Origin of the sequence: Burkholderia stagnalis (assembly GCF_902830275.1) — a bacterium.
In the GTDB taxonomy this organism is placed as follows: Bacteria; Pseudomonadota; Gammaproteobacteria; order Burkholderiales; family Burkholderiaceae; genus Burkholderia; species Burkholderia stagnalis.
In genome coordinates, this window is sequence record NZ_CADESW010000006.1 from 55,454 (window position 1) to 111,477 (window position 56,024).

Annotated in this window: 52 protein-coding genes (1 of these 52 cut by a window edge); 33 read left to right on the top strand and 19 right to left on the bottom strand. The window is 69.7% G+C overall.

Annotation, left to right across the window (positions count from 1 at the left end; translation table 11 throughout):
• Positions 1-31: 31 nt before the first annotated feature.
• The 9 genes from can to bioB all read left to right on the top strand — a co-directional run bounded on the left by can (position 32) and on the right by bioB (position 9,474).
• Entirely contained in the window at positions 32-799 is a 768-nt protein-coding gene (gene can, locus HWY45_RS12870; RefSeq protein ID WP_059566437.1) for a carbonate dehydratase, read from the top strand.
• Between the two features lie 54 nt (positions 800-853).
• Entirely contained in the window at positions 854-2,059 is a 1,206-nt protein-coding gene (locus HWY45_RS12875; protein ID WP_059883214.1) for an acetyl-CoA C-acetyltransferase, read from the top strand.
• A gap of 31 nt (positions 2,060-2,090) precedes the next feature.
• Positions 2,091-2,768, top strand: a complete 678-nt coding sequence (locus tag HWY45_RS12880; protein WP_059883212.1) for an SDR family oxidoreductase — start codon at positions 2,091-2,093, stop codon at positions 2,766-2,768.
• A 29-nt stretch (positions 2,769-2,797) separates the two neighbouring features.
• A complete protein-coding gene (locus HWY45_RS12885; RefSeq protein ID WP_059883210.1) occupies positions 2,798-3,235 on the top strand; it encodes a YchJ family protein in 438 nt (145 codons plus the stop codon).
• 104 nt (positions 3,236-3,339) lie between these two features.
• Positions 3,340-4,602 (top strand): dienelactone hydrolase family protein, encoded by a 1,263-nt coding sequence (locus HWY45_RS12890; protein WP_059883207.1) that lies wholly within the window; start codon positions 3,340-3,342, stop codon positions 4,600-4,602.
• 538 nt (positions 4,603-5,140) lie between these two features.
• Entirely contained in the window at positions 5,141-6,487 is a 1,347-nt protein-coding gene (bioA, locus tag HWY45_RS12895; protein ID WP_059883206.1) for an adenosylmethionine--8-amino-7-oxononanoate transaminase, read from the top strand.
• On the top strand, positions 6,484-7,668 hold the full coding sequence (gene bioF, locus HWY45_RS12900) for an 8-amino-7-oxononanoate synthase (protein WP_059883205.1): 1,185 nt from the start codon (positions 6,484-6,486) through the stop codon (positions 7,666-7,668). The genes bioA and bioF overlap by 4 nt, the downstream gene beginning before the upstream one ends.
• Positions 7,665-8,384: a dethiobiotin synthase gene (gene bioD / locus HWY45_RS12905; protein ID WP_059883203.1), complete on the top strand. Its 720-nt coding sequence runs from the start codon at positions 7,665-7,667 to the stop codon at positions 8,382-8,384. Before bioF ends, bioD begins: the two co-directional genes overlap by 4 nt.
• Before the next feature lie 37 nt (positions 8,385-8,421).
• Positions 8,422-9,474: a biotin synthase BioB gene (gene bioB / locus HWY45_RS12910; RefSeq protein WP_059566582.1), complete on the top strand. Its 1,053-nt coding sequence runs from the start codon at positions 8,422-8,424 to the stop codon at positions 9,472-9,474.
• 64 nt (positions 9,475-9,538) lie between these two features.
• Here the strand turns inward: bioB and HWY45_RS12915 are convergent, their stop codons facing one another.
• The 3 genes from HWY45_RS12915 to HWY45_RS12925 all read right to left on the bottom strand — a co-directional run bounded on the left by HWY45_RS12915 (position 9,539) and on the right by HWY45_RS12925 (position 12,364).
• Positions 9,539-10,126 carry a hypothetical protein gene (locus tag HWY45_RS12915; RefSeq protein ID WP_059883201.1) on the bottom strand — a complete coding sequence of 196 codons (588 nt, stop codon included), beginning with the start codon at positions 10,124-10,126 and terminating at the stop codon, positions 9,539-9,541.
• Positions 10,127-10,270: 144 nt separating this feature from the next.
• Positions 10,271-10,987: a copper homeostasis protein CutC gene (locus HWY45_RS12920; RefSeq protein ID WP_059566428.1), complete on the bottom strand. Its 717-nt coding sequence runs from the start codon at positions 10,985-10,987 to the stop codon at positions 10,271-10,273.
• A gap of 84 nt (positions 10,988-11,071) precedes the next feature.
• The gene (locus HWY45_RS12925) at positions 11,072-12,364 is read right to left on the bottom strand and encodes a sensor domain-containing phosphodiesterase (RefSeq protein WP_059803350.1); all 1,293 of its coding nucleotides are present in this window, start codon (positions 12,362-12,364) and stop codon (positions 11,072-11,074) included.
• A 303-nt stretch (positions 12,365-12,667) separates the two neighbouring features.
• Here HWY45_RS12925 and HWY45_RS12930 point away from each other — a divergent pair, with 303 nt between their 5' ends.
• On the top strand, positions 12,668-14,335 hold the full coding sequence (locus HWY45_RS12930) for a Na+/H+ antiporter (RefSeq protein ID WP_059883199.1): 1,668 nt from the start codon (positions 12,668-12,670) through the stop codon (positions 14,333-14,335).
• 174 nt (positions 14,336-14,509) lie between these two features.
• On the opposite strand, the gene HWY45_RS12935 is transcribed toward HWY45_RS12930, so the two are convergent.
• The 3 genes from HWY45_RS12935 to HWY45_RS12945 all read right to left on the bottom strand — a co-directional run bounded on the left by HWY45_RS12935 (position 14,510) and on the right by HWY45_RS12945 (position 21,560).
• Positions 14,510-18,082 (bottom strand): indolepyruvate ferredoxin oxidoreductase family protein, encoded by a 3,573-nt coding sequence (locus tag HWY45_RS12935; protein ID WP_059883196.1) that lies wholly within the window; start codon positions 18,080-18,082, stop codon positions 14,510-14,512.
• Between the two features lie 1,842 nt (positions 18,083-19,924).
• Positions 19,925-21,055, bottom strand: a complete 1,131-nt coding sequence (locus HWY45_RS12940) for a PI-PLC domain-containing protein (RefSeq protein ID WP_059883194.1) — start codon at positions 21,053-21,055, stop codon at positions 19,925-19,927.
• 16 nt (positions 21,056-21,071) lie between these two features.
• Complete coding sequence (locus HWY45_RS12945; RefSeq protein WP_059883192.1) at positions 21,072-21,560, bottom strand: hypothetical protein; 489 nt, start codon at positions 21,558-21,560, stop codon at positions 21,072-21,074.
• Positions 21,561-21,891: 331 nt separating this feature from the next.
• Between HWY45_RS12945 and HWY45_RS12950 the strand changes: the two genes are divergently transcribed.
• The gene (locus HWY45_RS12950) at positions 21,892-22,506 is read left to right on the top strand and encodes a glutathione S-transferase family protein (protein ID WP_059803358.1); all 615 of its coding nucleotides are present in this window, start codon (positions 21,892-21,894) and stop codon (positions 22,504-22,506) included.
• Positions 22,507-22,549: 43 nt separating this feature from the next.
• Here HWY45_RS12950 and HWY45_RS12955 read toward each other — a convergent pair whose 3' ends face one another.
• Positions 22,550-23,503 (bottom strand): ion channel, encoded by a 954-nt coding sequence (locus tag HWY45_RS12955; RefSeq protein WP_059566581.1) that lies wholly within the window; start codon positions 23,501-23,503, stop codon positions 22,550-22,552.
• A 212-nt stretch (positions 23,504-23,715) separates the two neighbouring features.
• Positions 23,716-24,732 (bottom strand): sulfate ABC transporter substrate-binding protein, encoded by a 1,017-nt coding sequence (locus HWY45_RS12960; protein WP_059883191.1) that lies wholly within the window; start codon positions 24,730-24,732, stop codon positions 23,716-23,718.
• Between the two features lie 448 nt (positions 24,733-25,180).
• Between HWY45_RS12960 and dapA the strand changes: the two genes are divergently transcribed.
• Positions 25,181-26,062 (top strand): 4-hydroxy-tetrahydrodipicolinate synthase, encoded by an 882-nt coding sequence (gene dapA / locus HWY45_RS12970; RefSeq protein ID WP_059566420.1) that lies wholly within the window; start codon positions 25,181-25,183, stop codon positions 26,060-26,062.
• 21 nt (positions 26,063-26,083) lie between these two features.
• Here the strand turns inward: dapA and HWY45_RS12975 are convergent, their stop codons facing one another.
• The 3 genes from HWY45_RS12975 to HWY45_RS12985 all read right to left on the bottom strand — a co-directional run bounded on the left by HWY45_RS12975 (position 26,084) and on the right by HWY45_RS12985 (position 27,863).
• Entirely contained in the window at positions 26,084-26,464 is a 381-nt protein-coding gene (locus tag HWY45_RS12975) for a type II toxin-antitoxin system VapC family toxin (RefSeq protein ID WP_059883189.1), read from the bottom strand.
• A complete protein-coding gene (locus tag HWY45_RS12980) occupies positions 26,464-26,691 on the bottom strand; it encodes a type II toxin-antitoxin system Phd/YefM family antitoxin (RefSeq protein WP_059566580.1) in 228 nt (75 codons plus the stop codon). Before HWY45_RS12980 ends, HWY45_RS12975 begins: the two co-directional genes overlap by 1 nt.
• 95 nt (positions 26,692-26,786) lie before the next feature.
• Positions 26,787-27,863 carry a LysR substrate-binding domain-containing protein gene (locus HWY45_RS12985; RefSeq protein WP_230946925.1) on the bottom strand — a complete coding sequence of 359 codons (1,077 nt, stop codon included), beginning with the start codon at positions 27,861-27,863 and terminating at the stop codon, positions 26,787-26,789.
• A gap of 105 nt (positions 27,864-27,968) precedes the next feature.
• On the opposite strand from HWY45_RS12985, the gene HWY45_RS12990 reads away from it, so the two are divergent.
• From HWY45_RS12990 to HWY45_RS13005, 3 genes are all read left to right on the top strand, one after another.
• Positions 27,969-29,234: an MFS transporter gene (locus HWY45_RS12990; RefSeq protein ID WP_059566418.1), complete on the top strand. Its 1,266-nt coding sequence runs from the start codon at positions 27,969-27,971 to the stop codon at positions 29,232-29,234.
• A 484-nt stretch (positions 29,235-29,718) separates the two neighbouring features.
• Positions 29,719-29,991 carry a hypothetical protein gene (locus tag HWY45_RS13000; protein WP_059566417.1) on the top strand — a complete coding sequence of 91 codons (273 nt, stop codon included), beginning with the start codon at positions 29,719-29,721 and terminating at the stop codon, positions 29,989-29,991.
• A gap of 42 nt (positions 29,992-30,033) precedes the next feature.
• A complete protein-coding gene (locus HWY45_RS13005; RefSeq protein ID WP_059883187.1) occupies positions 30,034-32,151 on the top strand; it encodes a phosphocholine-specific phospholipase C in 2,118 nt (705 codons plus the stop codon).
• Between the two features lie 172 nt (positions 32,152-32,323).
• On the opposite strand, the gene HWY45_RS13010 is transcribed toward HWY45_RS13005, so the two are convergent.
• A complete protein-coding gene (locus HWY45_RS13010; protein WP_059803366.1) occupies positions 32,324-32,947 on the bottom strand; it encodes an RBBP9/YdeN family alpha/beta hydrolase in 624 nt (207 codons plus the stop codon).
• 180 nt (positions 32,948-33,127) lie between these two features.
• Here HWY45_RS13010 and HWY45_RS13015 point away from each other — a divergent pair, with 180 nt between their 5' ends.
• The 5 genes from HWY45_RS13015 to HWY45_RS13035 are packed head-to-tail and all read left to right on the top strand — an operon-like array spanning position 33,128 to position 36,194.
• The gene (locus HWY45_RS13015; protein WP_059566414.1) at positions 33,128-33,565 is read left to right on the top strand and encodes a VOC family protein; all 438 of its coding nucleotides are present in this window, start codon (positions 33,128-33,130) and stop codon (positions 33,563-33,565) included.
• A 5-nt stretch (positions 33,566-33,570) separates the two neighbouring features.
• Positions 33,571-34,512, top strand: coding sequence for a 2-hydroxyacid dehydrogenase (locus HWY45_RS13020; RefSeq protein ID WP_059883185.1), 942 nt, complete (start codon positions 33,571-33,573; stop codon positions 34,510-34,512).
• Positions 34,513-34,542: 30 nt separating this feature from the next.
• The gene (locus tag HWY45_RS13025) at positions 34,543-35,475 is read left to right on the top strand and encodes a hydroxymethylglutaryl-CoA lyase (RefSeq protein WP_059883183.1); all 933 of its coding nucleotides are present in this window, start codon (positions 34,543-34,545) and stop codon (positions 35,473-35,475) included.
• A gap of 24 nt (positions 35,476-35,499) precedes the next feature.
• On the top strand, positions 35,500-36,006 hold the full coding sequence (locus HWY45_RS13030; RefSeq protein ID WP_059803371.1) for a YbaK/EbsC family protein: 507 nt from the start codon (positions 35,500-35,502) through the stop codon (positions 36,004-36,006).
• The gene (locus tag HWY45_RS13035) at positions 36,003-36,194 is read left to right on the top strand and encodes a DUF1289 domain-containing protein (RefSeq protein ID WP_059566410.1); all 192 of its coding nucleotides are present in this window, start codon (positions 36,003-36,005) and stop codon (positions 36,192-36,194) included. The genes HWY45_RS13030 and HWY45_RS13035 overlap by 4 nt, the downstream gene beginning before the upstream one ends.
• A 471-nt stretch (positions 36,195-36,665) precedes the next feature.
• Here the strand turns inward: HWY45_RS13035 and HWY45_RS13040 are convergent, their stop codons facing one another.
• On the bottom strand, positions 36,666-37,568 hold the full coding sequence (locus HWY45_RS13040; RefSeq protein ID WP_059886464.1) for a DMT family transporter: 903 nt from the start codon (positions 37,566-37,568) through the stop codon (positions 36,666-36,668).
• Between the two features lie 113 nt (positions 37,569-37,681).
• On the opposite strand from HWY45_RS13040, the gene HWY45_RS13045 reads away from it, so the two are divergent.
• Positions 37,682-38,173, top strand: a complete 492-nt coding sequence (locus HWY45_RS13045; RefSeq protein WP_059886466.1) for an Lrp/AsnC family transcriptional regulator — start codon at positions 37,682-37,684, stop codon at positions 38,171-38,173.
• A 17-nt stretch (positions 38,174-38,190) separates the two neighbouring features.
• On the opposite strand, the gene HWY45_RS13050 is transcribed toward HWY45_RS13045, so the two are convergent.
• Positions 38,191-39,087 (bottom strand): alpha/beta fold hydrolase, encoded by an 897-nt coding sequence (locus tag HWY45_RS13050; RefSeq protein WP_017334464.1) that lies wholly within the window; start codon positions 39,085-39,087, stop codon positions 38,191-38,193.
• Between the two features lie 290 nt (positions 39,088-39,377).
• On the opposite strand from HWY45_RS13050, the gene HWY45_RS13055 reads away from it, so the two are divergent.
• Positions 39,378-40,337 (top strand): NAD(P)H-dependent flavin oxidoreductase, encoded by a 960-nt coding sequence (locus HWY45_RS13055; protein WP_059566406.1) that lies wholly within the window; start codon positions 39,378-39,380, stop codon positions 40,335-40,337.
• A 104-nt stretch (positions 40,338-40,441) separates the two neighbouring features.
• Here HWY45_RS13055 and HWY45_RS13060 read toward each other — a convergent pair whose 3' ends face one another.
• The 3 genes from HWY45_RS13060 to HWY45_RS13070 form a co-directional block, all read right to left on the bottom strand.
• Positions 40,442-41,404 (bottom strand): LysR family transcriptional regulator, encoded by a 963-nt coding sequence (locus HWY45_RS13060; RefSeq protein WP_059803378.1) that lies wholly within the window; start codon positions 41,402-41,404, stop codon positions 40,442-40,444.
• A gap of 151 nt (positions 41,405-41,555) precedes the next feature.
• Positions 41,556-42,629 carry a porin gene (locus HWY45_RS13065; RefSeq protein ID WP_059803380.1) on the bottom strand — a complete coding sequence of 358 codons (1,074 nt, stop codon included), beginning with the start codon at positions 42,627-42,629 and terminating at the stop codon, positions 41,556-41,558.
• A gap of 343 nt (positions 42,630-42,972) precedes the next feature.
• Entirely contained in the window at positions 42,973-43,449 is a 477-nt protein-coding gene (locus HWY45_RS13070) for a hypothetical protein (RefSeq protein WP_059803383.1), read from the bottom strand.
• 348 nt (positions 43,450-43,797) lie between these two features.
• Between HWY45_RS13070 and HWY45_RS13075 the strand changes: the two genes are divergently transcribed.
• From HWY45_RS13075 to HWY45_RS13100, 6 genes are all read left to right on the top strand, one after another.
• Positions 43,798-44,826: a bile acid:sodium symporter family protein gene (locus HWY45_RS13075; RefSeq protein WP_059566402.1), complete on the top strand. Its 1,029-nt coding sequence runs from the start codon at positions 43,798-43,800 to the stop codon at positions 44,824-44,826.
• Between the two features lie 166 nt (positions 44,827-44,992).
• Positions 44,993-46,828 carry an EAL domain-containing protein gene (locus tag HWY45_RS13080; RefSeq protein WP_059566401.1) on the top strand — a complete coding sequence of 612 codons (1,836 nt, stop codon included), beginning with the start codon at positions 44,993-44,995 and terminating at the stop codon, positions 46,826-46,828.
• Positions 46,829-47,054: 226 nt separating this feature from the next.
• The gene (locus HWY45_RS13085) at positions 47,055-48,071 is read left to right on the top strand and encodes a LacI family DNA-binding transcriptional regulator (protein WP_059566400.1); all 1,017 of its coding nucleotides are present in this window, start codon (positions 47,055-47,057) and stop codon (positions 48,069-48,071) included.
• On the top strand, positions 48,068-49,348 hold the full coding sequence (locus HWY45_RS13090) for an AGE family epimerase/isomerase (protein WP_059566399.1): 1,281 nt from the start codon (positions 48,068-48,070) through the stop codon (positions 49,346-49,348). Before HWY45_RS13085 ends, HWY45_RS13090 begins: the two co-directional genes overlap by 4 nt.
• A complete protein-coding gene (locus HWY45_RS13095) occupies positions 49,345-50,253 on the top strand; it encodes a carbohydrate kinase family protein (RefSeq protein ID WP_059886467.1) in 909 nt (302 codons plus the stop codon). Before HWY45_RS13090 ends, HWY45_RS13095 begins: the two co-directional genes overlap by 4 nt.
• Positions 50,254-50,348: 95 nt before the next feature.
• Complete coding sequence (locus HWY45_RS13100) at positions 50,349-50,570, top strand: hypothetical protein (protein ID WP_059566397.1); 222 nt, start codon at positions 50,349-50,351, stop codon at positions 50,568-50,570.
• Between the two features lie 19 nt (positions 50,571-50,589).
• On the opposite strand, the gene HWY45_RS13105 is transcribed toward HWY45_RS13100, so the two are convergent.
• Positions 50,590-50,784, bottom strand: a complete 195-nt coding sequence (locus HWY45_RS13105) for a DUF2905 domain-containing protein (RefSeq protein ID WP_017334475.1) — start codon at positions 50,782-50,784, stop codon at positions 50,590-50,592.
• 12 nt (positions 50,785-50,796) lie between these two features.
• The gene (locus HWY45_RS13110) at positions 50,797-51,987 is read right to left on the bottom strand and encodes a class I SAM-dependent methyltransferase (RefSeq protein WP_059803484.1); all 1,191 of its coding nucleotides are present in this window, start codon (positions 51,985-51,987) and stop codon (positions 50,797-50,799) included.
• 13 nt (positions 51,988-52,000) lie between these two features.
• On the opposite strand from HWY45_RS13110, the gene HWY45_RS13115 reads away from it, so the two are divergent.
• The 5 genes from HWY45_RS13115 to glmS all read left to right on the top strand — a co-directional run.
• Positions 52,001-52,765: an SDR family oxidoreductase gene (locus HWY45_RS13115; protein ID WP_059886469.1), complete on the top strand. Its 765-nt coding sequence runs from the start codon at positions 52,001-52,003 to the stop codon at positions 52,763-52,765.
• Between the two features lie 55 nt (positions 52,766-52,820).
• Positions 52,821-53,225, top strand: a complete 405-nt coding sequence (locus HWY45_RS13120; protein ID WP_059566394.1) for a dihydroneopterin aldolase — start codon at positions 52,821-52,823, stop codon at positions 53,223-53,225.
• Entirely contained in the window at positions 53,222-54,211 is a 990-nt protein-coding gene (gene ttcA / locus HWY45_RS13125) for a tRNA 2-thiocytidine(32) synthetase TtcA (RefSeq protein WP_059566393.1), read from the top strand. The genes HWY45_RS13120 and ttcA overlap by 4 nt, the downstream gene beginning before the upstream one ends.
• Positions 54,212-54,346: 135 nt before the next feature.
• Positions 54,347-55,708 (top strand): bifunctional UDP-N-acetylglucosamine diphosphorylase/glucosamine-1-phosphate N-acetyltransferase GlmU, encoded by a 1,362-nt coding sequence (glmU, locus tag HWY45_RS13130; protein ID WP_059886471.1) that lies wholly within the window; start codon positions 54,347-54,349, stop codon positions 55,706-55,708.
• Positions 55,709-55,760: 52 nt separating this feature from the next.
• A protein-coding gene (gene glmS / locus HWY45_RS13135) for a glutamine--fructose-6-phosphate transaminase (isomerizing) (RefSeq protein ID WP_059803394.1) crosses the window boundary here: on the top strand, positions 55,761-56,024 show its 5' end (the start). It continues 1,554 nt past the right edge of the window; only the first 264 of its 1,818 coding nucleotides appear in the window; its start codon is at positions 55,761-55,763; the stop codon falls past the right edge of the window.

Consider the following 56,024-nt stretch of genomic DNA (forward strand, 5'->3'; position numbering starts at 1 on the left):
ACGTTTTTTCCGCACCCGGAAACCCAACCCGATGAACACCCAAGACCACCCGCTCTCGCACCTGTTCGACAACAACGACGCCTGGGTCAAGCGCAAGCTCGCCGACGATCCGGAGTTCTTCACGCGCCTGGCCGACCAGCAGGCGCCGGAATACCTGTGGATCGGCTGCTCGGATTCGCGCGTGCCGGCGAACCAGATCATCGGCCTGCCGCCGGGCGAGGTGTTCGTCCACCGCAACATCGCGAACGTCGTCGTGCACACCGACCTGAACTGCCTGTCGGTGATCCAGTTCGCGGTCGACATCCTGCGCGTGAAGCACATCATGGTGGTCGGCCACTACGGCTGCTCGGGCGTGAACGCGGCGCTGCACAACCGCCGCGTCGGCCTTGCCGACAACTGGCTGCACCACGTGCAGGACGTGCGCGAACGGCACGCCGCGCTGCTCGACGAATGGCCGGTGGGCGAAGCGCGCTACCGCCGCCTGATCGAGCTGAACGCGATCGAGCAGGTCGTCAACGTATGCCGCACGACGATCGTCAACGACGCGTGGGCGCGCGGCCAGTCGCTCACCGTGCACGCGCTCGTGTACGGCGTGCACGACGGCCGCATGCGCGACCTCGGCATGGCCGTGTCGAATCCCGACACGCTGCACGACACCTACCGGCGCGCGGTGGCCGCGCTGACCGCGCGCGGCCAGCACTCGCCCGACAACGACATGGTCGCGGCCGATGCGGCGCGCCTGACCGAGGTCGCGCAGGCCGTCGCGAACACGCTGAAGCCCTGCGCGGACGCGGAGTAAGCCGCGCGGCGCCGGCCTCGGCCACGGACGCCGCACGTGATCAGGAGACGCATCATGACCGCTGTTGATCACGACGATCCGATCGTCATCGTCGCCGCGGCGCGCACGCCGATCGGCGGTTTCCAGGGCGACTTCGCGTCGCTCGCCGCGCCGCAGCTCGGCAGCGTCGCGATCGGCGCGGCGCTCGCGCGCGCCGGCCTCGCGCCGGAGCAGGTCGACGAAGCGGTGATGGGCTGCGTGCTGCCCGCCGGCCAGGGCCAGGCGCCCGCGCGGCAGGCCGCGCTCGGCGCGGGCCTGCCGCTCGCCACCGGCTGCACGACGGTCAACAAGATGTGCGGCTCCGGGATGCGCGCGGCGATGTTCGCGCACGACATGCTGCGCGCCGGCTCGGCCGGCGTGATCGTCGCGGGTGGCATGGAAAGCATGACCAACGCGCCGTACCTGCTGCCGAAGGCGCGCGCCGGCTACCGGATGGGCCACGGCCAGGTGCTCGACCACATGTTCCTCGACGGCCTCGAGGATGCGTACGACAAGGGCCGCCTGATGGGCACCTTCGCCGACGAATGCGCGGCCGAGTACGCGTTCTCGCGCGAAGCGCAGGATGCGTTCGCGATCGAGTCGCTCGCTCGCGCGAAGCGCGCGAACGTGGACGGCTCGTTCGACTGGGAAATCGCGCCCGTGACGGTGGCCGGCCGGCACGGCGGGCAGGACGACAAGGTCGTATCGCGCGACGAGCAGCCGTTCAAGGCCGATCCGTCGAAGATCTCGCTGCTGAAGCCCGCGTTCGGCAAGCACGGCACCGTCACCGCCGCGAACGCGTCGTCGATCTCCGACGGCGCGGCCGCGCTCGTGATGATGCGCACGTCCACCGCCGCGCGGCTCGGCGTCGCGCCGCTCGCGCGCGTGGCCGGCCATGCGACGTTCGCGCAGGCGCCCGCGAAGTTCACGACCGCGCCGGTCGGCGCGATCCGCCGCCTGTTCGAGCGCACCGGCTGGCGCGCGGCGGACGTCGACCTGTACGAGATCAACGAGGCGTTCGCGGTCGTCACGATGGCCGCGATGAAGGAGCACGGGCTGCCGCACGACACGGTCAACGTGAACGGCGGCGCGTGTGCGCTCGGCCACCCGATCGGCGCATCCGGCGCGCGCATCCTCGTCACGCTGATCGGCGCATTGCGCGCGCGTTCGGCGCGGCGCGGCGTCGCGAGCCTGTGCATCGGCGGCGGCGAGGCGACCGCGATGGCTATCGAACTCGTCTGACCAAACAGCCTTCCCGCAAGGAGCGGCGACCATGAAAACCGTACTGATCGTCGGCGCATCGCGCGGCCTCGGCCGCGAATTCGTCCGGCAATACCGGCGCGACGGATGGAACGTGATCGCCACCGCGCGCGACGACGCGTCGCTCGCCGCGCTGCGCGAGCTCGGCGCGCACGCGCATGCGCTCGACATCGCGCAGCCCGAGCAGATCGCCGCGCTCGGCTGGAAGCTCGACGGCGAGCGGCTCGATGCCGCCGTGATCGTGTCGGGCGTCTACGGGCCGCAGACCGAAGGCGTCGAAACCGTCACCGCCGACGATTTCGACGCGGTGATGCACACCAACGTGCGCGGGCCGATGCAGCTGCTGCCGATCCTGCTGCCGCTCGTCGAGGACACACACGGCGTGCTCGCGGTCGTGTCGAGCCGGATGGGCAGCATCGGCGAGGCGACCGGCACCAGCGGCTGGCTGTATCGCGCGAGCAAGGCCGCGCTCAACGACGTGCTGCGCATCGCGTCGCTGCAGGCGCGCCACGCGGCCTGCGTGTCGCTGCATCCGGGCTGGGTGCGCACCGCGATGGGCGGCGCGCAGGCCGCGATCGATCCGCAGACGAGCGTGACCGGCATGCGCCGCGTGCTGGCCGAGGCCGCCGCCGACGTCGCGCTCGCGAACGGGCGCTTCTTCCAGTACGACGGCGTCGAGCTCGCCTGGTAACAATCCTTCGTCGTTAATTCATCTTTCGCATGACTATGTCCCGACCTGACGCGTGCCCGTGCGGCGGCGCGTCCCCCACCCCTGCCGGCCGCGCGCCGGCGCCGCGCTATGCCGCGTGCTGCGGCCGTTTCATCGACGGCGGCGAAGCCGCCCCCACCGCGCTCGAGTTGATGCGCTCGCGGTACAGCGCCTACGTGCTCGGCGCGACCGGCTACCTGCGCGCGACGTGGGACGCGCGCACCTGCCCCGCCGATCTGGATGCCGACCCCACGGCCCCCGACGCGCCGCGCTGGCTCGGCCTCGCGGTGAAACGCCACGCGCAGGCCGACGAGCGCCACGCGGAGGTCGAATTCGTGGCCCGCTACAAGGTCGGCGGGCGCGCCTACCGGCTTCACGAGACGAGCCGTTTCGAGCGCGACGAGCACGGGTTCTGGCGCTATGTCGACGGCGATGTAAGCGAGCGCTGATAAATACTTGCTGTGTCAGACGCCGGGTAATTCCTGCATTGCACAACCCAAAATTGTCAGGCTACGATGAGCCTCGGGTGAGTCATGCGCGGCAGGGCATACGAATGGCGTTCAGCAAGGTACTGGTGGGATGGGTGGCGGCCTGCACGCTGTCGGCCGCGCTGGCCGATACGCTGCCGCACGCCGGTACCCCGGGCGGGCCGCTCGCCCGTGCCGAGCGCTTCGACTACGGCGATTCGCGGCTGCCCCAGGTCGCCGCCGACCTGAACGAGCAGATCGTCCGCATCCCGGCCGACGCGTCGGGCACCGTCACCCTCGAGGCCACGCTGTTCAAGCCGGACGGCCCCGGCCCGTTCCCGCTCGTCGTGTTCAACCACGGCAAGAACCCCGGCGATCTCCATCAGCAGCCGCGCAGCCGGCCGCTCGCATTCGCGCGCGAATTCGTGCGCCGCGGCTATGCGGTGATCGCGCCGAACCGCCAAGGCTTCGCCGGCTCCGGCGGCACCTATCGGCAGGAAGGCTGCGACGTCGCGAAGAACGGCCTCGCGCAGGCGGCCGACGTCGACGCTACCGTCCGCTACATGGCGCGCCAGCCGTACGTCGACGCATCGCGCGTCGTCGTGGCCGGCACGTCGCACGGCGGGCTCGCATCGATCGCGTACGGCACCGAGGCGGCGCCCGGCGTGCGCGGCATCATCAATTTCTCCGGCGGGCTGCGCCAGGACCTGTGCGACGGCTGGCAGCGCAATCTCGTCGATGCGTTCGACCAGTACGGCGCGCGCACCGCGGTGCGGTCGCTGTGGCTGTACGGCGACAACGACTCGGTGTGGACGCCAGCGCTCGTCGCGCAGATGCACGACGCGTACGCGTCGCACGGCACCCAGGCGCAATTCGTCGATTTCGGCCGCTACAAGGACGACGCGCACCGGCTGATCGTCGATCGCGACGGCGTGCCCGTCTGGTGGCCGGCCGTCCATGCGTTCCTCGCCGAACTGAACCTGCCGACCTCGGTGCGCTACGCGGTCGCGAACCCGCACGAGCCGAAGGCGACGGGCTTCGCGTCGATCGACGCGGTCGACGCGGTGCCGTTCCTCGACGAAGCCGGCCGCGAAGGCTATCGCCGCTTCCTGCACCAGCATCCGAGCCGCGCGTTCGCGGTGTCCGAGGAAGGCGCATGGTCGTGGGCCGAAGGCGGCGACGATCCGATGGCTCTGGCGCTCGACAACTGCGCGAAGCAGGGCGCGGGCGCCTGCCGGCTGTATGCGGTGAACGACCACGTCGTGTGGAACACGCAGGCGTCGCAGACCGCGGATAGCGGCGAGCGCGACGACGATGCGCACGCCACGCGCGCCCTCGCGGCGCGCTGATCGCGCGTCGGGCCGATTCGCCCTTCTCCTTCCCCCATTCATCCCGTTTTGCGATCGCGCCGACGCGCGCGGCCGATCGCGTGATTCGTCGGACGTGAACGCGCAATGTCCGATCGAAAGCGACATGTCGGCCAGCGCATGTCGCTCCGCATTCGTCGCACATTTCCCGTTCGGTTGCCCGCCCGCATGCCGTTCGCCGCACCGATGCGCCCCTTCCTCCCCCGTTTTTCCCGGCGCTGCACCGCGCCGAACCACGATTTTTTTCTGTTGGGGGGTGTCACTCGAACGTCGTCATCTGCATGCATTTCGGCCCTTCTCGCGAGTACCGCCCCGAGCCGCCCCGAACTGCGCCGAACTCCCGCCCAGAAAGGCTTTGCGGCGTTTGTAACCGCTAGTGCATCGAAGCGCGGAACACGCTAATCTCACCGCGTTTTTCGTGTTTTGCATGCCGCCCGGACGGCCTGCATCGCCGTCATCCCCTGCGGCCGCGACGCATCCCCGGATGCCGCACGCCGCGCGTTTTGCCCCCGGAGCCGTTTTGAGTACGCAAGCGACCGACGCCTGGGTCGCGCGCAGCCTGCGCGCGGTCTGGCACCCCTGCACCCAGATGAAGCACCATGAGCGGCTGCCGCTCATCCCCGTCGCGCGCGGCGCGGGCGTGTGGCTGTACGACCGCGACGGCCGCCGCTATTTCGACGCGATCAGCTCGTGGTGGGTCAACCTGTTCGGCCATGCGAACCCGGACATCAACGCCGCGCTGAAGGACCAGCTCGACACGCTCGAGCACGCGATGCTCGCCGGCTGCACGCACGAACCGGCGATCGAGCTCGCCGAGCGGCTCGCCGCGCTCACGCAGCACACGCTCGGCCATGCGTTCTTCGCGTCGGACGGCGCGTCCGCGGTCGAGATCGCGCTGAAGATGAGCTTCCACGCGTGGCGCAATCGCGGCCATGCAGGCAAGCAGGAATTCGTCTGCGTCGCGAACAGCTATCACGGCGAGACGATCGGCGCGCTCGGCGTCACCGACGTCGCGCTGTTCAAGGATGCGTACGACCCGCTGATCCGCAACGCGCACGTGGTCGCGTCGCCCGACGCGCGCCTCGCGCAGCCGGGCGAGACGGCCGCCGACGTCGCGGGCCGCGCGCTCGCCGACGTGCGCCGCCTGTTCGTCGAGCGCGGCGCGCACATCGCCGCGCTGATCGTCGAGCCGCTCGTGCAGTGCGCGGCCGGCATGGCGATGCACGATCCGTCGTACGTGCGCGGGCTGCGCGCGCTGTGCGACGAGTTCGGCGTGCATCTGATCGCCGACGAGATCGCGGTCGGCTGCGGGCGCACCGGCACCTTCTTCGCATGCGAGCAGGCCGGCGTCTGGCCCGATTTCCTGTGCCTGTCGAAGGGCATCAGCGGCGGCTACCTGCCGCTGTCGCTGGTGCTGTCGCGCGACGAGATCTTCGCGGCGTTCTACCACGACGACACGACGCGCGGCTTCCTGCACTCGCACTCGTACACCGGCAACCCGCTCGCGTGCCGCGCGGCGGTCGCGACGCTCGATTTGTTCGCGCGCGACGACGTGCTCGCCCGCAACGCCCGCAACACGGCCACGCTGCGCGACGCGCTCGCGCCGCTCGCCGCGCACCCGCAGGTTCGCCACCTGCGCGAGCGCGGCACGCTGTTCGCATTCGACGTCGCGCTCGACGGCGACGCCGCGCGCGGCTTCTCGCGGCGCTTCTTCGAGCGCGCGCTGGAGCGCGAGCTGCTGCTGCGCCCGATCGGCACGACCGTCTACCTGATGCCCCCGTACGTGATCGACGACGCCGACATCGCGTGGCTCGCGCAACGCACGCGCGACACGCTCGACGCCACCCTCGCGGAGACCGCCCGATGAGCCTCATCGACACCCTGCAACACGGCCTCGCGGCACTCGACGCACAGGGCCTGCGCCGCACGCGCCGCACCGCGGACACCGCGTGCGACGCGCACATGCGCGTCGACGGCCGCGAGATCGTCGGCTTCGCGAGCAACGACTACCTCGGCCTCGCCGCGCACCCGGCGCTCGTCGCCGCGTTCGGCGACGGCGCGCAGCGCTACGGCTCGGGCAGCGGCGGCTCGCACCTGCTCGGCGGCCATTCGCGCGCGCACGCGCGGCTCGAGGACGAGCTCGCCGGCTTCTGCGGCGGCTTCTCCGATGCGCCGCGCGCGCTGTACTTCAGCACCGGCTACATGGCGAACCTCGCCGCGATCACCGCGCTGGCCGGCAAGGACGCGACGATCTTCTCCGATGCGCTGAACCATGCGTCGCTGATCGACGGCATCCGGCTGTCGCGCGCGAACGTGCAGGTCTACCCGCACGCGGACATGGCCGCGCTCGCCGCGCTGCTCGATGCGTCCGACGCGCAGGCCAAGCTGATCGTCAGCGACACCGTGTTCAGCATGGACGGCGACATCGCGCCGCTCGCCGAACTCGTCGCGCTGGCCGAGCGCCACGGCGCGTGGCTCGTCGTCGACGACGCGCACGGCTTCGGCGTGCTCGGCCCCCAGGGCCGCGGCGCGCTCGCGGCCCAGGCGCTTCGCTCGCCGCACCTCGTCTACGTCGGCACGCTCGGCAAGGCCGCCGGCGTCGCGGGCGCGTTCGTCGTCGCGCACGAAACCGTGATCGAGTGGATGATCCAGCGCGCGCGCAGCTACATCTTCACGACCGCCGCGCCGCCCGCGGTCGCGCACGCGGTGTCCGCCAGCCTGAAGGTGATCGCCGGCGACGAAGGCGACGCGCGGCGCGCGCACCTCGCCGCGCTGATCGAACGCACCCGTGCGCTGCTGCGCAACACGCGCTGGCAGCCGGTCGATTCGCACACGGCCGTGCAGCCGCTCGTGATCGGCAGCAACGACGCGACGCTCGCCGCGATGCGCGCGCTCGACGCGCACGGCCTGTGGGTGCCCGCGATCCGGCCGCCGACCGTGCCGGCCGGCACGTCGCGGCTGCGCATCTCGCTGTCGGCCGCGCATTCGTTCGACGATCTCGCGCGGCTCGAAAACGCGCTGGTCGCCGCGAGCGAGGCGGCGGCATGACCCCCCCGCTTTCGCTGTTCGTCACCGGCACCGACACCGAGATCGGCAAGACCTTCGTGTCCGCCGCGATGCTGCACGGCTTCGCGCGGCGCGGCCTGCGCGCGGCCGCGCTGAAGCCCGTCGCGGCCGGCGCGTATGAGCGCGACGGCGTGTGGCGCAACGAGGACGCCGACCAGCTCGACGCGGCCGCGAACGTCGTGCTGCCGCCGGAACTGCGCACGCCGTTCCTGCTGAAGGCGCCCGCCGCCCCGCACATCGTCGCCGCGCGGGAAGGCGTGACGCTCGACATCGACACGATCGTCGCGTGCCATCGCGAGGCGCTGACGCGCGCGGACGTCGTCGTCGTCGAAGGCGCCGGCGGCTTTCGCGTGCCGCTCGACGACACGCGCGACATGGCCGACCTCGCGGTCGCGCTCGGCGTGCCGGTCGTGATGGTGGTCGGCGTGCGGCTCGGCTGCATCAACCACGCGCTTCTCACCGCCGATGCGATTCGCCGGCGCGGCCTCACGCTCGCCGGCTGGGTCGCGAACCACGTCGATCCGGCGATGTCGTTCCCGGACGAGAACGTCGCGACGATGCGCGACTGGCTCGCCCGCGAGCACGGCGCGCCGCTCGTCGGCCGCATTCCGCACATGACGCCGGCCGCCCCCGAATCCGCTGCAGCGATGCTCGACGTCGCCGCGCTCATCGACACCCTGCGCGCTGCGCAGCATTGAACCCAACATTCCCCCACGCGAATCCAGGATGAACGATATGACCCAAGCCCAGACCGCTGCCGTGCAACCCGATGCGATCCCCGTGGCCGCCCCGGCCGCACAGCGCTGGCGCGTCGCCGACGTCGTCGCGCTGTTCGAACTGCCGTTCAACGACCTGATGTTCCGCGCGCAGCAGGTGCACCGCGAGCACTTCGACGCGAACGCGGTGCAGCTGTCGACGCTGCTGTCGATCAAGACGGGCGGCTGCGAGGAGGATTGCGGCTACTGCTCGCAGTCGTCGCACCACGACACGGGCCTGAAGGCCGAGAAGCTGATGGACGTCGACGCGGTGCTCGACGCCGCGCGCGCCGCGAAGGAAAACGGCGCAAGCCGCTTCTGCATGGGCGCCGCGTGGCGCAACCCGAAGGAGCGCCACATGCCGGCGCTGACCGAGATGGTGCGCGGCGTGAAGGCGATGGGCCTCGAGACCTGCATGACGCTCGGCATGCTCGAGGACGAGCAGGCGAAGGAACTCGCCGACGCGGGCCTCGACTACTACAACCACAACCTCGACACGTCGCCGGAGTTCTACGGGCAGATCATCTCGACGCGCACCTACCAGGATCGCCTCGACACGCTCGACCGCGTGCGCGACGCGGGCATCAACGTGTGCTGCGGCGGCATCATCGGGATGGGCGAGTCGCGCCGCGAGCGCGCGGGCCTGATCACGCAGCTCGCGAACCTGAGCCCGTACCCGGATTCGGTGCCGATCAACAACCTGGTGGCGATCGAAGGCACGCCGCTCGAAGGCACCGCGGCGCTCGACCCGTTCGAGTTCGTCCGCACGATCGCGGTGGCGCGCATCACGATGCCGAAGGCCGTCGTGCGCCTGTCGGCCGGCCGCGAGCAGCTCGACGACGGGTTGCAGGCGATGTGCTTCCTCGCGGGCGCGAACTCGATGTTCTACGGCGACCAGCTGCTGACGACGAGCAACCCGCAGACCCAGCGCGATCGCGCGCTGTTCGAGCGCCTCGGGATTCGCGCGAGCGACGCCGAGCAGATGGCGGTCGACGCGGCGCCCCGGCAGGCGTGCACGCCGGCCGCGAATTGACGCGCGGTCCGGCACGCGGGCGCGGCGGCCGGATGCCGCACGCGCCCGCATGCCGGACGCCCGATCACTCCGGCTTTGCCGCTGGCTCAGCCGTTTCCGCCGATTCCGGCGCGCTTTGGGCCGCTGGCGCGGAAGCCTCCGCCGGCGGCGCCTCTTCCTTGATGACATAGGACGGGTCGCGCACCCAGCGGCCCAGGTCCTTGCTGATGAAAATGGCCGTGCGATCGAGAATCGAGCACGTTCCCTTGAATCCGCCCCAAATGCCGCCGATCGACCAGCGTTTGACCGTGGTGTGACGGACGACCTTGCCGCCTTCCAACAGGTCCGCGCTCACCGTCAGCGCCTTGGGGCCGCTCCACGCGCCGCCGCCCACGCCGAACACGTTCATGATCTGCAGTCGCAGCGTCGTTGCGTCGGCCGCGTCGGCCGCGTCGGCCTCCGACGCGAGAAGGCCATTGCCCTTCCTGTTGTTCCTTCGAAGCACGTCGCCGACGCGGTGCGTCAGCAAGTCCTCGATGTGGCATTCGTCCCTGACCTGCTTGATGACACTGGCATCCGGCGCGTAGGTCACCGGGGTTTCGAGCAGGACCGGATTGGCGGCAAAGGCGGAGCTGGCTGACAAGGTCAGGCCGAGGAGCAGCAGACGTTTCATCGTGTGACGAGTCGAAGTTGAGCGGTGCCCTCCGTCAACCGGCAACGGGCTGGGCGGCGCCGACCATAGCACGCCCGCGATTCGGCGCAAAGGTGATCTGACAGAGCCTCACAATCCGCGCGGACGTGCCGGACGGCGCCCTCGTCATCCCGCCGCATCGATCGCCGCGCGCACCTTCGCGACGAGCCGTTCGTCGACCGGCGCGAGCACCTCGCCGCGCGGCCGCACGCCCGAGCCGAAATGCACCGCGCGCACGCCGGTCGTGCGCACGAAATCACCGACCGCGTCGGCGGTCAGCCCCGAGCCGGCGAGCACCGTGCACGCCGTGCCCTCGGCGCGCCGCACCATCCGCGCGATCGTCGCGGCCGCATCGAGCACCGACGGATGGCCGCCCGAAGTCAGCACCGACGTGACCTGCGGCACGCCCAGCAGCGCGTCGAACGCGGCATTCAGGTCGCGCGCGACGTCGAACGCGCGATGGAACGTGAGCGCGCGGCCCTCGGCGGCGGCGGCGATGCGCGCGAGCGCGCCGAGATCGATGTCGCCGCGCGCGTCGAGCGCGCCGAACACCACGCCGTTCGCGCCGGCCGCGACCGCCGCGCGCACGTCGCGCTCGATCACCCGGAGATCGTCGGCGTCATAGACGAACGACCGGCTGTGCGGCCGCACGATCACGTTGACGGGAATCGGCACCGCGGCCACGACGGCCTCCACAAGGCCCACGCTCGGCGTCAGCCCGCCTTCGCTGATCGCGGTCACGAGTTCGAGACGGTCGGCGCCCGCGCGGGCGGCGGTTTTCGCATCGCCGACGGTCGTGGCGATCACTTCGAGCAGGACGGACGGGGCGGCAGTTCGGATCATCGGCGGCTCGCGAATCGTAGGAGGATTCGCGCATCCTAGCCGACCGGCGTGGGCGACGCCAAGCCGCCCGCCGGACGACGCGCGCTAGCCCGCGCCCGCGTCCACCTCCTCATCCCCCCAGTCGAGATCCCCGCACAGCACGCGCAGCGCGTCGCCGACGCGGATCGCGACCGACAGCGTCACGCACGGCTGCGCCTCGTTGATCGACAGGTACGGCCGCGTCACCTGCACGCGGCCCGGCTCGGCGATCGCCGCGCGGAAATACGGCCGCCGCAGCCAGTTCGCGCCCTGCGCGTCCGCGAGCGGCAGGAAGCGCGCCTCGCGGGTCGCGCGATCGGCGCGCAGCACGACGTTGCGGCCCGCCTGCCGGCCCTGCCCGTCGAGCAGGAAGCAGCGCGCCGCGTCGTCGAGCGCGAGGAAGTTCCAGCACACCTCGTCGAGCGGCTCGCCGGCCGCGAGGCGCTCGGCCGCGCGCTCGAACGCGCGCAGGTACGGCGCGAGCCGCTGCGCGTCGCGCCGCTCGCGCGCGTCGGCCTGCTGGCGGTAGCGCTCGGTCAGCTCGCCGATGCACGCGGTCGCGGCCGCGCTGTCGGGCAGCCCCGGCGCCGGCCGGCCGAAGAAGTAGCCCTGCACGAAGTCGGCCTCGCACGACAGCGCGATCTGCGCCTCGTGCTCGGTCTCGATCCCTTCGACCAGCACCAGCTTGCCGGCCTCGTGCAGCAGCGTGACGAGGCCGTGCAGGATGGCGGTGAGCCCGGTGCGATGCGCGGCGTGCGACAGCATGATCCGGTCGAGCTTCACGATGTCCGGGTTGAGCTGCCAGATTCGCTCGAGGTTCGAATGGCCGGCGCCGAAATCGTCGAGCGCGATCAGGAAGCCGTGCGTGCGGAATTCGCGCACCGCATCGGCGAGCCGCTCGTGATCGTCCGCGCGCTGCTCGAGCACCTCGAGCACGATGCGGCGCGGCGGCATGCCGAGGCGCTTCAGGTTCGCGAGCAGCGCCGCGGCCTGGAACGGATCGGTCAGCACGCCCGGGTGCACGTTCAGGAACAGCCATTCGCGCTCGGCGCCGAGCAGCGCGAAGTTCTCGAGATGCAGCGCCTGCGCGAGCCGGTCGAGCTGCAGCAGCTCGCCGTGGCGCGCCGCGTCGCCGAACACGTCGAGCGGGGACACCGGCCGGTCGAGCGTGTCGTGCGCGCGCAGCAGCGCTTCGTAGCCCACCGCGCGCTGGTGCGACAGGCTGAAAATCGGCTGGAACACGGTCGTGAGCGTCAGGTCGTGATGCTGCGTCGCCAGACGCTCGAAGCCGGACGTCACCTCCCGCTCGAAGCGGTACGGCGACGCCGCGGCCGGACGCTCCTGTTGCACGATCGTCATACCCTCCTCCTGATGCTGGCGAACGCGGCGGCTGACGGACGGGACGGCGCGCGATTGGTCATGATGAGTAAGCCCTCGGATTCCGGTTGTTGTCGCGGGTTGTCGTTGCTTGGCCGCAAGCATCAAGCAAGCTCCGTGCGCACCGGGCCCCGCCACGCCACGCCGCTTCGCGCGGCCGACGCACCGATGTGGCGCATGCCGCGCGCACCGACAAGGTGCACGCGCACCGGCGCTCGAGCGCAGCCGCCACGTCGGCACGCTACACTCCGTACGGCCGTTTCATTCCCCGCTTTCGACGTATCGATGGAAATCGTCTTCACCGTCCTGATCCTGCTGCTCACCGTCGCGCTGTCCGGCGCGATCACCCGCGTGCTGCCGTTGCGGCTGCCGCTGCCGCTGATGCAGATCGCGTTCGGCGCGATCCTCGCGTGGCCGGCATTCAACCTGCACGTCGCGTTCGACCCGGAAATCTTCATGCTGCTGTTCATTCCGCCGCTGCTGTTCGCGGACGGCTGGCGGATTCCGAAGCGCGAGCTGTACCTGCAGCGCCGCGCGATCCTGATGCTCGCGTTCGGGCTCGTCTTCATGACGGTACTCGCGGTCGGCTATTTCGCGCATTGGCTGATTCCCGAGTTGCCGCTGCCGATCGCGTTCGCGCTCGCCGCGGTGCTGTCGCCGACCGACGCGGTCGCGCTGTCGGGCATCGCCGGAAAGGGCCGGATCCCGCCGCAGCTGATGCACATCCTCGAAGGCGAGGCGCTGATGAACGACGCGTCGGGCCTCGTCGCGCTGAAGTTCGCGGTGGCCGCCGCGCTGACCGGGATGTTCTCGCTGCGCGACGCGTCGGTGACGTTCGTGATCGTCGCCGCCGGCGGGCTCGCGACGGGCGCAGTGGTGTCGTGGCTGTTCAGCGTGCTGTCGACGCGCTTCCTGAACGCCGAGCAGGAGGGCGATCCGGCGCCCGGCATCGTGATGACGCTGCTCGTGCCGTTCGCCGCCTACCTGTTCGCCGAGCATCTGGACCTGTCCGGCGTGCTGGCCGCCGTATCGGCCGGGATGATGATGAATTACACGAGCTTCTCGCGCAAAAGCACGGTCGCCGCGCGCGTGCGTGCGGAAAGCACGTGGGCGATGATCGAGTTCGTGTTCAACGGCATGGTGTTCATCATGCTCGGGCTGCAGTTGCCGCACATCATCGGCCGCGCGCTGGTCGACGCGCACCATACGAGCGACGCGCTCGTCGGCCGGATGATCGTCAACGTGCTCGCGATGCTCGTCGCGCTCTATGCGATCCGCTTCCTGTGGGTGTGGCTGCTGCGCTGGATCGCGAGCCGCCGCGCGGCGCGCCAGGGCCTCGCCGGCACGATGGCGGGGCTGCGCACGATCGCGGTGATGACGGTCGGCGGCGTGCGCGGCGCGGTGACGCTCGCCGGCGTGCTGTCGATCCCGGTCGCGCTCGGCGACGGCACGCCGCTCGCCGGGCGCGACACCGCGATCTTCATCGCGTCGGGCGTGATCCTCGGTTCGCTGTTCGTCGCCGTCGCCGGCCTGCCGCTGCTGCTGCGCGGCGTGCGCTCGACACGCAACCCGCACGAGGAAGAGGAGCGCAGCGCGCGCGCGGCCGCCGCGCAGGCCGCGATCCGCGCGATCGACACCGCGCACGATGCGATCTCGGTCGACCTCGACGAAACCGGCTCCGCGCGCTGCGCGGACATCGCCGCGCGCGTGATGGAGCAGTACCGGCGCCGCCTCGCCGCGCTGTCCGACGGCGACAAGACGCCGCGCGCGCAGGCCAGGCAGTCCGAAAGGATGGAATTGCAGATGCGGATCGCGGCCGTGCGCGCGGAACGCTCGATGCTGTACAAGATGCGCGGCGATCACCGGATCTCCGACGAGACGCTCGTCAAGCTGCTGCGCGAAATCGACCTGTCGGAAACGGCGCTGTCGACGCGCAAGAAGGGGTTGGCCTGAGGTTGGCCTGAGGTTGGCCTGAGGTTGGCCTGAGGTTGGCCTGAGGTTGGCCTGAGGTTGGCCTGAAGTTGGCCTGACCGTTGCCGGCGGTGCCGCGATCGCGGCGTGCACGCCCGAATGCAAAACGGCGACGCCCGCTGCCGGGCGTCGCCGTTTTGCCTTGTGCAGGCCGCGTTACTTCGCGACGACCACCGGAATCCCCTTCAGCGTGCCCGCGCCCTTCACCTCGTCGAGCGCGTGCTGCACCGCCGCGCTCGTCGCCGCGTCGATGCCGAGCTGCAGCGCGAGCTCCCGCTCCGCGCGCTTCACGCCGGCGAGGTTGCGCAGCTTCACGTGGCCGAAACCGCGCACGCGCGCATGCAGGTCGGCGAGCTGCGCGACGCGCGCCGCGTTGTCGGCCGTCGTCGCGGCGAGCGCGCGGGCCAGCGTCGTCTCGTAGTCGTCGGCGAGCGCGCGCTCCATCCTGCGCTCGACGGTGCGGCCGAACGGATCGAGCCACGTGCCGCGCAGGCTGCGCACGCGCGCGAGCGCGCCGAGCACCGGCCACATCCACTGGCCGAACACGCGCTTCTTCGGCACGCTGCCGTCGCGGCCCGCCTTCGCGACCGTCGGCGGCGCGAGGTTGAACTTCACGCGATAGTCCTGCCCCGGCACGCCTTCGAACTGCGCTTCGAGCGCGGTGCGGAATGCGCCGTCCGCGTACAGGCGCGCGACCTCGTATTCGTCCTTCACCGCGAGGAGGCGATAGAACGTCGTCGCGACCGCGCGCGTGAGCGCATCGTCGCCCTTCGCGTGCGCGGCGTTCACGAGCGTGCGATAGCGCTCGACGTAGCGCGCGCCGCCGTAGGCGTCGAGGCGCGCTTCGCGATCCGCGATCAGCTCGGCGAGCGTCTCGGGCGCGGCGTGCGCCGCCACCGCGTGACGCGCGTTCCACAACGCGTCGAGGCCGGCCGGGTCGCCCGCCGCCATCCGGCCGATCGAGAACGCGAGCTTGTTCATCGGCACCGCGACGTTGTTCAGCTCGATCGCGCGCATCATCGCCGCGTGCGACACCGGCACGAGGCCGAGCTGCCATGCGAAGCCGAGCATCAGGATGTTCGCGCCGATCGAATCGCCGAGGAACTTCGCGGCGAGCGCCTGCGCGTCGCAGCTCGACAGGTAGCCGTCGCCGGCCGCGTGATGCATCTTCTCGAGCAGCGCGTCCGCGTGCAGATTCGCGTCGGGGTTCTGCACGAACGACGCGTTCGGGATCCGGTGCGTGTTGACGACGATCCGCGAGCGCTCGTGGCGCACCGTCTGCAGCGCGTCCGCGCTCGCGCCGACCACCATGTCGCACGCGAGCAGCACGTCCGCCTGCTGCGTGTCGATGCGCACCTGGTGCAGCCATTCGTCGCTCGCGGCGATCCGCACGAACGACAGCACCGAGCCGCCCTTCTGAGCAAAGCCCATGAAGTCGAGCACCGATGCGCTCTTGCCTTCGAGGTGCGCGGCCATGCTGACCAGCGCGCCGACCGTCACGACGCCGGTGCCGCCGACGCCCGTCACGAGCATGTCGTACGGCGCCGCATCGAGATGGGTGGCCGGCACCGGCAGCGCGTCGACGCGCGCGGCGAGCGCCGCCTCGTCGAACGCCGCGCCCGCGGCCTTCTTCAGCGCCGCGCCTTCGACCGTCACGAAGCTCGGGCAGAAGCCGTTCACGCACGAGAAATCCTTGTTGCACGACGACTGGTCGATGCGGCGCTTGCGGCCGAGCGGCGTCTCGAGCGGCTCGACCGACAGGCAGTTCGACTGCACGCCGCAATCGCCGCAGCCTTCGCACACCGCGTCGTTGATGAACAGGCGCTTGTCCGGGTCGGGGAATTCGCCCTTCTTGCGGCGGCGGCGCTTCTCGGCCGCGCAGGTCTGGTCGTAGATCAGCACGGTGACGCCCGGCGTCTCGCGCAGCTCGCGCTGCACCGCGTCCAGTTCGCTGCGGTGGTGGAACGTCGTGCCCTTCGGGAACAGCCCGTGATGGCCATCGTACTTCTGCGGTTCGTCGGACACCACGACGAAGCGCGACACGCCTTCCGCCTCGACCTGCCGCGCGATCTGCGGCACCGAGATGCTGCCGTCCACCGGCTGGCCGCCCGTCATCGCCACCGCGTCGTTGTAGAGGATCTTGTACGTGATGTTCGCCTTCGCGGCGACCGCCTGGCGGATCGCGAGAATCCCCGAGTGGAAGTAGGTGCCGTCGCCGAGGTTCTGGAACACGTGCTTCGTGTTCGTGAACATCGCGTGCGCGGCCCAGTCGACACCCTCGCCGCCCATCTGGATCAGCCCGGTCGTGTCGCGCTCCATCCACGACGCCATGAAGTGGCAGCCGATGCCGGCCTGCGCGATCGAGCCTTCCGGCACCTTCGTCGACGTGTTGTGCGGGCAGCCCGAGCAGAAATACGGCGTGCGCTTCACCGCGTCGGCCTCGTTCGACAGGATCTGCGGCGCGACCAGGTCGACCACGCGCTCGCGGCGATCGAGCGCCGGCTTGTGGCGCGCGAGCCATTCGGCGAACACCGGCAGGATGCGCGACGGCCGCAGCTCGCCGAGCTCGGACAGCAGGCACGCGCCTTCGGCGTCATGCTTGCCGAGCACGCGCGGGCGCGCGCCGTCCGCGCGGTTGTACAGGTAGTCCTTGATCTGCTGCTCGATCACCGGGCCCTTCTCTTCGATCACGAGCACCTCGGCGAGGCCGTCGACGAAGGTTTCGATGCGCGTCATCTCGAGCGGGTACGACAGGCCGACCTTGTAGATCCGCACGCCGGCCGCTTCGAGATCGGCGACGGTGAGGTCGAGCCGGCGCAGCGCTTCCATCAGGTCGAGGTGCGCCTTGCCGCAGGTGACGATGCCGACGTTCGCGTGCGCGGCCGGCGCGATCCACTTGTCGATGCTGTGGGTGCGCGCGAAGTGGCGCACCGCGTCGAGCTTCGCCGCGAGGCGCGCCTCGATCGTGAGGCTCGGCAGGTCGGGCCAGCGGTTGTGCAGGCCGCCCGCGGGCGGCGTGAAGCCGGCCGGCGCGGGCCAGTGCGTGCGCACCGCGTCGAGGTCGACGGTCGACCCCGATTCGACCGTCTCCGAGATCGCCTTGAAGCCGACCCACGCGCCCGAGTAGCGCGACAGCGCCCAGCCGTACAGGCCGAATTCGAGCATGTCGGCGATGTTCGACGGATTCACGACCGGCATGTGCCACGCGATCATCGCGAAGTCGCTCTGGTGCGGCATCGACGACGACACGCAGCCGTGGTCGTCGCCCGCGACGACCAGCACGCCGCCATGCGGCGACGAGCCGTACGCGTTGCCGTGCTTCAGCGCGTCGCCCGCGCGGTCGACGCCCGGGCCCTTGCCGTACCACATCGCATAGACGCCCTCGACCGTGCGCTCCGGGTCGGCCTCGACGCGCTGCGTGCCGAGCACCGCGGTGCCGCCGAGTTCTTCGTTGATTGCGGGCAGGAAGCGCACGCCGCTGCCGTCGAGCAGTTTCTTCGCCTTCCACAGCTGCTGGTCGACCATGCCGAGCGGCGAGCCGCGGTAGCCGCTGACGAAGCCGGCCGTGTTCAGGCCCTGCTCGGCGTCGGCCGCGCGCTGCATCAGCAGCAGGCGCACCAGCGCCTGCGTGCCGGTCAGGAAGATCCGGCCGCGCGTGGCGGTCAGGTTGTCGGTCAGACGATAGTCGGATAGGGCGGGCGTGCCATCGATGGGCAAGCGGGCGGTCATGGGGACGTCTCCGTGATTTTGTGCTGTTCTGATCGCTGCTCCGGCGGCGGGTCGGGCGACGCCTGTGCCGGCGGCAGCGGAATGGCTCTATTTTTTCGCGCGGAAAGAAGAATGTTTTTTCTTATCTTGCTCAGGCGGCGCTGTGGTGAGAAAAACTACGCATCATTTGCGCTGGATTTGAGAGAGATTTCGCGCGTGGCTGCTGTGTGGCGGATTGGGCGGGGGTCCGGGGTTCCTGGGCGGTTTGCTGCGGAAGCGGTTTTTGGGCGGAGCGGCCGGCCGAGGCGACAGGCCGCCGTCCGCGCGCCGCTGGACGCGGGTCTTGGCGGCTGGGGCGGGCATCCTCACCGATGGATTGCACAGGGTTTCGATTCGTCGAGCGAGGCGGATATCCACAATGGAAATGCGGCTCGACGCGTGTGATCGGCAGTCATGCTCACCGTTGAAATGCACAGGGCTTCGAGTCGCTTTCGAGGCCGGGGATCGACATCGGGCCTGATGCCTGATCGAGACGGCAGCGCTCGTGCTCACCGTTAGAATCCACAGCGTTCTGAGTGGCCTCCGGGACCGGATATCCACACTCGATCTGGCGACATGTTCGCGCAGGTGCCTGCGCTCACCGATGGAATCCATAGTGTTCCGAGTGATCGGGGAGGCTGGATGTCCACACCGAGTTCACCGGCACGTTCGATCAGCGCCTCACCCTCACCGTTAAAATACACAGCGTGTCGAGTGGCTTCGGAGAGCGGATATCCACACCGAGTCCGCAGGCACGTTCGATCAGCGCCTCACTCTCACCGTTAAAATGCACGGCGCTCCGAGTGGTTCCGTTGAATGGTTGTCCGCACCGGAATCGGCAACACATTCGATCGCGCTCACACTCACCTTCGAAGTCCACAGCGTTTCGAGTGACTCCGGAGGCGGGATATCCACACTGAGTCCGCAGGCACGTTCGATCAGCGCCTCACTCTCACCGTTAAAATGCACAGCGCTCCGAGTGGTTTCATCGGGCGGATATCCACATCGGAATCAGCGGCACTTGCGATCGTATGCCTGCACTCACCTTCGGAATCCAGAGCGTCTCAAGTGGCCCCAGAGGCTGGATATCCACACCGAATCTGCCGACGCGGTCGATCAATGCCTCACCCTCACCGTTAAAATACACAGCGCGCCGAGTGGCTTCGGAGAGCGGATATCCACACCGGAATCGGCAACACGTTCGATCGCGCGCTCGCACTCACCTTCGGAATCCACAGCGTTTCGAGTAGCCGCGGAGGCTGGATATCCACACCGAGTCCGCCGACACGTTCGATCAACGCCTCACCCTCACCGTTAAAATACACAGCGCGCCGAGTGGCTTCGGAGAGCGGATATCCACGCCGGAATCGGCAACACGTTCGATCGCGCGCTCGTACTCACCTTCGGAATCCACATCGTCTCGAGTGGCCCCGAAGGCTGGATATCCACACCGAATCTGCCGACGCGTCCTGTCGTCGCCTCACCCTCACCGTTAAAATGCACAGGGTTCCGAGTGGCTTCGGCGAGCAGATATCCACACCGGGCTCGACAACACACACGATCACGCGACGCCCCTCACCGTCGTGTTTCACAGCGATCCGACTCGTTTCCGAAGCCGGATATCCACACCCCGATCCAGCGACGCGTTCAATCAGGGTCCACGCTCACCATTGAATTCCACAGCATTTCGCGTCGCTTCGGGCGCGGATATCCACAACCGAAAGCGCGGCATTCGCCACGCCCGCTCTCGACGCCGATGAGCGCCGGCCCACCCCGCAGACTCAGCGGATGAACCGGTGCCCCACCCGGCGCACCGGCTTCGCATCACCACCCATCCCATCCGGTCCATGCCTGCGCGCCGGCGCCGTACTTGTTGAGCTTCGCAGCCAGCGCAACCGGCATCGCCATCAGGCCGAGCCCCTGGTCCGGATGTCCGCCGCCGAAGGCGTTCGACGTCGCCGACGCAAAATGGTCGGTATAGATGATGTTGATCTTCGGGTCGCGTTCCGGGTGATACGACCAGCTGGGAACCGGGTTGAGCGGATCGCGGACGAAGAACCGCCTCAGGCGCGGATTGACGTCGTTCGCCGCGCGATCGACGATGCTGGTCATCAGCGATCGTCCCCAATACGTGCAAGTCCACGAAAGCAGGTGCAGCGTGCCCGGCGCGCCGCCCGCCGGATTCGCGGGATAGTTGACCCCGAACTGCGCGGGCGCGATCGTGCGATTGCCGCGCTGCGTCAGCCTCCGGTACTGCGTGGCCGCCATCTCGTCCACGTCGCTCGCGTTCGAATACTGGTCGAACAAGGTCAGGCTGTTCGCCGCCTGGCCGATTACATATTTGTTGATGAGGAAGAAGCCTCTCGGCAAGGTCAATGCCGGGTTGACAAGATACGGCTCCCGGCGCTGATCCATCGCGCCGTCATAGAGAATGGCCACCCGGGATTTCACGGAACGATCGCCGGGATTGACGAGGAGCTGTCCGTAATTGGCGTTGAACAGGTTGATGTTGTCGGCAACCGTCGCGCTGTTCTGCGTGTACTGCACCAGCCGGTCGCCGAGCGTATTGCTCAGGTAATCGATGAAGCGGGCGTGCATGTCGTCGCCCCACTCGCCGTTGAAGTGCGAGATGTTCAGAATGACGAGTTCGCAATCCGCCGCTCGAATGGTCGTGAAGTAGTTGATGATCGCGCGCAGGATATTGTCGAACGAGTCTCCCCAGTAAGGCGCGCCATGGTAGGTCCAGTATGTGCCGTTGCGCGCGATAGCGGGGCGCAGGTCGAAATAGCGTATGCCACCGGCGAGCTGTGCCGCCATGTCCGCGGTTTGCGTGCGCGCCATGCGCGCCAGGCGCATGGAGTTCACGTAGCAGCCGCTGTCGTGCGTACCGGGAATCGTGATCGCGCTCAACGGCCGGTTCTGCAGGTAGTTCGCGAAGAGTTGGGTCATCCACATGTCGATGTCTCCTCGCTCAGCTGTTCACGATGGTCAACGCATTCAGGTATGCCCCGTCCTTGCCTGAAACGAATTGCAGGAGCTTGAATGCGTTGGGCGGCGTGCATTGCACATCCGCATAGACGATCACGTCTGACAGATGGCAGTCCTCGGCGATCTGCAGATAGTCCTTCGTGCTCTTGCCGTCCGGATCGGACAGGGCCGCAGGAGGCGTCTTCGCGTCGCACTGGTTGATCTTCGCAACGATGCTGGCCGACTTCTGCGGATCGAGCGGCACCGTAAAGGTGACGACGATCACTGCCGACCCGGCGCTCCCCGCGACCACCAGGTCCTGCGATACGGATTGGCGCGAAGGCAGCGCAATGTTCTGGAAGGCGGGCGCGTTGCCCTTCCCCCAATCCGACGCATTGGCGTAGGTTGCGCTCATGGAAATGTCGTAGGGGGTGGCGTTCTCGATGACCAGGCTGGTCTTGTAATCCTGCGGAATCGGGTTGGACAGAGGCATGGCAAACGTCCTTTGCATGAGGCCGGCGCACCCCGCCGGGGAGACCGGCAGGCATGCGTTCGGGTGAGCTGACCGGTGCCTCCACTTTGTGTTGCGCGCTTCGTCCGGACAATGTGGCAGACGTCATGCGAAGGGCGGAACGGATGGCCCATGACGACGAGGCCATTCGTGGCGCGAGCGACGTGGCGCGATTTATTTCATTACTAGTCATTGAATGACTAGTTATTTGATTTACCCTTTATTCGACGCTCGACGGCATGCTGGTCGCCCCTGTCCCAACCTCCCCCGCTCGGGTACGCTTGACCATCGACCGACGACACGCGGAGGCGCGATGAAGCTCTACTACTGGCCGAAGACCCGGGCGTTCCGGGCGCTGTGGATGCTGGAGGAAATCGGTGTCGGCTACGAGCTGGAGCCGATCGACCTGCGCTCGCACGAACAGGGCAGCGACGCGTTCGTCCAGGTCAACCCGATGGCGAAGCTGCCCGCGCTCGACGACGGCAGCGCGCCGTTCGCCGAATCCGGCGCGGTGCTGCTCTACCTCGCCGACCGCTTTCCCGACGCGCAGCTAGGCGTCGCGCCCGACCATCCGCTGCGCGGCCGCTTCCTGCAATGGCTGTTCTTCACGCCCACCTGCCTCGAGCCCGCGATGGCGGAAAAATTCACCGGCGCGTCGGGCAACCCCGTCGCATTCGGCTGGGGCAACATCACGCGCGTGCAGCGCGCGCTGGCGCAGACGCTCGCCCACAGCCCGTGGCTCGTCGGCGAGCACTTCACGGCCGCGGACCTGCTGCTCGCCAGCACGCTGAAGATCGCGTTCGACGCGCACCTGCTGCCGCACGAAGGCGTGCTCGGCGACTACGTCACGCGCGCGGAAGACCGCGACGGCTTCCGCCGCGCGGTGGCGATCGAACAGCGCGAAGCGGCGCGGCTGCTGCATCCGTGACGGCAGCCGGCCCTCCGGCCCTGCAAACCGGCCGCGCCGGGCCTCACGCGGCCGGCCCCGGCCCCGGCGCCGACACCGTGGCGCCGGGCGTGCCCGCGTCCGGATGGTCGTCGATCGGCACGACCTCGTGGAAATGGGTGTAGTCGATATGCGTGATGCCGCCCTCTTCGCGCATCAGGTCGACGTAACGGTAGAACCAGCGGATCTCGCCGTGCAGCCACGAATAGCGCCCCTGCATCACCTGCGAGGTCGTCTCGTCCGAGCCTTCGATCGTGATCAGCAGCGACGCGTCGCGCGCCGCGAGCGATTCCGCCGTCTCGCCGAACAGCGGGCTCGTCTCGTCGATCACGTGCATCAGGTTCCAGCCGAGCAGGAAGATCGGGTGCTCGCTGCGCACGAGCGGCAGGTCGTGGATCTTGCGCAGCGTATAGCCCTCGTGCGTGCCCTCGACGCGCATCAGCCGCAGCTTCGCGCGCGCCTCGGCGATCACGTTCTGGCGAGCGTTCGCCACCCGCACCATCAGCGTCATGCGGCCGTTCAGCGGCCGCACGATCGCGTAGCGCGCGAACAGGATCTTCGCGCGCGGCCGTGAGAACCGCGCGAACACCAGCCCGGTGGCCAGCGCGATCCCCGACATCCCGATGAAGATCTCGAGCGTCGCGACGACGTGCGCATACATGGTCTGCGGATGCATGTCGCCGTAGCCGACGGTCGCGAGCGTCTCGACGCTGAAGAAGAACGCGCCGACGAAACCGGGCGGCGACTGGTTCGCGATCGGCGCGGTGCCGAGCAGGTACAGCGTCGCGAAGCAGCCGTTGATGAACAGGAACAGCACCGCGAGCGACAGGAAGAACACCGGCCAGCTCACCGTCAGCGCGCGGTGGTACAGGTCGCGCCAGCCGAGCGGCGGCATCCCGTAGGCGACCACGTGGCGGGTGCCCGACCAGATCTTGCGGCCACGGCCGCGGTAGGGAGCGGAGGAAGGATCGACGTTCATCGCACGGCGCCGAAAGCGGGAAAGCGCTGAGCGTAGCACGCGGGTCGCGACCGGGCCGGCTGCATGCGCAACGCGGTCGAAACGACGAACGGGATCGTCGTGCGAGGCGCCGATCGCGGAGAAGATGTGTGCGCCGCGCCGCAGGAAGACGGAAGTCATCACGACGCGCGCGGTATGCGGCGTGCCGGCCGGCACGCCGCATCAACCCGGCGTCACTTCCGGTCGACGATCACCTGGTCGAACGTGCCGCCGTCCGCGAAGTGCGTCTTCTGCGCGTTCGCCCAGCTGCCGAAGACCTGTTCGACGCTGAACGTCTTCAGCGCCTTGAACTCGGCCGCGTGCTTCTTCAGCACGTTCGCATCGCGCGGGCGCAGATGGTGCTGCGCGATGATCTCCTGCGCTTCCGGCGTGTACAGGTAGGCCAGATACGCCTGCGCGACCGGCTTCGTGCCCTTCTTGTCGACCACCTTGTCGACGACCGCGACCGGCGGCTCGGCGAGGATGCTCGCCGACGGATACACCGCGTCGAACTGCGCGCCCGACGCGCCGGTGTCCATCAGCGCGACCTCGTTCTCGAACGTGACGAGCACGTCGCCGATGCCGCGCTGCGTGAACGTCGTGGTGGCGCCCCGGCCGCCGGAATCGAGCACCGGCACGTTGCGGAAAATCGCTTTCTCGAACGCGAGCGCCTGCTCGTCGGTCGCGCCCTTCTGCTTCTGGTAGCCCCACGCGGCGAGATACGCGTAGCGGCCGTTGCCCGACGTCTTCGGGTTCGCGATGATCACCTGCACGCCCGGCTTCGCGAGATCGCTCCAGTCCTTGATCGCCTTCGGGTTGCCCTTGCGCACGAGGAACACCATCGTGGTGGAGTACGGCGAGCTGTTGTCCGCGAAGCGGGTGCGCCAGTCCTTCGCCAGCAGCTGCCCGCGCTCGGCGAGCAGGTCGATGTCGTTCGGCTGGTTCATCGTCACGACGTCGGCCTGCAGGCCCTGCAGCACCGACAGCGCCTGCGCGCTCGATGCGCCGTGCGACTGCTTGACCGTCACCGTCTCGCCGGTCTTCTGCTTGTAGGCGGCGATGAAGCCCGCGTTGATGTCCTTGTACAGCTCGCGCGTCACGTCGTACGACACGTTCAGCAGCGACGTGTCCGCATGCGCGGCCGTCGTCGAGACGACGAGCGCCGCCGTGCCCGCCAGCAGCAGCCGGCCGATCCCCTTCGTGTTTGCCATCGTTGAAATGCCCCGCTTCCAGTGGTTGATGCGTGACGGCGCTCGCACGCGCTGTCATCGAAACGTAAGCGGGCATTCTAGCGGCCGGCCGCGCAGCGCCTTCCAATCTGTCGTGGAAAGCAAAGCAGGATTTCTGCTAAACCGGCGGCGGCCGCTCGCGCGCGCGGCCGCAGGAATGCTAAGATCGCCGCTCAGCCCACTTCACGGTTCATCCATGTCCGAAGTCCTGCGCTCGCACCTCATCCTTGCCGCCGTCGCGGCAGGCGCGCGTGCGGCCGGGCTGAAACTGAAAAAACGACTCCTCGACTGACGGGGACGTCGCGTCCCGTCAGGCGAATGCCGGACGGGATGCCCGCAGGTCGTTTTTCTCTCCTCGCTTGCACGCCTCGTTCCGGCACCCCGCCGGCGGAACGGTTCCCACCCTATCCGATTCCACAAGAGGCTTTGCATGCAAACACGTTTCGAAGGTATCTGGCTGCCGCTCATCACGCCGTTTCACGATGGCGAGGTCGATCACGCGGCGCTCGCGCGGCTTGCCCGCCGCTACGCGGCGACCGGCATCGCCGGCTTCGTCGCCGGTGCGACGACGGGCGAAGGCGCACTGCTCGACGCACGCGAACAGGATGCGGTGTTCGCGACGCTGCGCGACGCGGCGCCGGACCATCCGATCGTCGTCGGTCTGACCGCGAGCGCGACGCATTTCGCCGCGGCCCGTGCGCGCGAGATCGCGGCACTGCGCGCGGACGGGCTGCTCGTCACGCCGCCCGTCTACGTGCGGCCGACGCAGGACGGGATCCGGCGGCACGTCGAGGCGGTCGTCGAAGCCGCCGGCCTGCCGGTGCTCGTCTACAACATCCCGTACCGCACCGGCGTGAACGTCGAGCTGGACACGCTGCAGGCGCTCGCGCGCGACACGCGCGTCGCGGGCGTCAAGGAATGCGGCGGCAGCATCGAGCGGATGACGCGCCTCGTGCACGAGACGCCGCTCGCGATCCTGTCCGGCGACGACAGCCAGAATTTCGCGGCGCTGTGCGCGGGTGCGCACGGGACGATCGCGAGCAGCGCGCACCTGCTGCCCGAGTGGCACGTGCGCATGTATACGCTGCTGCGCGACGGCAGGCTCGCCGATGCGCGGCGGATCTCGGTCGCGCTGCAGCCGCTCGTGGCTGCGCTGTTCGCGGAGCCGAACCCGGCGCCGGTCAAGGCGCTGCTGGCCGCGCAGGGCTGGTGCGAGGACGGCTTGCGGTTGCCGTTCGTACCGGCGAGCGACGCGCTGCGGGTGAAGCTGGATGCGCTGCATGCGGCGCTGGAGGCGCCCGCGACGGCGTAGGATGTCGATCCCGAAACCGTTTCAAACCGTCAGGATTCGGGACGAGCCGTACTGCGCGAGGTGGCCATCGGCAGTGACAAGCCACAGCGGCTCGCACCACGGCTGCGCGACGAGCAACCGGTCGAACGGGTCGCGATGATGGCGGGGCAGGTTGCACACGGCCGCGCCGTGCGCGGCCCGAACGGGCAGTTCGCTGTAACCGCTCGCCCCGATCTCATCGATGAGTCGATCCACATCGACGTCCAGCTTTCCCTTTCCCGCCTTGATCGCCAATTCCCGGATGCTCGCGCTGCTGATGAACACTTCATCGGCGGCGGAGATCAGCGTGCGCGCCGCAATACTGAGTTTCGGATCATTGGCCACTACCCAGAGAAGGATGTGCGTATCGAACAGCAACCGCATTACTTCCCTTCGAACGCGTCCAGCAGGTCGTCGGGAAGCGGCGCATCAAAGTCATCGGCGATCCATATCTGCCCCTTGAGGACGCCAAACGGGTGGATGGGCTTGAGCGGCACGAGCCGGACCGACGGCTTGCCGTCCTGCGAGATCACGACGCGTTCGCCGGCGATCGCGGCATCGACGAGCCGCGACAGATCGAGTGCGGCATCGTGGAGATTGGCGTTCTGCATGATGGACTCCATTGCGGAACCACCATTCTCACGGGATTCCTCAAGCCGATCCAGTCAGCCGAACGGTCGACCGAACGCATGCCGGCCGATCGCAGTCAGGCCGCAAACGCCGCAACCGGCGTTTGCGTCGCCGCGCTCACCGCCTGCGTCATGATCCGCGCGAGGCGCTCGACCGTCGGCGTCGCCGACGACGCCCGGCGCAGCAGCATCAGCGGCAGGCTCGGCAGTTCGGGCAGGCCGAGCGGCGCGGCATCGAGCAGGCGCACCGTCGCAGGCAGCCCGTGGTGCGAACGCACCGTCAGCCCGAGGCCCGCCGCGGCGGCCGCCCACAGGCCCGCGAGGCTCGGCGTCGTGAACGCGACGCGCCATGGCACGCCCGCGCGATCGAGCGCGTCCGTCGCCGACGCGAAGAAGCGGCACGGCCGGTCGAACATCACGAGCGGCAGCGGGTCGTCGCGCGTGTAAGCGGGCCGCGCGCCGGCTTCACCGCCCCCGGCCGCACCTGAGCCGGTCGCACCTGCACCGGCCGTCCCGATCCACCGCATCGGCACGCGCGCGATCTCCTCGCTGCCGATCCCCGTGCGCGCGACGAACGCCGCCGACGCGGGATCGCCCCACACCAGCGCGAGGTCGAGCTGGTTCGCGTCGAGCCGCTCGAGCAGATCGGCGTTGCACGCGACGCGCGCCTCGATCCGCACCTGCGGGTGTGCGCGCGCGAAGCGGCCCAGCACGCCCGGCAGGACCGCCTCGCCGAAATCCTCCTGCAGGCCGATTCGCACCCAGCCGTCGAGCGTCGCGCCACGCACGGCGGCCACCGCCTCGTCGTTCAGCTCGATCATGCGCCGCGCGTAGCGCAGCATCGCGTCGCCGGCATCGGTCAGCGCGAGCCCGCGCCCCGCCTTGACGAACAGCGGCGCGCCCGCCTGCTCCTCGAGCTTGCGGATCTGCGCGCTCACCGCCGACGTCGAGCGCGCGACCCGGTCCGCCGCCTTCGCGAAGCTGCCGAGATCCACGCCGGCCACCAGGCTGCGCAGCGCGGCGATGTCGAAGTTCGGCTGGGCCGTCGCCGCTTCGCTCGGCACGGCCTGGGCCGTCCGCGCCGCCTGCGCCGCCTGCGCCTTCGACTGGCCCGCCTGTTCCGCCCGCCCGGGCGTCACATCGTTTCGAGACATCTTAACCATCCCATTTTATCGAACGATTCATCAAAAACTTTCCGATTTTCAGGATGAATGTACGGCGCGAGACTGTGTTCGTCAACGTCACTTCCCGATCCCGCCATGGATACCTGCGCCACCTTCGTCCGCCCGTCGCCCGCACCCGCGGTGCGCGGCCCCGCCCACCGCTGGCGCGTGCTCGCCGCCGGCGTCGCCGCGAACATGAGCTTCTCCGCCGCGGCGGCCGGCGTCCCGACCACGGCCGTCTGGATGCGCGCCGATTACCGCCTCGACAACGGCGCGCTCGGCATCGTGCTCGGCGCGCTCGGCCTCGGCGTCGCGCTGTCCGAGCTGCCGTGGGGCATCGCCGCCGACCGCTTCGGCGACCGCCGCATGCTGCTGTCGGGGCTCGTCGCGACGGCCGCGATGCTCCTGCTGATGGCCTGCGCACTCGCGCCGTCCGCGCATTCGGTGCCGCCGCTCGCGCGGGTCGCGGCCGCGCTGTTCGTCGTCGGGCTGCTCGGCGGCAGCGTCAACGGCTCGAGCGGACGCGCGGTGATGCGCTGGTTCGGCGAAGGCGAGCGCGGGCTCGCGATGAGCATCCGCCAGACCGCCGTGCCGCTCGGCGGCGGCGTCGGCGCGGCGCTGCTGCCGTCGCTCGCGTCGCACGTCGGGTTCGCCGCGGTATTCGGCGCGCTCGCGCTGCTGTGCGCGGTGTCGGCCGCGCTCACCTGGCGCTGGCTGCACGAACCGCCGGACAGCGCCGCCGCCGCGCCCGCGCAGGCCGCCGCCCACCTTGCGCCGCACGGCCGCTCGCCGCTCGCGAGCGGCCCGGTCTGGCGGGTCGTGCTCGGCATCGGCGTGCTGTGCGCGCCACAGTTCGCGGTGGTCACGTTCGCGACCGTGTTCCTGCACGACCACATCCGGCTCGGCGTCGCGGGCATCAGCACGGCGATGGTCGCGCTGCAGGCCGGCGCGATGGCGATGCGCGTCTGGAGCGGCCGCCATACGGACCGGCGCGGCAACCGGCGGGCCTACCTGCGCGGCTCGGTGCTCGTCGCGGTGGCGTCGTTCGCGCTGCTCGCGGCCGCGACCGCCGCGCATCCGCAGGTGCCGTCCATCGCGATCGTCGCGGCGCTGGTGTTCGCGGGCGTCTGCGTGTCGGCCTGGCACGGCGTCGCGTACACCGAGCTCGCGACGCTCGCCGGCGCGAACCACGCCGGCACCGCGCTCGGGATGGCGAACACCTGCGTCTACCTCGGCCTGTTCGCGACTCCGCTCGCGATCCCGCCGCTGCTCGCGCATGCGTCGTGGAGCGTCGTCTGGCTCGCGGCCGCCGCGTGCGCATGCGCGGCCTGGCCGCTGTTTCCGCGCCCGGCGCGGGTGTGAGCCGCGCGGGCCGCGCGCACGACGGCGGCGCCTGCGCGACAAGCGTCGCCAGCCCGCTGGCGCGGCCCGGCCAAATCGTCAGCGCCCTTCCCGCGCCAGCGCGCGCTGCACGGCCGGCCGCGCAGCGACGCGTTGCGCATGCGCGTGCCACGCATCATGTCGAGCCCGATCGCGACGCCCCGGTGATACGGCACGAGCAGAATCATCGACGTGTATGCACACTACGTCGTGAGGCGCCCCGATCATCCGAAGGAAGCGGCGATCCGCACCTGGCCCGGCTGGCTGGGCAGCGAAGTGCGCCGCCGCACGTCGCGCCACTGACGCGCGCCGCCGCAAACCTTCCGGCAAGCCATTCGGCAAGCCTTTCGTCATCGCGCCGAAAGCATTTCGAGATCACGCCACGGTCGCAAACGATTCACCGAAACGCCTCATCGGTTCGTCATACTGTCGGACGATCGACATCAGCCCTTGCAGGAGACATCCGATGCGCCGTTTTGCCACCGCCCTCGCCCTGTGTGCCGCGCTGTCCGCCGCCGCCTGCAGCGACGACGCTTCGCACGGCACGCATGCGGCCGACGGTGCGCAACCGGGCAGCGCATCGGCCGGCTCCGCAAGCGCGTTCAACCGTGCCGCATCCGGCGGCAGCGCCGCATCGGGCGCCGCACCGCTCGCGCCGCCCGTCGTCCACTATCCGCCGGACGACGACGAAGGCGGCAAGCCGGCCGCCGGCGCATCGGCGGCGTCGACGCCGGGCTGATCCGCCGCTTCCATCCCCGTTCGCAGAACCGAGGTGAAAAACATGACGTCATCGAGCCGCCGCCGTTTCCTGCACACCGTCGCACAATCCGCGGGCGCCGCCGTCGCCCTCAACGCATTCCCCGAATCGATCCGCCGCGCGCTCGCGATTCCGGCCGCACGCGGCACCGGCACGATCCGCGATGTCGAGCACATCGTCGTGTTCATGCAGGAAAACCGTTCGTTCGACCATTACTTCGGACACCTGCGCGGCGTGCGCGGCTACAACGACCGCTTCCCGATTCCGCTGCCGAACGGCAAGCCGGTGTGGAGCCAGCCGTCGAAGGCCGACCCGTCGAAACCGGTGCTGCCGTTCCGGCTCGACACGAAGACGACGAGCGCGCAGTGCATCGGCGCGCTCGACCACTCGTGGGCAAAGACCCACGCGGCGATCGACGGCGGCCGCTACGACCAGTGGCCCGCGAACAAGACCGACATGACGATGGGCTATCACGTGCGCGAGGACATCCCGTTCCACTACGCGCTCGCCGATGCGTTCACCGTGTGCGACCACTACTTCTGTTCGCTGCCGGGCCCGACGCACCCGAACCGCGCATACCTGATGACGGGCACGATCGACCCGACCGGCAAGTTCGGCGGCCCGCTGCTCGACAACGCCGACTATGTCGACGGCAACCTGCCGCCCGCGTACCAGCTGCTGTCGTGGCAGACCTTCCCCGAGCGGCTCGACGCGCGCGGCGTGTCGTGGCAGGTCTACCAGCAGGGCCTCACGTGGGCCGATCCGGTCAACGGCAACTACGGCACGAACATCCTGCAGAACTTCGAGAACTTCATCAACGCGCAGCCGGGCTCGTCGCTGTACCAGCGCGCGCAGACGGTGCGCACGCTCGACGACCTGAAGCACGACGTGCTCAACGACCGGTTGCCGCAGGTGTCGTGGCTGCTGCCGCCCGCGGTGTTCTCCGAGCACCCGAAGTACACGCCCGCGTATGGCGCGAACTACACGTCGCAGATCCTCGACGCGCTCACCGCGAACCCGGACGTGTGGCGCAAGACGGTGCTGTTCATCATGTACGACGAGAACGACGGCTTCTTCGACCACATCGTGCCGCCGCAGCCGCCGACTTCGGCCGCGCAGGGCGCGTCGACGGTCACGACCGACGGCGAGCTGCACACCGTCGTGAACCCGGGGCGCGGCGGCAGCTACACGGCCGACGGCCTGCCGTACGGCCTCGGCCCGCGCGTGCCGATGACGGTCGTGTCGCCGTGGACCAAGGGCGGCTTCGTGTGTTCGCAGGTGTTCGACCATACGTCGGTGATCCGCTTCATCGGCGCGCGCTTCGGCGTCGACGAGCCGAACATCACGCCGTGGCGGCGCACCGTGTGCGGCGACCTGACGGCCGCATTCGATTTCCGCACGCAGGACGCGACGTTCCCGCCGCTGCCCGACACGAGCCAGTACCGTGCGATCGCCGACCGGCAGTGCACGTCGCAGCCCGCGCCGACCGCGCCGGCGCAGCCGGCCCCGATCGACCCGCAGGAGCCGGGCGTGCGGCCGACCCGGGCGCTGCCGTACGAGCTGCACGTCAACGCGAGCGTGGCCGGCGCGGCCACGCTGCGCATCGAGTTCGCGAACCGCGGCGCCCAGGGCGCACACTTCACCGTCTACGCCGCGAACCGCACCGACGGCCCGTGGCGCTATACGGTCGGCGCGCACCGCACGCTGCACGCGGAGTTCGACCTGGCGACGACGCACGGCGCCTATGCGTTCTCCGTGTACGGCCCGAACGGCTTCGTGCGGATGTTCTCGGGCAACGTGTCGGCCGCGACCGCGCACCGCCGCGATCACGCGCAGCCGGAGGTGAAGGCCGGCTACGACGTCGCGAACGGCAACCTGTACCTGAAGCTGCGCAATCACGGCACGGGCCACGTCACGCTGACGCTCGCCGACAACGCGTACGGCGCGCCGGCGCGGCAGGTGACGCTGCATTCGGGCGGCGAGCGCGTCGAGCAATGGCTGCTCGCGTCGAGTCACCAGTGGTACGACGTGACGGTGAGCGACGGCGCGAACGGCACGTTCTCGCGCCGCTTCGCGGGCCACGTCGAGAACGGGCGGCCGAGCTATTCGGATCCGGCGGCGGTCGCGCCGGTCACCGCGTAACGGCGGGGCGGGCCGCCCGGGCCGCTTCCTGCGCAGCGCCCTGCGGGGCGGGCATCGGCCCGCGCCACAGGGCGTTTTTCATGACGATGTATGCGGTAGCGGCATCGCCCGCCGCGAGATACGGCGCGGCCTGTCCGGCTCGAGAAACGACGACGCGCCGGCTCCGGCGCCCTCAGACCGCGTGCGCCAGCACCCCGCCGGCGACGGCCGCATCGAACTCGCCCGCCTCTTCACGAAAGCGCAGCGGCGCCGCGCAATGCACGAGCGTGTCGACGAAATACTTCGCGCGCGGCCACGGCCCGAAGCCGGCCGCGGTGTTGATGTGGCCCGCGTCGCCGAGATTGACGAACGCGCTGCCGAGCCGCTGCGCGAGCGTGCGGGCATCGCCGAGCGACATCCACGGATCGGTCTCGCTGCCGATCACGATCGACGGCACCGGCAGGCGCCGCGCGTCGAATGCGCCGGCGAACGCGAATTTCAGCGGACTGGCCGGCGCGACGAGCAGCACGCCGGCCACGTCGCCCGCGTGCGGCCACTGCGCGAGCGCATGCGCGGCGGCCAGGCAGCCGAAGCTGTGCGCGGCGAGCACGAACGGTCCGCGCTCGCGTTCCAGCAGCGCGCGCACCGACTGCGCCCAGCCCGCGAGATCCGGCGCGTCCCAGTCATCCTGCTCCACGCGCAGCGAACGCGGGAACTGGCGCTCGAGCCAGGTCTGCCAATGTGCGCCTTCGCTCCCGTGCAGGCCGGGGACGGTGATGAGCCGCGGCGGCCAGGCCGATTTGCTGCATGCGCGCATGATTGCCCTCGCTAGCTTGAAGACGAGGCCCGATTGTGGCGTGCCGCGCGCGGCGGCCGAACCAATATTTTGTGCTTTGCTTTTCCGCCGCCGGGATCGCACCGCGTACCGCGCGCCGGCCACGGCGACGCAAGCGCCCGCGAAACCGTAGAATGTGAGGTTCCAGAAAGGAGACACCCGATGCCCGCTACGCCCGCCGGCGCGCTGCGCCCGTTCCACCTCGCCTTTCCGGTGTCGAGCCTCGCCGCCGCCCGCACGTTCTACGGCGGCCTGCTCGGTTGCCCGGAAGGCCGCAGCTCCGAGCATTGGGTCGATTTCGACTTCTTCGGCCATCAGCTCGTCGCGCACCTCGCGCCGGACGAAACGGGCGCGAGCACGGTCAACCCGGTCGACGGCGACGACGTGCCGGTGCGCCACTTCGGCGTCGTGCTGGCGATGGACGAATGGCACGCGCTCGCAGGCAAGCTGAAGGCCGCGCACACGCGCTTCGTGATCGAGCCGCACATCCGCTTCAAGGGCGAACCCGGCGAGCAGGCGACGATGTTCTTCCTCGACCCGTGCGGCAACGCGCTCGAGTTCAAGGCGTTCGCCGACATCGGCCAGCTGTTCGCGAAGTAGCCCGCATGAAAGTCCTGTTCTACTCGCCGTTCCAGGAAGCCGACGCATGGCGCGCCGAGCTCGCGCACGCGCTGCCCGAAGCCGACCTGCGCGCGTGGCAGCCGGGCGATGCGGCCGCCGCCGACTACGCGCTCGTGTGGCGCGCGCCGCGCGAGCTGTTCGCGCCGCGCGACGGCCTGCGCGCGATCTTCAACCTCGGCGCGGGCGTCGACGCGCTGCTCGCGCTCGAACGCGCGCACCCCGGCACGCTGCCGCGGCACGTGCCGCTCGTGCGCCTCGAGGATTCGGGCATGGCGCAGCAGATGGTCGAATACGTGACGCACGCGGTGCTGCGCTACCTGCGCCGCTTCGACGAATACGACGCACTGCAGCGCGCGCGCCAGTGGCGCGTGCTGGAGCCGCATCCGCGCGCGAGCTTCACCGTCGCGGTGCTGGGCCTCGGCGTGCTCGGCGCGCAGGTCGCGCAGGCGCTCGCCGGCCTCGGCCTGCCGGTGCGCGGCTACAGCCGCGGCCCGAAGCGGCTCGACGGCGTGGCGACCTATGCGGGCGCGGCCGAGTTCGACGCGTGCATCGACGGCGCGAAGGTGCTGGTGAACCTGCTGCCGAGCACGCCCGATACCGACGGCATCCTCGCCGCGCGCACGTTCGCGCGGCTCGCGCCGGGCGCGTACGTGATCAACGTCGCGCGCGGCGCGCATCTCGTCGAAGCCGACCTGCTCGATGCGCTCGCCGGCGGCCGCATCGCCGCCGCGACGCTCGACGTGTTCCAGCATGAACCGCTGCCGGACGATCATCCGTTCTGGCGCACGCCGCGCATCACGATCACGCCGCACAGTTCCGCCGAGACGCTGCGCGCGGAAGCGATCGCGCAGATCGCCGGCAAGATTCGCGCGTTCGAGCGCGGCGAACCCGTCAGCGGGATCGTCGACTACGCACGCGGCTACTGACCGGCGAATTTCAAATACCAGGAGACAGCCATGACCTTCCCCACCGCCGTCAAGATCGTCGAAGTCGGCCCGCGCGACGGGCTGCAGAACGAAAAGACCTTCGTGCCCACCGACGTGAAGATCGCGCTCGTCGACCGCCTGTCGCGCGCGGGCTTCCGCAACGTCGAGGCCGCGTCGTTCGTGTCGCCGAAATGGGTGCCGCAGATGGCCGACGGCGCCGACGTGATGGCCGGCATCGAGCGGCGCGCGGGCACGATCTACTCGGTGCTCACGCCGAACCTGAAGGGCTTCGAGGGCGCGCTCGCCGCGCGCGCGGACGAAGTGGTGATCTTCGGCGCGGCGAGCGAGGCGTTCTCGCAGCGCAACATCAATTGCAGCATCGCCGAGAGCGTCGCGCGCTTCGAGCCGGTCGCGAAGGCCGCGAAGGACGCGGGCCTGCGGCTGCGCGGCAGCGTGTCGTGCGCGCTCGGCTGCCCGTACCAGGGCGACGTGCCGGTCGCGTCGGTGGTCGACGTGGTCGAGCGCTTCGCGGCGCTCGGCTGCGACGAGATCGACATCGCCGACACGATCGGCGTCGGCACGCCGCGGCGCACGCGCGAAGTCCTGGCGGCCGTCACCCGCGTGTTCCCGCGCGAGCGCGTGTCGGGCCACTTCCACGACACCTACGGGCAGGCGCTCGCGAACATCTACGCGGCGCTGTTCGAAGGCATCGAGATCTTCCACGCGTCGGTCGCAGGCCTCGGCGGCTGCCCGTACGCGAAGGGCGCGACCGGCAACGTCGCGACCGAGGACGTGCTGTACCTGATGCAGGGCCTCGGCATCGACACCGGCATCGACCTCGCGCAGGTGGTCGCCGCCGGCGAATTCATCTCGAACACGATCGGCCGCGCGAACGCGTCGCGCGCCGGCCGCGCGCTGCTCGCGAAAGCGCAGAGCGCGGCGGACGCTTCGACCTGCGTCTGACCTGACTTTCCACGGATTCCCCCCATGACGACATCTGCTTCACTCGACTCCCTCCCCGACTCCGCGCGCCGCGTCGCGATACTGCTGCGCGAGCGCGGCCACGCGAAAGACATCGTGATGCTCGCCGAAACCGGCAAGACGTCCGCCGAAGCGGCGGCCGGGCTCGGCTGCTCGGTCGCGCAGATCGCCAAGTCGATCCTGTTCCGCCGCCAGGCGGACGGCGCGCCGGTGCTGGTCGTCGCGAGCGGCGTGAACCGCGTCGACGAGAAGAAGGTCGCCGCGCAGGTCGGCGACGTCGGCCGCGCGGATGCGAAGTTCGTGCGCGACAACACCGGCTATGCGATCGGCGGCGTGTGCCCGATCGGTCATCTGGTCGAACCCGTCACGCTGATCGACGCCGACCTGCTCGCGCTCGACAGCCTGTGGGCCGCGGCCGGCCATCCGCATGCGGTGTTCAACCTGTCGCCGCAGGAGCTCGTCGCGCTGACCGGCGCGCCGGTGGCCGACGTCGCGCTGCGGGAGACCGCATGAGCGACGTGCCGGAAAGCGCTGTCGCGTCGCCGTGCACCGGCGTGTGCCGGATCGATCCGCGCACCGAATGGTGCGCGGGCTGCCTGCGCACCCGCGACGAAATCAAGGGATGGCGCGCGTCGGACGACGACGCGAAGCGCGAGGTGCTCGCCCGGCTCGACGCCCGGCGGCGCGCGCACGCCGCCTGACGGCCGCGCATAAAAAAATGCCGCTCACCTGACGGGTGAACGGCATCTCGAATCGGAATCCTGTGAACGTGATCAACGTCACAGGTCGCATCATACGAGTGCGGCCAGCGCATCGCATCGGGTGTTTCCCTACAACTTCTTACAGCGCGTTGCACGCTTGCCGTAGCGGGCCCCGTAGCAGTTCCGGTAGCCGTAGCGGTTCCGGTAGCCGCAAGCCGTAGCAGTCCCGGTAGCCGCAAGCCGTAGCAGTCCCGGTAGCCGCAAGCCGCAGCGGTCCCGGTAGCCGCAAGCCGCAGCAATCCCGGTAGCCGCAAGCCGCAGCGGTCCCGGTAGCCGCAAGCCGCAGCGGTCCCGGTAGCCGCAAGCCGCAGCAGTCCCGGTAGCAGCAAGCCGCAGCAGTCCCGGTAGCAGCAAGCCGCAGCGGTTCCGGTAGCCGCAAGCCGTAGCGGCGAGCCGCATCGCACGACCGTTTCAGCTCCCCGCCACCGCACGGCGCGCCGGCACGATCCGCCAGCCGAGATTGACGCCGGCCGCCGCGAGCAGGATCAGCAGCGCGCCGAGCACCTGCGTCCACTCGAGCGTCTGCCCGAATGCGACGCGGTCGACCGCGATCGCGACCACCGGATAGACGAACGACAGCGCGCCCGTCATCGCGGTCGGCAGCTTCTGGATCGCGCCGTACAGCAGCACGTACATCACGCCCGTGTGCACGACGCCGAGCACGACGACATCGAGCCACTGCGCGGGCGACGCGGGCAGCGTGTCGAACCGCGCGAACGGCGCGAGCATCACGACGCCGAGCCCGACCTGCAGCAGCGCGAGCAGATGCGGCGGCGTGCCCTTCAGGTGCTTGGCGATGATCGACGACACCGCGTACAGGAACGCCGCGCCGAGCGCGAGCGCGACGCCTTCGAGATACTCGCCGGGCACCGCGAGCACGGCCGGCTCGACGCGCACCACGCAGACGAGCCCGACGAACGCGAGCAGCAGCCACACGACGGTCGACGCGGTGATCCGCTCGCGGAACACGAGCGCGCCGAGCGCGACCAGCATGAACGGCTGCGTGTTGTAGACGGCGGTCGCCATCGAGATCGACGCGCGCGAATACGCGGCGAACAGCAGCAGCCAGTTCGCGACGATCGCGACGCTGCCCGCCGCGGCGAGCACGAGCATGCGCGGCGAGAACAGCGCGCGGCGCAGGAAGCCGAATGCCGCGCAGACGAGCGCGAGCGTCGCGCCGCCGAACACGCAGCGGAAGAACACCACATTGGCGAGCGGCTGGTGCGACGACATCACGAGCCAGCCGATCGTGCCGGACATCAGCATCGCGACGGCCATCTCGGCAGCGCCGCGGCGAATTTCGTTCGAAGCCATGGAAGGGTCCCGTCTGGAGGAATCGATGACTTCGATTCTAGGAACTTGCTTTCGCGATCTCCACGACTAAACTGAAGCAAATCCGCCGTTTCACCTTCGAAAGCAAAGCCATCATGACCAAACGCCTTACCCCGCCCGCAGTGGCCGCGCTCGACGCGACCGACCGCGCGATCCTGGCCGCGCTCGCCGACGACGCGCGCCTCGCCACCAGCGAGCTTGCGCGGCAGATCGGCCTGTCGGCGCCCGCGACCGCGGATCGCGTGCGGCGGCTCGAGGCGCAGGGCGTGATCGCCGGCTTCACCATCGAGCTCGATCCGCGCGCGCTCGGCTACACGCTGCAGGCGATCGTCCGCGTGAAGCCGCTGCCCGGCCAGCTGCATCTGGTCGAGGAGCTGCTGCGGCGCATTCCCGAATTCGTCGAATGCGACAAGGTGACCGGCGACGACTGCTTCATCTGCCGGCTCTACCTGCGCTCGATCGAGCAGCTCGACGTCATCCTGTCGAAGGTGACGGAGCGCGCGGAGACGAGCACCGCGATCGTCAAGTCGACGCCGGTGCCGCGCCGGCTGCCGCCGCTCGCGGACGACCATCCGGCGCACCGCTGACGCGCGGTTCAGATGGATCAGGCGGCCGGGTCGCGCGCCTCGAAGAACGCGAGCATCTCGTCGATCAGGTCGACGGGCGCTTCTTCCGGAATGTAGTGCCCGCAGTCGAGCGCACGGCCGCTGACGTCGCGCGCGACGTGCCGCCATTCGTCGAGCGGATCGAAGCAGCGCGCGACGATCCCGCGCGCGCCCCACAGCACGCGCAGCGGGCACGCGACCTTGGTGCCGCGCTCCAGGTCGGCCTGGTCGTGCTCGAGATCGATCGTCGCCGACGCGCGGTAGTCCTCGCACATCGCGTGCACGGCGCCCGGCTGCGCGAGCGCCGCGCGATACGCGTTCAGCGCCTCCGGCGCGAACGGCGCGAGGCCCGCCGAGCGGTTGCCCATCACGCGCTCGATGTACGCGTCGGTGTTGCCGCCGATCAACGTTTCCGGCAGCGGCTCGGGCTGGATCAGGAAGAACCAGTGGAAGTACGCGGTCGCGAACGCGCGATCGGTCTTCTCGTACATCGCGAGCGTCGGCGCGATGTCGAGCAGCATCATCCGCTCGACCGCGTCGGCGTGATCGAGCGCGAGCCGGTGCGCCACGCGCGCGCCGCGGTCGTGCGCGCACACGTAGAAGCGCTCGAAGCCGAACTGGCGCATCACCGCGACCTGGTCGGCCGCCATCGCGCGTTTCGAATACGGCGTGTGCTGCGCATCGCTCGCGGGCTTGCCCGATGCGCCGTAGCCGCGCAGGTCGGTCGCGACCACCGTGAAATGGTTCGCGAGCGTCGCGGCGACGCGATGCCAGATCATGTGGGTTTGCGGATGGCCGTGCAGCAGCAGAAGCGGCGGCCCCGCGCCTCCTTTGACACCGAAGATGTCGGTGTCCTGCACCGTTACTCGAAACGGCGCAAACGCCTCAAACGACATGGTTTGTTTCTCGTGGGTTTGTTATAGGGAGCTATTGTAGGAGCGCGCTCGGCGCCGCACAGCGGCGTGGATACCCGAATTCATAGAAAGAGAGCACTCACTCGATTGCCGCCTGCCGGCGCGATTTGATACGCTCGCATACAATCGCACGATCGTTCGTATTAATATGGAGCGCCCACCTTCCCGGGCGGGAACACCGGATACACTCGAAGCGCCCGCGCACGATCGTTTGGATGAGACCCGCGTAAGCAACCGAAGCGCTCATGCGGGTCGACAATTGGAGACTTCACATGGCATTGCCCGCCGTCCTGCAGCATCTGACGCTGCCCGTCATCGCGTCGCCGATGTTCATCGTCAGCTACCCCGAACTCGTGCTCGCGCAATGCAAGGCGGGCATCGTCGGCTCGTTCCCGGCGCTCAACGCGCGCCCGGCCGAGCTGCTCGACGAATGGCTCACGCAGATCCAGGCCGAGCTCGCCGACCACAAGGCGAAGCACCCCGACGCGGTGATCGGCCCGATCGCGGTCAACCAGATCGTCCACCAGTCGAATGCGCGGCTCGAGCACGACATCCGCGTGTGCGTCGACCACAAGGTGCCGATCTTCATCACGAGCCTGCGCGCGCCGTCGCGCGAGATCGTCGACGCGGTGCACAGCTACGGCGGCATCGTGCTGCACGACGTGATCAACCTGCGCCACGCGCAGAAGGCGCTCGAGGCGGGCGTCGACGGGCTGATCCTCGTCGCGGCCGGCGCCGGCGGCCACGCGGGCACGACGTCGCCGTTCGCGCTCGTCGGCGAAGTGCGCCGGATCTTCGACGGCCCGATCGTGCTGTCCGGCGCGATCGCGAACGGCGGCTCGATCCTCGCCGCGCAGGCGATGGGCGCCGACCTCGCGTACATGGGCACGCGCTTCATCGCGACGCAGGAAGCGCACGCGATCGAGGACTACAAGCACGCGATCCTCAACGCGAAGGCCGCCGACATCGTCTACACGAACCTGTTCACCGGCGTGCACGGCAACTACATCCGCGAGAGCATCGAGAAGGCCGGGCTCGATCCGGACGCGCTGCCGGAATCCGACAAGACGAAGATGAACTTCGGCGGCGACAAGACGAAGGCGTGGAAGGACATCTGGGGCGCGGGCCAGGCCGTCGGCCTGATGGACGACCTGCCGAGCGTCGCGACGCTCGTCGAGCGCCTGAAGCGCGAATACGACGACACGCGGGCGCGGCTCGGCATCGCGCGCTGATACGGCACATCGCGTGCGGCGCGTAGCACCTAAAGCGCCGCACCAAGCAAAAAGCGCGGACCGTCGCCGGTCCGCGCTTTTGTTGTCTGCGGAGAAAACGCCGATCAACCCGCGCGCTTGATCCGCGTGATCGGCGTCACGCGCAGGCGGGATTCGATCGACGGGCACAGCGACTGATCCTCGAAGCGCGCGGCGAGGAAATCGACGAACGAACGCACCTTCGCCGACACGTGGCGGCGGCTCGCATACACCGCATAGATCGGCAGCTCGCGCGGCGGCACCGCGTCGAGCAGCACCGGCACGAGACGCCCGGTTTCGAGGTCGTCGCCGACCACCTCGGTGCCGAGCAGCGCGATGCCCGCGCCGCCGAGCACGGCCGCGCGCAACCCTTCCAGGTGATTGACGATCAGGTTGCCGCTGAGCGTCACGCGCGACGCGGCGGCCGCCTCGGTCACCATCGAATCGAGCACGGTCGCATTCGTGTCGCGCCGCAGGTAGTTGTGCTGCGCGAGATCGGCGATCGTGCGCGGCGTGCCGCGCTTCGCGAGATAGTCGGGCGACGCGACGAGCAGGATATGCGCGGTCGCGATCTGCCGCGCGACCAGCGACGACGACTTGAGCCCGCTCGGCGCCGCGCGCACCGCGACGTCGTAGCCTTCGTCGATCAGCTCGACGACGCGGTCGGACAGCGTGATCTCGACCGTCACGTCCGAGTAGCGGTCCGCATAATCGGTGACCGCCTGCATCACGTGCCGCAGCCCGAACGCGGACAGCGACGTCACGCGCAGCCGCCCTTGCGGCACGACGCTCGCGGCGCCCACCGCCTGCCCGGCTTCGTCGAGCTCGGACAGCGCCTGGACGAGGCGTTCGTAGTATTCGCGCCCCGCTTCGGTGGGCGCGACGCGGCGGGTCGTGCGATGCAGCAGCCGCGCGCCGAGCTGCTGCTCGAGATGCATCACGTGCTTGCTCGCCATCGCCGCCGACATCTGCATGCGCTCCGCCGCGCCGACGAAGCTGCCCACTTCGACGACGTAGCGAAACACATTCATGCTGACGAGGGTATCCATCGAACTGGCTCGCAATTGAAATAAAACGTGCAATTACGAACTAGAGTAACAAAGCTGGAAAACCTAAAGGTCAACAATGGCAAAACGGCGCCGCAAAAGAGCGGCGCCGTTCCTGACGAAAAACAGGGGGCGACCGGCGTGCCCGCGAGGGTCAGAACTTCGCGCGGATGCCGGCGCCGAACGTGTTGCCGTTCGACAGGCCGCTGATGTGGTCGTTCATGTACGCGGTGTAGAGGTCGGTGCGCTTCGACAGCGGATAGTCGTAGCCGAGCGCCCACGTCTGGCGCGTCTGGTTCAGGCCGCCGGAGTCGCGCGAGTAAGCGTACGACGCCATCGCACAGCCCGGGCCGAGCGGCACCGTCACGCCGCCCTGCGCGGTGTTCACGTGCCAGCTGCCCGCCACCTGGTCGTTCTTCGTATACATGTACTGGCCGAACAGCTTCACGAACTTCAGGTCGTAGGTCGCGCCGACCTGCGCGATGCCCTGGCTCTTCATGCCGGTGACGAGCGAACTCAGATCGCGCGGGCCGTTGTTGAAGTTCACGTACTGATAGACGGCGGTGGCCGCGAACGGGCCGCTCGCATAGTTGAACTGCGCGCTCCATTTCTTCGCGCCGTTGTCGCCGGCCTGGTTGCCGAACGCGTACATCGCGCCGAAGTTCATGCCGCCGAACGCCGGCGACGTATACGACACCGCGTTGTTCCAGCCCGAATCGCCCACCGCGCCCTGGTCGCTCGGATAGGTCGGGAACGTGCCGAGGCCGAGGAACGTGTGATAGACCATCGGCGAGAACACGTACGAGTCGAAGAACGGGTTGAACAGGATCGTCGACACGAACAGGTGCGTCGTCAGGCGGCCGGCCGTCACGGTGCCGTACGGCGAGCTGACGCCCACGTACGCGTTGCGCGCGAAGAAGGTGTCGCCGTTGAAGCGGCCGAACTGGCCGTTCTGCGCGCGGAAGAAGCTTTCGAGCGTGAAGATCGCCTTGTAGCCGCCGCCGAGGTCCTCGGTGCCGTGCATGCCCCAGTACGACGTCGACATCCCGCCGCCGGACACGCCCCATGCGCGGTCGCTGCCCGGGAATTTCGTTGCGCCGACCCATTCGTCGACCTGGCCGTAGAGCGCGACGTTCGACTGCGCGTGAGCAGGAACGGCGACGACGCAGGCGGTGGCCGCGATCAACGTGGCGGACGTGCGCGACGCACGGCGGGCGAATGCTTTCATGGGATCTCCAGGTATTGTCGAAAAGAAATCGGGCGGCGCGAGCGTTGTTATGTGAGCCGATGCTTGCGTCGTGCAGGGGCGCAGCCATCTTTACGGATCAATAGTCCGGTCAAAAATACGGGCGCTTATTGCGGGTATAGCGGCGGCATTAACTTCGCAGGGGCGAATCGACGGGCTGGCGACGCGCGGCGGCGGCGCGCGGGATCGTCACGCGGCGGCACGGCGCGCGTCATGCGCGAGGCCGGGCGGGAAGATAGCGCAATGCAGCAGGAAAATCAGCGGAAATCTGCGCGCGACTGTGGCGAATTCGCATCAGCCGGCGGGGGACGGAACGCGAGCGCGTTCAGTTTCGGTAGAAAGGCGAGAAATACGGCGAATGCGCAGGCTCTTCCTGCGCGCGAGGCGGCGGCATCGGCCGGCCGCCGCGCTCTTCGTTGTAGCGGGCGACGTCGGCGCGGATCGACCCCGCGCGCAGCGGCACGTTGCCGCCGCCGGGCGGGCGCGGCGCCTGCCGCGCGTCGGCGCTGATCGGGCGGTACGGGCTTTGCGCGGCGTAGTGGCCGTACGACGGCGTCGGCCGCAAGCCCCAGCGGGGGCCGTAGCCGTTCATGCCCATCCGCGGGCCGCCGCCCGCCTGCGGCGCGTGGCGCCAGATCGGCTGGCCGCCGCCGGCTGCCTGACCGTGCGCGCGCAACCCGCGATCGCCGCCGCCGAAGCCGCGCCCGCCATGCGGCGGCTGCGCGAGCGCGAGCGGCACCAGCAGTGCGGCGAGCACGCCTGCCACCCATCGTCCGATCTTCCGTTTCACCCGATCCGTCATCGTTCAGTGCCTGATTTCGCTTGCCCGCCGGCCGGTCCGGGCCGGGCGCAAGGCTTTCAGCAGTAATTTATGAGCGGGGCGAAAGCGTGTCGAGCCAAAAAGTGTTAGGCCTGGGGCATCGGTGTAACACCATGTTACTGCTAGGTTTTTCGACCTCGGGGACGGATCATTGCAGCACATTTTTCTGCCGTTTTCGTCATCGGCATGAAGCGAGAATCCGGTCGTAGCGCATTCGATGGATTCATCAATCGATTCATACAATGAATTTGTGTATTGAATGTGCAGCCCGGACAATACGGCGATCCGCGCGCATGCGCGGCCTCCCCTGTCGCTCCGATCGAGATCCCGATGGCCCGCCCCCGCTACCTTCCCGACAACTTCACGCTCGCCCTCGTCGGCACCGTCGTGCTCGCGAGCCTGCTGCCGTGCCACGGCGCGGCCGCGCACGCGTTCAACTGGGCGACCAACATCGCGGTCGGCCTGCTGTTCTTCCTGCACGGCGCGAAGCTGTCGCGCGAGGCGGTGGTCGCCGGCGCGACGCACTGGCGGCTGCACGCCGTCGTGCTGCTCAGCACCTTCGCGCTGTTCCCGCTGCTCGGCCTCGCGCTGAAGCCGGTGCTGCAGCCGCTCGTCACGCCGGCGCTGTACGCGGGCGTGCTGTTCCTGTGCACGCTGCCGTCGACGGTGCAATCGTCGATCGCGTTCACGTCGATCGCGAAAGGCAACGTGCCGGCGGCGGTCTGCGCGGCGTCCGCGTCGAGCCTGCTCGGCATCTTCGTCACGCCGGCGCTGGTCGGGCTGATGATCGCGACGCAATCGGCCGCGACCGCATCGCCGTGGAGCACGGTCGGCAGCATCGTGATGCAGCTGCTCGTGCCGTTCGTCGCCGGCCAGCTGCTGCGGCCCGTGATCGGCGGCTGGATCGAGCGCAACCGCGGCGTGCTGCGCTTCGTCGACCAGGGCTCGATCCTGCTCGTCGTCTACGTCGCGTTCAGCGAGGCGGTCAACCAGGGGCTCTGGCACCAGATCCCGCCGCGCGCGCTCGCGGGGCTGCTCGCCGTCAACCTGCTGCTGCTCGCGATCGCGCTGCTGCTCACCGCGTTCGTGGCCAGGCGGCTCGGCTTCAACCGCGCCGACCAGATCACGATCATCTTCTGCGGCTCGAAGAAGAGCCTCGCCGCCGGCGTGCCGATGGCGAAGGTGATCTTCTCCGCGCACGCGGTCGGCGCGATCGTGCTGCCGCTGATGCTGTTCCACCAGATCCAGCTGATGGCCTGCGCGGCGCTCGCGCAGCGCTGGGGCGCGCGCAACCTGAGCGACGAGCGCGACGCGGCCGCCGCGCCTGCGCAGGGCGCGCTGAACGCCGGCAAGCGCTGACGCGCACGCCCCGGCGCAGGCGGCGGTGCGTGCCGCCCGTCGCGCCGGCCGAGCCTGCCGCACGAAGCGATGCACCAACACGGCGCATCGTGTCACGAAATCTTCATTCAATTCTCCCTGCGCGGCGCCGTTAAGCCGGGCGTTCCGTCGATTCGGCCGTCCTGCCATGCCCGCCACCTCCGCCGCCCCCGATGCCGCCCGAACCGCACGCCTGATCGCGGATCGCGCGCTCGCCGCCGTGTTCCAGCCGATCGTCGACCTCGGCTCGGGCACCGTCATCGGCTATGAAGGCCTGATCCGCGGGCCGCACGGCACCGACCTCGAGCCGCCCGCCGCGCTGTTCGCGCAGGCCGCGCGCGAAGGCGCGACCGTCGCGCTCGAGCACGCGGCCGCGCTCACCTGCCTGGACGCGTTCGCGGCGCTCGGCTGCGACGGCAAGCTGTTCCTCAATTTCAGCGCGGGCGCGATCGTGCAGCTCGCACGCGAACGCGAGCAGGCCCGCATGCGGCTCGAGCGCGCGCAGATCGGCGCCGAGCGCATCGTGATCGAACTGACCGAGCAGCACGCGAGCCCGGACCTCGCGCACGTCGGGCCGGCCGTCGCGGCGCTGCGCGACGCGGGCATCCAGTTCGCGCTCGACGACTACGGCACCGCGAACGCCAGCATGAACCTGTGGCTGCGCCTGCATCCCGACGTCGTGAAGATCGACCGCTTCTTCATCCACGACATCGCGCGCGATCCGCTGAAGTTCGAGGCGGTCAAGGCGATGCAGCATTTCGCGCACGCGAGCGGCGCGAAGCTGATCGCCGAGGGGATCGAGCACGAACGCGACCTGATCGTCGTGCGCGACATGGGCATCGGCTGCGTGCAGGGCTTCCTGCTCGGCCGCCCGCTCGCGCAGCCGGCCCGCGTGGTCGCGCCGGCTGCGCGCGATGCGATCCGCGCGCGCCACATCGCGGTGTTTCCGGGCGCGACGCGCGCCGCGCGCCCGAACGGCACGGTCGCCGCGAAGATGCTGGTCGCCGCGCCGGCGCTGCCGCGCGACGCGACCAGCAACGAGGTGCTCGACCTGTTCAACCGGATGCCCGAGCTGCACGCGGTCGCGCTGGTCGAACACGAGCGGCCCGTCGCGCTCGTGAACCGCCGCGGCTTCATGGACCGCTTCGCGCTGCCGTACCACCGCGAAGTGTTCGGCAAGAAGCCATGCCTGCAGTTCGCGAACGACGCGCCGCTGATGATCGAGAACGCGACGAGCGTCGAACAGCTCGCGATGCTGCTCGCGAACAACGACCAGCGCTATCTCGCGGACGGCTTCGTGATCACCGAGCACGGCCGCTACGTCGGGCTCGGCACCGGCGAGAGCCTGGTGCGCGCGGTGACCGAGATGCGCATCGAGGCCGCGCGCTACGCGAACCCGCTGACCTTCCTGCCCGGCAACATCCCGATCAGCGCGCACATCGACCGGCTGCTCGAGCGCGACGCGGGCTTCCACGCGTGCTACGTCGACCTGAACCAGTTCAAGCCGTTCAACGACCAGTACGGCTACTGGCAGGGCGACGAGGTGCTGAAGTACGCGGCGACCGTGCTCGCCGCGTGCTGCGACCCGCAGCGGGATTTCCTCGGCCACGTCGGCGGCGACGATTTCCTGGTGCTGTTCCAGAGCGACGACTGGCATGCGCGCGCAGCCGCCGCGATCAGCCGCTTCAACGAAGGCGCGCAGCGCTTCTACACGCAGGCCGACCATCGCGCGGGCGGCCTGCGCGGCGAGGATCGCCACGGCAACCCGGCGTTCTTCGGCTTCGTGACGATGGCGATCGGCGCGGTCGGCGTGCCGGCGGGCGCGTACCGGGCGATCCGCTACGGCAGCGACGAGATCGCGTCGGTCGCGGCGCTCGCGAAACGGCGCGCGAAACAGCAGCCCGACGGGCTCGCGGTGGTCGATCTCGACGCGGGCCGCGCGGCACTGCTCGCACGCGGCGAACCCTCCGCGACGCCGCATTGACTCATCCGGGCGCGATGCCCGGCCGCACGCCGGCCGCGCATGGCCGCCGATTGACGGCGACCTTGCCTTTTGCCGCGCCTGTTTAGTATTTTTAGTAAATGCGTTCGCGCAGATTAGTGCTTTAAATCAACGGATTTACGGGTATTCCCGGTGAATCCGGCACGATTTTCACGAAGCGTTTTACTATACAATCGCCGTCACCCTAAACAAACCCGGATTCCGAACGATGGGCACCACCATTCGCGACGTGGCGCGGGCGGCAGAGGTCTCGATCGGCACCGTGTCCCGCGCGTTGAAGAACCAGCCGGGGCTGTCCGAAACCACTCGCGCGCGCATCGTCGAGATCGCGCGGCGCCTCGGCTACGATCCCGCGCAACTGCGGCCGCGCATCCGCCGGCTCACCTTCCTGCTGCATCGCCAGCACAACCGGTTTCCCGCCAGCCCGTTCTTCTCGCACGTGCTGCACGGCGTCGAGGACGCGTGCCGCGAGCGCGGCATCGTGCCGACGCTCCTGACCGTCGGCCCGAACGACGACGTGCTGCGCCAGATGCGCCCGCACGCGCCCGACGCGGTCGCGGTGGCCGGCTTCATCGAACCGGAGACGATCGAGGCGCTCGCCGCGACCGGCCGCCCGCTCGTGCTGATCGACCTGTGGGCGCCCGGGCTGCGCTCGGTCAACATCGACAATGCGACCGGCGCAGCGCTCGCGATGCGCCACTTGCTTGCCACGGGCCGCACCCGCATCGCGTTCATCGGCGGCTCGCCCGCGCACTACAGCATCACGCAGCGCGCGATCGGCTACCGGCGCGCGTTCTTCGAGGCCGGGCGGCTGTTCGACCCGGCCTACGAAATGACGATCGATGCGGGGCTCGACCCGGACACCGGCGCCGCGCGCGCGATGCAGCAGCTGCTCGACGCGCCGGGCCCGCGCCCGGACGCCGTATTCGCGTACAACGACGCCGCCGCGCTCGCCGCGCAGCGGGTGTGCCTCGCGCGCGGGCTGCGCGTGCCGGGCGACATCGCGATCGTCGGCTTCGACGACATTCCCGCCGCCGCGCACGCGAGCCCGCCGCTCACGACGCTCGCGGTCGACAAGGAAGCGCTCGGCCGCCGCGGCGTCGAGCTGCTGCTCGCCGATTCCCCGGAACACACCGAGATCTGGCTGCCCGTCGAACTGATCGTGCGGGCCAGCAGCCAGCCCGCCGCGACGCCGGCCTTCGACACGACGCTCACCGAATCATGACTACGCCCCCGGTCCAACCCAGCCCGGCTGCGCCGGCCGCGCACGCGCACCCCGCGCCGTTCGTCGCGAGCTTCCGCGATCCGTCGTTCCTGCTGTCGCACGTCGAGGACACGCTGCGCTTCTACGCGCCGAACGCGCTCGACCCGACGGGCGGCTTCTATCACTACTTCCGCGACGACGGCAGCGTGTACAACCGCACGTCGCGCCATCTCGTCAGCAGCTGCCGGTTCGTCTTCAACTACGCGATGGCGTACCGGCATTTCGGCGATCCGCGCCATCTCGACTACGCGCGCCACGGGCTGCGCTTCCTGCGCGACGCGCACTGGGACGACGCGCTGCAAGGCTATGACTGGGAGCTGGACTGGCGCGACGGCGCGAAGCGCGCGACGCTCGACGGCACGCGGCACTGCTACGGCCTCGCGTTCGTGCTGCTCGCGGCCGCGCACGCGACGATGGCGGGCATCGACGAGGCGCGGCCGCTGATCGCCGCCACCTACGAACTCGCCGAGCACCGCTTCTGGGATGCCGCCGCGGGCCTCTACGCGGACGACGCGACGCCGAACTGGATCGTGTCGAGCTACCGCGGCCAGAACGCGAACATGCACATGACCGAGGCGCTGCTCGCCGCGTACGAGGCGACCGGCCACCTCACCTACCTCGACCGCGCGGAGAAGCTCGCGACGAACATCACGCAGCGCCAGGCGGCGCTGTCGGGCGGGCTCGTGTGGGAGCACTACCACGCGGACTGGTCGGTCGACTGGGACTACAACAAGGAGGACAGCTCGAACATCTTCCGGCCGTGGGGCTTCCAGCCCGGGCACCAGACCGAATGGGCGAAGCTGCTGCTGATCCTCGAGCGGCACCGTCCGCTCGACTGGCTCGTGCCGCGCGCGGCCGAGCTGTTCGACGCGGCGCTCGCGCACGCGTGGGACGCCGATCACGGCGGGCTCTGCTACGGCTTCGGCCCCGATTTCACGATCTGCGACCACAACAAGTATTTCTGGGTGCAGGCGGAAAGCTTCGCGGCGGCTGCGATGCTCGGCGCGCGCACCGGCGGCGAGCGCTTCTGGGACTGGTACGACGAGATCTGGCGCTACAGCTGGGCGCACTTCGTCGATCACCGCTACGGCGCGTGGTTCCGGATCCTCACCTGCGACAACCGCAAGTACAGCGACGAGAAGAGCCCCGCCGGCAAGACCGACTATCACACGATGGGCGCGTGCTACGACGTGCTCGCGACGCTCGCGCGCGCGGCGCGCAGCGAACCGACGCAATGAACGACCACGCCCTCCCGGCGTTCGTGTCGGCCGGCGACATCCTGACCGACATGGTGCGCACCGGCGACGCGCACTGGGCGTCGGTGCCGGGCGGCGCCGGCTGGAACGTCGCGCGCGCGGTCGCGCGGCTCGGCGTGCCGAGCGCGCTCGCGGGCGCGATCGGCGAGGACTGCTTCTCCGATGCGCTGTGGCGCGCGAGCGACGCGGCCGGGCTCGACCTGCGCTTCCTGCAGCGCGTCGCGCGGCCGCCGCTGCTCGCGATCGTGCACGAAACGCAGCCGCCCGCGTACTTCTTCATCGGCGACGCGAGCGCGGATCTCGCGTTCGACCCGGCGCGGCTGCCGGCCGGCTGGGCCGCGCACGTGAAATGGGCGCATTTCGGCTGCATCAGCCTCGTGCGCGAACCGCTCGCGGGCACGCTCGTTGCGCTTGCCGCCGAGCTGCACGCGCGCGGCGTGAAGATCAGCTTCGACCCGAACTACCGGAACCTGATGACGGCCGCGTACCGGCCGACGCTCGAGAAGATGGCCGGCCTCGCCGACCTGATCAAGGTCTCCGACGAGGACTTGCGGCACCTGTTCGGCGGCAGCGAAACCGACGCGATCGCCGCGCTGCGCGGGATCAATCCGCGCGCGGCGCTGTTCGTCACGCGCGGCGCGGATGCCGCGACGCTCATCGCCGACGGCGGCACGCACGAAGCGCGCCCGCCGCGCGTCGAGGTCGTCGACACGGTGGGCGCGGGCGACGCGTCGATCGGCGGGATGCTGTTCAGCCTGATGGCCGCGCCGCAGCGGCCGTGGCGCGAGCACCTGGCGTTCGCGCTCGCGGCGGGCGCCGCCGCGTGCCGCCGCACCGGCGCGCACGCGCCGACGCTCGACGAAGTCGTCGCGCTGCTCGAACGCTGAGGATGCGGGCGGCGGCCGGCCGCCGCCATGCACGCGGCGCTGTACATGTTGCGGCGCAGTGCTACGATGAAGTGTCCTTTTGCGGGAGAGGCATCATGGACACCAACACGTTCACGAAGGGCATCTACACGGCGAAAGCGCATACCCGGCACGCCGGCAACGGCCAGTTCCAGGGTTACGTGATCCTGAGCCGCGACGAAGGCGAATCGCCGGACAACACGGTGTACGACGTCGGCAGTACGAGCACCAACGAGGAAGAAGCGTTCAACGAGGCGAAGGCGCTCGCCCATCGCATCCTCGGCGAGATCGAGCTGTGACGCGCGCGCCGCCCGCGCGTCAGACGAGCCGCGCCACCATCGACACCAGCATCGTGATCACCAGCGTCGACATGAACGGGAACGGGTAGCGCCGCCCGCCGAGCGTGAGCGTCACGTCGCCCGGCAGCCGCCCGACGCCCAGCCGGCCGAGCCACGGCCAGCAGCGCGTGAGGATCATCACGGCCACGAACGACGCCATCAGCCAGCGCAGCATCGGCGGTGCCCGTCAGAGCGCGTGCGAGCGGTCGCCGCGCGCGAACGCGTCGAGCGTGCCGTCGATGCCGCGCGAGAACGCGATCACCTTGAACAGCTCGCCCATCTCCGCCTCCGAAATCAGCTTCTGCACCGCGTTCGCCGCGGGCAGGAACTGCGCGGCGTCGGACGGATCGATCTGCGCGAGCGCGTCGGTGATGCCCGCGTTCAGCAGGAAGCGCGCCTGCGACGTGTAGCCGAGCAGGTCGGCGCCGGTGGCGACGCCCGCCTCGTAGATGCCCGTGAATTCGACGTGCGCGGTGATGTCCTGCAGCCCCGGATAGAGGAACGCATCGTCGTGCGCGCGATGGCGGTAGTGGCACATCAGCGTGCCGCGGTCGCGCTGCGGGTGGTAGTACTCGTGTGCGGGAAAGCCGTAGTCGACCAGCAACACCGCGCCGCGCGCGAGCATCGTGCAGACGGTGCGGGTGAACGCGAGCGCCGCCTCGTGGGTCTCGGTCACGTAGCCGTCGGCGGCGTCGAGCGCGGCCAGCGCCGGCGGCACGTCGGCCGGCGCGGCCGGACGATCCTCGAACACGAACGCCTGCCGCGCGTCGAGCGCGACGCCGCGCTCGTGCCACGCGCCGTCCGCCTTCGCGAACAGCCGCACCGGCATCGCGTCGAGCACCTCGTTGCCGACCACGACGCCGTCGAACCGCTCGGGCAGCGCGTCGAGCCAGCGCACCTTCGCCGCGAGGCCCGGCGCGGCGGCCGCGATCGTGTCGCGCTGCCGCTCGCGCAGTTCGCCGGACAGGTCGACGATCAGGTATTCGTCGAGCTCGGCCCCGAGCGCGTCGAGCGCCGCGAGCAGCCCCGCCGCGAGCTTGCCGGTGCCCGCGCCGAACTCCATCACGCGGCGTGTGCCGCTCGCCGCGAGCGCCTGCGCGACCGGCCGCGCGAGCGTCTGCGCGAACAGCGGCGACAGCTCGGGCGCGGTGACGAAATCGCTGCCGTCCTCGGCGCGCCGGCCGAACTTGCGCGCGCCGCCGCTGTAGTAGCCGAGGCCCGGCGCGTACAGCGCGCGTTCCATGAAGCGGGAGAACGGCAACCAGCCGCCGGCCGCCGCGATCTCGCCGCGCAGCTGCGTGGCGAGGGTTTCGGACTGCGCAAGCGCGTCGGGGCCGGGAGCAGGTAAACTAGCGGGTTCGTGAGCTTTCGGGTTCATCCCGGCATTGTAAATGACCGTTTCAGCCGATACGTCGAGCGCACGCGTGGTGCTCATCGCGGGCGCCCTGGACAGCGCGGCCGACGCCGCGTCGATCGGGCGCGCGCTGGCCACGGGGTTCGCCGGGCGCGGCTGGGACGTCGCACTGCAGCGCGGCCGCGACGCGCCGCCCGCGGCTGCCGATGCGCTGGTGGCCGAGGTCCGCGCGCTCGGGCGCCGCGCCGCCGTGCTCGACGCCGATCTGGCCCTCGAAGCCGAGGCCGCCGGGCTTGTCGCGGCATGCGGCGCGGCGCTGGGCCGCCCGGCCTGCGTCGTGTTCCATGGCGTGCCGGCGGGCGCCGACGACGCGCACACGGTGTGCCATGCGTCGCTCGCCGCCGCGCTCGCGCGCAACGTCACCGCGCCGCTCGCGCTGGCCCGTGCGCTGGCGGACGCGACGCCCGACGCCGCGCGCACGGACGAAGCGCTGCGCGCGTGCGCAATCCACGTGCTGGACCAGGCGCTGTTTCACCCGGCGCCCGGGCAGCTGTCGCACGCGCTGATGCAGGCCGCGCTGAACCGCGCGAGCGCCGCGCTGGCGCTGTCGCTGGCGCCGAAGGTGCGGGTCGCGGCGCTGGTGCGCGGGCGGGCGCCGCACGCGGACGACATCGCGACGGCGGCCTGTTACCTCGCGGACGCGCCCGGCATCACCGGCGCGACGCTGACCGTCGACGGCGGCGAGCACCTGGCGGTGCCGCCGGCCGCCGGCCCGAATGAACCGCGCGGGCGCACGCCGTGATGGCCGCCGCCCGCGCCGCTTTGCGTGCGCGCACGCCAATTTGACTGGAACGACCATGCATTCCGCCCTCCTGCACCCCCGCCTCGCGGATTGCCGCAGGCTCTACCTGCGCGACTACGAGGTGCACATCAACATCGGGGCCTTCGAGCACGAGAAGCGCGGCGAGCAGCGCGTCGTCATCAACGTCGACCTGTTCGTGCCGCTCGCGCGCTCCACCCCGGTCGACGACCGGCTGCACGAAGTCGTCGACTACGATCTGATGAAGCAGAGCGTCGCGCAATGCCTGGCGCGCGGCCACATCCACCTGCAGGAAACGCTGTGCGACGCGATCGCCGCGCACCTGCTGGCGCACGACGCCGTGCGCGCGGTACGCGTCCGTACCGAGAAACCGGACGCCTATCCGGACTGCGACGCCGTCGGCGTCGAGGTCTTTCGCATCAAGGACGAGGAGCGAGCATGAACGCCCCCCATACCCCCCATCTGAATGATTCGGCCGCCGCTGCCGCGCCGGCCGACACCGGCCGCCCCGCGCTGACGCGCCGCGAGCAAAAAGAAGCGTACGAGAACAACAAGCTGTTCAAGCGCATCGTGCGCCAGGTCGGCCAGGCGATCGGCGACTACAACATGATCGAGCACGGCGACAAGGTGATGGTGTGCCTGTCGGGCGGCAAGGACAGCTACGCGATGCTCGACGTGCTGCTGCGCCTGCGCGAGCGCGCGCCGATCGACTTCGACATCGTCGCGGTGAACCTCGACCAGAAGCAGCCGGGCTTTCCCGAGCACGTGCTGCCCGAGTACCTGACGCAGGTCGGCGTGCCGTTCCACATCGAGAACCAGGACACCTACAGCATCGTCAAGCGGCTCGTGCCCGAGGGCAAGACCACCTGCTCGCTGTGCTCGCGGCTGCGCCGCGGGATCCTGTACCGCGTGGCCGGCGAGCTCGGCGCGACCAAGATCGCGCTCGGCCACCACCGCGACGACATCCTTCAGACGCTGCTGCTGAACATGTTCTACGGCGGCAAGCTGAAGGGAATGCCGCCGAAGCTGCAGTCGGACGACGGCAAGAACGTCGTGATCCGCCCGCTTGCATACGTGAAGGAAACCGATCTGGAGAAATACGCGGAGCTGCGCGAATTCCCGATCATCCCGTGCAACCTGTGCGGCAGCCAGCCGAACCTGAAGCGCGCGGAAATGAAGGCGCTGATCCGCGAATGGGACAAGCGCTTCCCGGGCCGCGTCGACAACATGTTCAGCGCGCTCGCGAACGTCGTGCCGTCGCACCTGATGGATACGGGCCTGTTCCCGTTCGCGTCGCTGCGCGCGAGCGGCGAGGCCGATCCGCAGGGCGACATCGCGTTCGACGAGGAGCCGTGCGCGTCCGGCGAAGAGACCGCCGCGCCGGGCGCCGCGAAACCGATCTCGATCGTCCAGTTCGACGACCTGTAAGCAGGGCCCGAACACCCGCCGGAACCGGGCCCCGCGGCCTCGTTCCGGCGCTGTCGCCCCGCCGCGACAGGCCCGGAACGACAGGGGCCGCATGCTAAAATGGACGGCTTCGAACTCCTCTGACAAGCTGGCGCCATGAATATCGTGATTTTGGCGGCAGGCACCGGCAAGCGCATGCGTTCCGCGCTGCCGAAAGTGCTCCATCCCCTGGCCGGCAGGCCGCTCCTCTCCCACGTCATCGCCACTGCGCGCGCACTGCAGCCGTCCCGGCTCGTGGTCGTCGTCGGCCATGGCGCGGAGCAGGTGCAGGCGGCGGTCGCCGCGCCCGACGTGCAGTTCGCGGTGCAGGCCGAGCAGCTCGGCACCGGCCACGCGGTGCGCCAGGCGCTGCCCCTGCTCGATCCCGCGCAGCCGACCCTCGTGCTGTACGGCGACGTGCCGCTCACCCGCGTGTCCACGCTCGAGCGCCTCGTCGACGCCGCGCGCGACGGCCGCTACGGCATCCTGACTGTCACGCTCGACGATCCGACCGGCTATGGCCGCATCGTGCGCGACCCGGCCGGCTTCGTCACGCGCATCGTCGAGCAGAAGGACGCGTCGCCGGAGGAGCAGAAGATCGCCGAGATCAACACCGGCATCGTCGTCACGCCCACCGCGCAGCTCGCGATGTGGCTCGGCGCGCTGAACAACGACAACGCGCAGGGCGAGTACTACCTGACCGACGTGGTCGAGCTCGCGATCGAGGCCGGCTTCGAAGTCGTCACCGCGCAGCCGGACGCCGAATGGGAAACGCTCGGCGTGAACAGCAAGGCGCAGCTCGCCGAGCTCGAGCGCGTCCACCAGCGCACGCTCGCCGACACCCTGCTCGCCGACGGCGTGACGCTCGCCGATCCGGCGCGGCTCGACGTGCGCGGCACGCTGCGCTGCGGCCGCGACGTGTCGATCGACGTGAACTGCGTGTTCGAAGGCAACGTGACGCTCGCCGACAACGTGGCGATCGGCCCGAACTGCGTGATCCGCAACGCGTCGATCGGCGCGGGCACGCGCGTCGACGCGTTCACGCACATCGACGGCGCCGAACTCGGCGCGCACACGGTGATCGGCCCGTACGCGCGGCTGCGCCCGGGCACGCAGCTCGCCGACGAAGCGCACGTCGGCAACTTCGTCGAGGTGAAGAACGCGGTGATCGGCCACGGCTCGAAGGCGAACCACCTCACGTATATCGGCGACGCCGACATCGGCGCGCGCGTGAACATCGGCGCCGGCACGATCACCTGCAACTACGACGGCGCGAACAAGTTCCGCACCGTGATCGAGGACGACGTGTTCGTCGGTTCGGACACGCAGCTGGTCGCGCCGGTGCATGTCGGCCGCGGCGTGACGATCGCCGCGGGCACGACGATCTGGAAGGACGTCGCCGACGGCCTCCTCGCGTTGAACGAGAAGACGCAGACCGCGAAGAGCGGCTACGTCCGCCCGGTCAAGAAGAAAAGCTGAACACCCTGCGGGCGCCGTGGTTGCGCCCGCTTCGACTTACAGGACTGTTTCCATGTGCGGCATTGTCGGCGCAGTTGCGCAACGTAATATCGTTCCGGTGCTGATCGAAGGTCTGCGGCGCCTCGAATACCGTGGCTACGATTCGTGCGGCGTCGCCGTGCTCGAACCGGGCGCGCCGAAGCGCGCGCGCAGTGTCGCGCGCGTCGCCGACCTCGACGCGCAGGTGCGCGAATCGCACCTCGAAGGCACGACGGGCATCGCGCACACGCGCTGGGCCACGCACGGCGCGCCGGTCACGCACAACGCGCACCCGATC

Coding starts and splice junctions, on each gene's coding strand:
- HWY45_RS13120 (WP_059566394.1), top strand. CDS start 52,821: ATGCATTCCGCCCTCCTGCACCCCCGCCTCGCGGATTGCCGCAGGCTC.
- bioB (WP_059566582.1), top strand. CDS start 8,422: ATGACCCAAGCCCAGACCGCTGCCGTGCAACCCGATGCGATCCCCGTG.
- HWY45_RS13040 (WP_059886464.1), bottom strand. CDS start 37,568: ATGGCTTCGAACGAAATTCGCCGCGGCGCTGCCGAGATGGCCGTCGCG.
- HWY45_RS13085 (WP_059566400.1), top strand. CDS start 47,055: ATGGGCACCACCATTCGCGACGTGGCGCGGGCGGCAGAGGTCTCGATC.
- HWY45_RS13060 (WP_059803378.1), bottom strand. CDS start 41,404: ATGGATACCCTCGTCAGCATGAATGTGTTTCGCTACGTCGTCGAAGTG.
- HWY45_RS12915 (WP_059883201.1), bottom strand. CDS start 10,126: ATGAAACGTCTGCTGCTCCTCGGCCTGACCTTGTCAGCCAGCTCCGCC.
- bioF (WP_059883205.1), top strand. CDS start 6,484: ATGAGCCTCATCGACACCCTGCAACACGGCCTCGCGGCACTCGACGCA.
- HWY45_RS13045 (WP_059886466.1), top strand. CDS start 37,682: ATGACCAAACGCCTTACCCCGCCCGCAGTGGCCGCGCTCGACGCGACC.
- glmU (WP_059886471.1), top strand. CDS start 54,347: ATGAATATCGTGATTTTGGCGGCAGGCACCGGCAAGCGCATGCGTTCC.
- HWY45_RS12955 (WP_059566581.1), bottom strand. CDS start 23,503: ATGAACGTCGATCCTTCCTCCGCTCCCTACCGCGGCCGTGGCCGCAAG.
- HWY45_RS12920 (WP_059566428.1), bottom strand. CDS start 10,987: ATGATCCGAACTGCCGCCCCGTCCGTCCTGCTCGAAGTGATCGCCACG.
- HWY45_RS12945 (WP_059883192.1), bottom strand. CDS start 21,560: ATGCCTCTGTCCAACCCGATTCCGCAGGATTACAAGACCAGCCTGGTC.
- HWY45_RS12875 (WP_059883214.1), top strand. CDS start 854: ATGACCGCTGTTGATCACGACGATCCGATCGTCATCGTCGCCGCGGCG.
- HWY45_RS12960 (WP_059883191.1), bottom strand. CDS start 24,732: ATGGCAAACACGAAGGGGATCGGCCGGCTGCTGCTGGCGGGCACGGCG.
- HWY45_RS13095 (WP_059886467.1), top strand. CDS start 49,345: ATGAACGACCACGCCCTCCCGGCGTTCGTGTCGGCCGGCGACATCCTG.
- HWY45_RS13025 (WP_059883183.1), top strand. CDS start 34,543: ATGACCTTCCCCACCGCCGTCAAGATCGTCGAAGTCGGCCCGCGCGAC.
- HWY45_RS12925 (WP_059803350.1), bottom strand. CDS start 12,364: ATGACGATCGTGCAACAGGAGCGTCCGGCCGCGGCGTCGCCGTACCGC.
- HWY45_RS13015 (WP_059566414.1), top strand. CDS start 33,128: ATGCCCGCTACGCCCGCCGGCGCGCTGCGCCCGTTCCACCTCGCCTTT.
- HWY45_RS12940 (WP_059883194.1), bottom strand. CDS start 21,055: ATGTGGATGACCCAACTCTTCGCGAACTACCTGCAGAACCGGCCGTTG.
- HWY45_RS12890 (WP_059883207.1), top strand. CDS start 3,340: ATGGCGTTCAGCAAGGTACTGGTGGGATGGGTGGCGGCCTGCACGCTG.
- HWY45_RS13010 (WP_059803366.1), bottom strand. CDS start 32,947: ATGCGCGCATGCAGCAAATCGGCCTGGCCGCCGCGGCTCATCACCGTC.
- HWY45_RS13105 (WP_017334475.1), bottom strand. CDS start 50,784: ATGCTGCGCTGGCTGATGGCGTCGTTCGTGGCCGTGATGATCCTCACG.
- HWY45_RS13055 (WP_059566406.1), top strand. CDS start 39,378: ATGGCATTGCCCGCCGTCCTGCAGCATCTGACGCTGCCCGTCATCGCG.
- HWY45_RS13035 (WP_059566410.1), top strand. CDS start 36,003: ATGAGCGACGTGCCGGAAAGCGCTGTCGCGTCGCCGTGCACCGGCGTG.
- HWY45_RS13020 (WP_059883185.1), top strand. CDS start 33,571: ATGAAAGTCCTGTTCTACTCGCCGTTCCAGGAAGCCGACGCATGGCGC.
- HWY45_RS13110 (WP_059803484.1), bottom strand. CDS start 51,987: ATGAACCCGAAAGCTCACGAACCCGCTAGTTTACCTGCTCCCGGCCCC.
- HWY45_RS12980 (WP_059566580.1), bottom strand. CDS start 26,691: ATGCAGAACGCCAATCTCCACGATGCCGCACTCGATCTGTCGCGGCTC.
- HWY45_RS12950 (WP_059803358.1), top strand. CDS start 21,892: ATGAAGCTCTACTACTGGCCGAAGACCCGGGCGTTCCGGGCGCTGTGG.
- HWY45_RS13000 (WP_059566417.1), top strand. CDS start 29,719: ATGCGCCGTTTTGCCACCGCCCTCGCCCTGTGTGCCGCGCTGTCCGCC.
- dapA (WP_059566420.1), top strand. CDS start 25,181: ATGCAAACACGTTTCGAAGGTATCTGGCTGCCGCTCATCACGCCGTTT.
- bioD (WP_059883203.1), top strand. CDS start 7,665: ATGACCCCCCCGCTTTCGCTGTTCGTCACCGGCACCGACACCGAGATC.
- HWY45_RS13030 (WP_059803371.1), top strand. CDS start 35,500: ATGACGACATCTGCTTCACTCGACTCCCTCCCCGACTCCGCGCGCCGC.
- HWY45_RS13100 (WP_059566397.1), top strand. CDS start 50,349: ATGGACACCAACACGTTCACGAAGGGCATCTACACGGCGAAAGCGCAT.
- HWY45_RS13005 (WP_059883187.1), top strand. CDS start 30,034: ATGACGTCATCGAGCCGCCGCCGTTTCCTGCACACCGTCGCACAATCC.
- can (WP_059566437.1), top strand. CDS start 32: ATGAACACCCAAGACCACCCGCTCTCGCACCTGTTCGACAACAACGAC.
- HWY45_RS12975 (WP_059883189.1), bottom strand. CDS start 26,464: ATGCGGTTGCTGTTCGATACGCACATCCTTCTCTGGGTAGTGGCCAAT.
- HWY45_RS13115 (WP_059886469.1), top strand. CDS start 52,001: ATGACCGTTTCAGCCGATACGTCGAGCGCACGCGTGGTGCTCATCGCG.
- HWY45_RS13050 (WP_017334464.1), bottom strand. CDS start 39,087: ATGTCGTTTGAGGCGTTTGCGCCGTTTCGAGTAACGGTGCAGGACACC.
- HWY45_RS12930 (WP_059883199.1), top strand. CDS start 12,668: ATGGAAATCGTCTTCACCGTCCTGATCCTGCTGCTCACCGTCGCGCTG.
- HWY45_RS12990 (WP_059566418.1), top strand. CDS start 27,969: ATGGATACCTGCGCCACCTTCGTCCGCCCGTCGCCCGCACCCGCGGTG.
- HWY45_RS13075 (WP_059566402.1), top strand. CDS start 43,798: ATGGCCCGCCCCCGCTACCTTCCCGACAACTTCACGCTCGCCCTCGTC.
- HWY45_RS13090 (WP_059566399.1), top strand. CDS start 48,068: ATGACTACGCCCCCGGTCCAACCCAGCCCGGCTGCGCCGGCCGCGCAC.
- HWY45_RS13070 (WP_059803383.1), bottom strand. CDS start 43,449: ATGACGGATCGGGTGAAACGGAAGATCGGACGATGGGTGGCAGGCGTG.
- HWY45_RS12935 (WP_059883196.1), bottom strand. CDS start 18,082: ATGACCGCCCGCTTGCCCATCGATGGCACGCCCGCCCTATCCGACTAT.
- HWY45_RS13065 (WP_059803380.1), bottom strand. CDS start 42,629: ATGAAAGCATTCGCCCGCCGTGCGTCGCGCACGTCCGCCACGTTGATC.
- HWY45_RS12885 (WP_059883210.1), top strand. CDS start 2,798: ATGACTATGTCCCGACCTGACGCGTGCCCGTGCGGCGGCGCGTCCCCC.
- ttcA (WP_059566393.1), top strand. CDS start 53,222: ATGAACGCCCCCCATACCCCCCATCTGAATGATTCGGCCGCCGCTGCC.
- HWY45_RS12985 (WP_230946925.1), bottom strand. CDS start 27,863: ATGTCTCGAAACGATGTGACGCCCGGGCGGGCGGAACAGGCGGGCCAG.
- HWY45_RS12880 (WP_059883212.1), top strand. CDS start 2,091: ATGAAAACCGTACTGATCGTCGGCGCATCGCGCGGCCTCGGCCGCGAA.
- HWY45_RS13080 (WP_059566401.1), top strand. CDS start 44,993: ATGCCCGCCACCTCCGCCGCCCCCGATGCCGCCCGAACCGCACGCCTG.